Below are 56,910 nucleotides of genomic sequence, written 5' to 3'. Positions count from 1 at the left end.
TGGAGATCCTGGTGTTACAGATGATAGATCTACAGCAAACCATAACTTTGATGTTGGGGTGTTGTATAGAAAAGATAAATTCTATGCTAGTTTAAATGCATCTAACATTTTAGATAAAGATTTATCTGGGTTTAATATTAACTATGAGCCAAATCGTTTAAGAAATTATTATTTATATACAGGCTATAGATATAAGAAAAGTAAGAATAGTGATCTTGAAATAGAACCTTCTATTTTATATAAAATGTTTGAAAGTGATGGCCGTTCTGAAACGGATATGAACTTAAAATTTAGATTTTATCAATATGAAGATTACTACTATGCAGGAATCAACTATCGTTTTTTAAATGACCAGATTGGTAAACCTTTATACATAGCTCCTATTGTGGGTCTTAAAAAGAACAATTTATACTTTGGATATTCTTACCAAATACAATTAAATGAAATAACGAATTATAGTACCGGTACGCACGTAGTTACTTTAGGAGTAGATTTATTCCAAGGATTGAGTAATTGTAGATGTACATATTAACATGCTAAAACCTTATTTTTAGAACTACAAGTTTTAAATTTACCAAAAATTATACAGACAGGTGGGTAAAATAAGTGTTAGTAATATTAGAGTGTACGCCTATCACGGGTGTTTAAAAGAAGAAAGTATCAATGGTAGTGATTATCGGGTAGATGTAGAAGTAGAAGCAGATTTAGCGAAAGCAGCACTTTCAGATCATTTAAAAGATACGGTAGATTATGTGTTGATTAATTATATTGTTAAAGAAGAAATGGCCATAAAGTCAAAACTTTTAGAACATGTAGCCAAACGTATTCTAGATCGAATTTTTAAAGAATGTAGTACAGTAGATTCTGGTAATGTTACGGTATCTAAAATTAACCCTCCAATTAACGGAGATGTTGAAATGGTTTCGATAAACTTACAATTAAGTCGATGAACTACACTCTTAACCGATAGGATTACGCATTAAATATTCAGACATTTGTACCACAGATATGGCATTGTGGTCGAATTGGATAGACAAAGTTCCGCAAGAACTTTCATAGTGGTTCGAGTCCACTCGATGCCTCAAAAAAGAACGCTGAAATAGGTTTATTTAGCCTTATGTTCACTCCATAAAAGCGAAAAAGAAAGCTCTAAATTTTTTCAAAGAAAGATTTAGAGCTTTTTTGTACTAAAAAAAGAATAAACATTGTAATAATTAATTTCTATTGTCATTAATTTTTGTAAATTTGCAATCCTAAATTGGCATTGTGGCCGAGTGGCTAGGCAGAGCTCTGCAAAAGCTTGTACAGCGGTTCGAATCCGCTCGATGCCTCTTCAAAATCCTCTTCTTTCATTAGAAGAGGATTTTTTGTTTTATAAATAGTGTACTTCCCTAAGTCAAAAATATCTTTTTTATAGAGCACAACTTCCCTGATATTCCATAAAAGAAAGAGAACAATAAGGTAACAAAACCTTTTGAAGCTTACTAATACTAAAGAAACTTCTACATATTACAAATTTTTTAATTCTGCCTTCAAATTTTTTATCGCAGTTGTTTCAAATTGTGCTTTAAAGAAATCAGTTTTATAAATAGCCTCTAAATTCAACATATTCATCAATACTTTTTTTCTTCCTTTGCGATACATAAAATCGGGATAGATATAATATTCCTTTCGGATAGCTTTGGCATAAGTAAGATAATTATCAGGCTTTTCTCCTAGCACAGCCAAATCTAAATCTAATAGAATATTAGTATCATTATCATCAGATAGCAAATGCTCTTTCGTAGCTTCAATAAGATCCATAACCTCCGTAATAGCCTCAAAAGATGTTTTTGAAATCATTTTTTTAAAATACAAGGCACTTTGATGTTCATTATCACTTCTGGTAGTACTATAAATACTATCATGATAATAAATAGCAAATAACATGGCATCTAAATTTTTTACTTCAGATTTTACGGTAGCTAAGCAACGAAACATGTATGCCAAATGTTCTAGATTGTGATAATGTCTAGAAGCAGCACTGTATTTAAGTTTGAGTGCTGCCCAACAGGTTTTGGCATAAGACTCATCATCCGTATAGCATTTCATCAAATTAAAAAAATCATCTTCCATCCTACCTTATTTTTACGATACTATAAGTTGCTATCTTTTCTACCACCAATCCACCTAAAATATCCCTCAGTACACATTTTAAGTCGCTCTAAGCAACTTTTAGAATTAATCTTACTCAGTAGCTGATTCTATTTTAGTAAATAAATCAAAGCTACTTAAATAGATTATAGATGTATATGCGCTGCTTTTATCTCCTCATAGATACGCTGGGTATATACCGTAGCACAATTCTCTGCAATACCATAGGTGATGATGGCCCCAGCAAACAATTCTAACTCCGTTTTATTTTTACCAGAATGTACATCTAATTGTAAAGAAGTGGGGGTTGTTGGTGGAAAAGTAGCTGCCTTTTCAAAAACTTTCTGAATAATATCAGCTGCTAGAAAAATATCTTTTTTAGCAGCAATAGCCTTTATTTCTTGCATAATTTGGGTAGCTTCTTTTTTCTGAGAAGCCTCAGTACATACTGCACCAATAGAAGAATTGTGTTTAGCAGATACCAAACCAAAACTAGCGATAAAGATAAATTTTGACCAGATAGCACTCAGCGCATTCTCTTTTAATTCAAAATCGATAGTACTTTGTTCACATACAGCTAATACCCAATCTAAATTTACGGACATATGTGCGGCATCTTTACCAAAAATTAATTTTCCAGCGGCACCTTTATGGGCAACAATACCTTTTTCTTTGATATGTGAAGCCACATACACGCAAGAAGGTAAAATAGTATTGTTTGGTAGTAGTGCCCGGATACGATCATAAATATCTGCACCATTCATCATGGGTAGTAAAATAGTGTTGGGCGTAATAACTGTAGAGAGCTGTCTACAAACATTCTCCAAATCATATTCTTTAACGCAGATCAATAGTAAATCAGGATCTTTAATATCTGAAATATGTTCATAAACAGCATCAGGGCGCGTAATAGGTTGTGCATGTTCTGGAGAAAGTAAAGTAAGTCCGTGTTCTTTTACAGTGGTATATGTAGTTCCTCTAGCTACAAATGATACTTTATGTTGTTTATTTATTTCATTAGCCCGATTAATTTTAAATCCAAAATAACCACCAACCCCACCAAGACCAATAATAACTATATGCTTTGTATTCATTTTATTTTTTTTACAAAGATGGATAGGCATTGTTCTTTAGTCACTTGATAAATGACAAGAAATTACATTTTACTAATTTCTTTCCTAATTCTACTTAAACTACTATCTGTAATGCCTAAATAAGAAGCTATAATTTTAAGCGGTACATGCTGAAAAATATGTGGTTGTACTTTTAAAAGATTTAGATACCGTGTTTCTGCTTTCTGACTGGCCATTTCAATTAATCTATCGTTTAATTTATAGTAATTTATAACAAACAATAGTCTACTGAATTCTCTAAATTCTGTGATGTTATGAAAATTAGCCTGTACGTTATCAAAATTAGTTTCCCAAAAAGTACAATCTGTTAATGTTTGATATACTTCTTTGGTAGGTTGTTTTTTAAAGAAAGACAGGAAGTCATTTACAAAACAAGGAGCTGTATAAATATTGGTAGTTACCTCCTCATTATCTTCATTTAAAATATACGAACGTACATATCCCTGTTCTAAAAAATAGGTTTTCGTACTGATGGTATCTTTATCTAATAAAACGGTATTTTTTTCTAAAGTAAAAGGGCAGAAGGTTGCTGTAATTTTTTCTACAACGGGTTCCGGTATGGGAAATAACGAATGGAAATAGGTATTAATATTGGATTTATCCATAGGCTTATTGGTCTGAAATACTCCTCTAGGTTGGTTGTTAATAACTACACTAAAAGTCTATAGTAGTTATTTTTGTTCTGCTTCACGTATTAACTCTATACCTTCTTGAAAGTTTAATTTGTCTTTAGGTAAAAAGCCTTTTGTAATTAATACTAGGCCACAGATAATTAAAATAATTCCTAAGAGTTTCTTTACTAAAAAAATACGTTTTGGAGTAAGTTTCTTACGTAACTGCTTTGCTAATAACATTTTAAAGAGGTCTGTAACAAAATAAGCCCCTATCATAGAACCAAAAAATACCAATATACGATCGCTGTTATTATCTAAACTAGGCCCAACAATGATGATGATCCCTAACCAAAATACAAGAACACCAATATTGATAAAATTAAGAAGAAAGCCTTTTACAAATAAACTCAGATAATCACCGCTGGTAACTTTGACATCCTCATTTCTAAGTTTTACTTGTTTGGTTTTAAAAGTGATAATACCATAAACCAATAATATGACACCACCAAAAACATAGAGTCCTGGCTGATTGCTTAAATTTTCTAGCAATTGAAAGCTACTAAAATAAGCTGCTGTTATAAATATAATATCAGCTAAAATAACGCCTAAATCAAATATTAGGGCAGCTCTAAAACCTTTTGTTGCACTCGTTTCAAGGAGTACAAAAAAAACAGGGCCAATCATAAAGCTTAAAAAAAAACCTAATGGGATGGCTGCCTGTATATCTTCGATCATAAATATCTACATTCTTTTTATGGTTCCTCCAAAAACAGTTTTCTCTTCCATTTTCTTAGGATTCCCATAAACTAAAACTTCTCCTCCTGCTTTTACACTTGCTTTCACATAGTTAACCGCATAAATTTCTGCTTTAGAACCTGCATTTACATTTACGGTAGTAAAATTTGTTTTAAAAGCTTTTCCTTGATAAATACCACCGGTATTGATCATTACATCCTGATTATCAGAAAAACCTGTTGTGGTAATAATACCGCCCGTAACTGTTTTAATTAGCAACTGTTCTACTTGTGTGTTAATCACTAGCTCACCACCTTCTTGAGCTTTAAGCTCTAGTAAATCTTGCTTTATAGCTTCTTTACTGGTAATACGCGCATCTTCATTAACATCAAGAGTAATTAATTCTTCTGTGTAATACAAATCTACGAAAGTTCTATAACCGCTGAAAATTTTACCAATTTCCATTCGTAATTTTAATACACCATCATTATTAATAATTGCTACTTTAGTGGTATTTGCACCCGTTATCACGGCTTTATTAACACTAGACTTTATTAAATTAATAGATAAACCGTCAAAAGCTTTGACGGTTGTAAATTTATCAAGATTTTGAGTAACCTTCTCGTTTTGTGCATGCCCATTAATTAGTGCAAACACTAAGAAAATTACTATAAAATATTGTTTCATTTTTGTTGTTTTTAGGTACTACTAACTAATACTAAACAAATTCTATTCCAAAATGTAAAACCTGACTATTCTGCTTTACCAATCAATGTAAAATCAAGATGTCTTTTTACAAGATCTGTGTTCTTAACCATCACTTTAACTTCGTCTCCTAATTGGTATACAGTCTTGGTACGTTCTCCAATAATAGCATATTCTTTTTCGTCAAAATTATAATAATCGCCTTTTATATCACTGATACGAACCATTCCTTCGCATTTGTTTTCTATAATCTCTACATAGATGCCCCATTCGGTAACTCCAGAAATAACGCCAATAAATTCACGATCTTGATGATCTTCCATGAATTTAATCTGCATGTACTTAATAGAATCACGTTCTGCACTAGCGGCTAAGCCTTCCATATCTGAAGAATGTTTACATTTTTCTTCGTACACTTCTTTTTTAGCGGTAGCACCATTATCTAAATAATGTTGTAACAATCGGTGCACCATAACATCTGGATACCTACGAATTGGTGAGGTAAAATGCGTATAATAATCAAAAGCTAAACCATAGTGACCAATATTGTCTGTGGTATAAATAGCCTTACTCATGGTACGTATGGCAAGGGTATCTACCATATTTTGTTCCCCTTTACCTTTAACATCTTCTAAAAGCTGGTTCAAAGAACTACTTATCGTTTTTTTACTTTTAAAATCAAGCTTGTGGCCAAAACGAGAAATAATCCCATTTAATGCCATAAGTTTCTCTTCATTAGGTTCATCATGAACCCGATATACAAAAGTTTTTTCAGGTTTTTGTTTCCCTATAAACTCTGCTACTTTTCTATTGGCTAAAAGCATAAACTCTTCAATAAGTTTATTAGCATCTTTTGCTTCTTTAAAATAAACACTTTCTGGTTCTCCCTCTGGTGTTAAATTAAAACGTACTTCTACTTTATCAAAAGAAATAGCTCCTGCCGTCATTCTACGAGAACGCATAATTTTTGCAAGTTCATCTAATTTTAAAGTAGCATTTACAACAGCTTCAGAAACTTCATAAGCAGCACCTCTAATAGAAATATCTTCAGGAATGCTTTGTACTTTATTTTCAATAATGTGTTGTGCTTCTTCATAAGCAAAACGCTCATCAGAATTAATAACTGTTCTACCAAACCATTGGTCTATTACATGTGCTTTTTTATCAATCTCAAATATGGCAGAGAAGGTATATTTGTCTTCATGCGGACGTAATGAACACGCATTGTTAGATAAAACTTCTGGTAACATAGGTACTACTCTGTCTACCAAATATACCGAAGTTGCTCTTTCATATGCTTCATCATCCATGACCGTATCTGGTGTTAGATAATGAGATACATCTGCAATATGAATACCTATCTCATAATTTCCATTTTCTAGAACTTCAAAAGATAAAGCATCATCAAAATCTTTAGCATCTCGCGGATCAATGGTAAAGGTTAGCGTATCACGCATATCTCTACGTTTTGCAATTTCTTCTGGTTTTATAGAAGTATCTAGATCATTTGCAAATTGTTCTACTTCTACAGGAAATTCATACGGTAAACCATATTCTGCTAAAATAGAATGTATTTCTGTATTGTGTTCTCCTGGTTTTCCTAATACTTGTGTAATAGTACCATAAGGAGAATCGCCTTTATCTGGCCATTCGTTATATTCTACAATAACCTTATCACCATCTTGAGCATTGTTTATTTTGTCTTTTGGTATAAAGAAATCGGTATACATTCTAAAATCGCCGATACGTACAAAAGCAAATGACTTTTGCATATCTACAATCCCTACAAAACTAGTTTTATAGCGTTTTACAATTTTAGTAACTTCTCCTTCTAATTTCTTCCCTTTTCTACGCGGATAGATGTAAATTTCTACCGTATCCTTGTGAAAAGCTCTGTTTATTTTGTTTACGGGAACAAAAACATCATCATCCATACCTTCAATTATGATGTAGGCATTTCCTCTTCCTGTAATATCAACAGTACCAGTATGATATGTTTTTGTATTCTCTATAGCCTTGTATTTTCCTGGAGAGGTTTCTACAATTCTACGTTTCTCTTTAAGTTGTACTAATCTCTTTATTAAGTCATTACGGTCATTGGCTTCACTAATGTGTATCTTAGCAGCAATCTCTTTGTAATTAAAACTTTTATTAGGTTCCTTTTCTAGGACAGTGAAAATACCTCTTGTAATTTCATTCTTTTTCTGTCCTGAAGACCTTTTCTTTTTCTTCGACATTCAATTCTTTAATTTATCGGAAAATTACAAATTATAATCCATAGGTAGCATTAAGCATTTGTAAAGTCACTTTTTTAAATCTTCTTAGTTATAAACATATATAATATATATACTTTTTCTTTTTTTTAAAATTTAAATAAAATGGTGATTATTATAGTCTGTTAATAACCGATATAAATTTAATTAAGTTTACTTGTTTTGCGTTTATAAATAACTTTATTGACAATTTATACAATTGATTACAATTTTAGAATCAGTTGTTTAAATAGGTTATTAACTAATCTTAATAACTTCTGTGAACATAAAATTATTGATAAGTAGGTGTAAATTTATTGTTAACTACTCGGTTTGAAGTTGTGATATCTTTCAAGTAGATTTTTAGAAGTTTATCGTTGAAATACCAATAACTTTTGTAAACCAGAATTACTATTTAATATCAAAATTTACTAGTTAGTTTTTTTAAGTAGTTTATCAACAATTCTATATAATTACTAAAGGGCTAAGTAACAGCATCTTTTCCTTTTGGTTAAAAAAATGTTGTTAATAAGCCAAAATCTGTGGTGAAACCATAGGTATTTGTACCTTTACGGTATAAATAACAGTGTAATATGAAGATAGCAATAGGCAATGACCATGCCGGTACAGATTATAAATTAGCCATAGTAGGAATGTTAAAATCTATGCATATAGAGGTTAAGAACTATGGTACTGATGGTACTGATAGTGTAGATTATCCAGATTTTGTTCATCCAGTGGCAGAAGATGTAGCTTCTAACGCTGTAGATTTTGGTATCATTATATGTGGTAGTGGCAATGGTGCTTCTATTACCGCTAACAAACATCAAAAAGTACGTTCTGCTTTATGTTGGACGAATGAGATAGTTGCTTTGGCAAGACAACATAATGATGCTAATATTTTAAGTCTTCCTGCACGTTATATATCATTACCGCAAGCTTTAGAAATGGTAAAAACATTTTTAGACACCAAGTTTGAAGGTGGTAGACATGAACGCAGAGTAGAAAAAATACCTTGTAAATAAGAATAGGTATGGGTCACAATCACGCACATGGCCATCAACATAACCATCCAGATCTAAAAGGAAGAAACCTTCTTATATCTATCTTACTAAATATCATTATCACCGTAGCGCAAGTTATTGGCGGTTTGGTATCTGGTAGTTTGTCTTTATTGTCTGATGCGCTGCACAATTTTAGTGATGTCTTATCGCTTATTGTGAGTTATATAGCCACTTTATTTGCAAAAAAAGAAGCGTCTACCAATAAAACATTTGGCTATAAACGCGCAGAGATTATTGCGGCCTTTGTAAACTCTGCTTCCTTAATAATAGTTGCTATTATATTAATCAAAGAAGCTGTAGAACGTTTTTTTGAGGCGCAACCGGTGATTCAATCAAATATTGTTATTTGGCTTTCCTTATTAGGTATTGTGGCTAATGGCTTAAGTGTCTTATTGTTAAAGAAAGACGCTGATAGCAATATGAACATGAAATCTGCTTATCTACATTTACTAACAGATATGTTAGCTTCTGTAGCAGTATTAATAGGTGGTCTAGTCATGAAATTCTATGAATTGTATTGGGTAGATGCTTTGCTTACCTTAATTATTGCATTTTACCTTATCTATGTAGGGTATGATCTTTTAAAAACATCTACGCGGGTACTCATGCTTTTTACTCCTAATACCATAGAAGTTAATAAAATTGTAGAAGCTTTACATAAGATAGATACAATCAAGAATGTACACCACGTACATATTTGGCAATTAAATGAAGACGAAATACATTTAGAAGCCCATATAGATTTTGATACCGATATTCGCTTATCAGAGTTTGATGCTATATTAGAGAAGATAGAGGAAGAGGTGTTCCATAAATTCGGAATTAACCATGTGAATATTCAACCTGAATATGATAAGGTAGATAACAAACAAATTATAGTGCAAGATTAAGCTATGTTACAAGTTCAAGTAAAAGAATTTAAAGATTTAACTACCGTAGAATTGTATGCTATTTTACAATTACGTAGTGAAGTATTCGTGGTAGAACAAGACTGTGTATATCAGGATTTAGATGGGAAAGACTTCAAATCATTGCATATTATTGGGTATCATGAGGAAGATGTAGCGGCTTATACGCGTATTTTTAAAGCAGGCGATTATTTTCAAGAAGCCAGTATTGGTAGGGTAGTGGTGAATCCTAAATACCGAAAAGATGGTTTCGGTAGAGAAATTATGAAAGCCTCTATTGCTGCGGTTAAAACAGCGTATGATGAAGATACTATTCGTATTTCTGCTCAAAAATACCTTTTAAAATTCTACACCTCTTTAGGGTTTCACGTTGTTGGTGAAGAATATTTAGAAGACGGTATTCCGCACATGAACATGATTAAAAATTAGCCTGTTTATAACTTGTTAATTCAACAACAGTTATTGATTTTTCAATGACAGTCCTTGAATTTGTTCTGTCACTTCGAGTGAATTTTATTGTAGCGTTAGCGGAGAAATCATTAGTATCGAGAAGTGTTGATAGCTCCAAAAAGTTCACAATACCCTTCTCCCGTTGGTCGCAGCACTCGAACTGACAGTGTAGTTTCTATTTTGTTTTTTCATGAACGGTTGTTGATTTTTTATTGACGGTTGTTGAAACTGTGTTATCACTCTGAGTGAATTATTTTGTAGCGGTAGCGAAGAAATCATTAGTATCGAGAAGTGTTAATAACTCCAAAAAGTTCATAATACCCTTCTCCCTTTGGTCGCAGCACGCAAACTGACAATATAGTTTCTATTTTGTTTTTTCATGAACGGTTGTTGATTTTTCAATGACGGTTGTTGAATTTCCACTACGCCTAAAATTACATAGAAAGAAAATAAGCACTTTACATCCTCTGCAGAAAATAATAGTTAACTAGAAGCGTTTATAGTATAATGCGTTTTTGTTATAAGAAGTACTTATAGTTTAAAGTGCCTATAAAACCGTTTGCTTATCCCCAATCTACCTAAAGACCAACATCAAAAAAGATGAAAAAAAACCTGCTTATTTTACTACTACTAGCGCTTTATCAACCTGTAGTATCACAATCAACCCCGTGTAAAACCGGTGGATCTTCTTCTTGTTTATCTTTAAAAGATCGTGGAGAAATTGTAATTACCCCATTAAACAAATTAGGCTGCAAAAAAGAAAAAGCACATTTGTATGCTAAATTTCCAAAAGTAACCTCCTACGCTAATTATGTATTTAAAGAAATTGGTGCTTGTACCGCAACAGATATGGATCCTTATCACGGGCAATTAAAATTCACCTATTGTTTGCCAAAAACTTGTCAGGAAATACGTATCACTATATTTGATTTTAATGACCCATATTTTAAAACAGAATCAGGAAGTATTCATAAAGAAATGTACCTCATGGCTTTTGATACTACTCCCGCTTCTGCAATTATAGGAGCACATGCAGCCACAAGTATTAATCATTTTGATAAAGAGATTATTGTTTCTCCACGTTTTGGTTCTATGGGTGGTAGTTCTGATATTGTTGGTTATTTGGCTCATGATAGCAACCAATACTTAATAAGTATAGAGATTGATGACGACCACAAGAAATTTAAAAAACCTAGCCAAGTAGCGCAATTTATTGGGGGTTATGTCACCCAAATTAAATTGTAATACCCTCGTTTATGACACATAAAAAAAGGCGCCCACAGGCGCCTTTTTCATTGATTTTTTTTAGCTTAAAGTTTTATAGGTTGTTTATTAGCAAGGTTAATATCTTCTAGCATATCCTCTGTAAATTTATAATGCCCTTTAGTCGTGATAATCCTAAACCGATCAGATTTCATCCGGCTTATGGTATCTAAAAACAACCATTTGGTCTTTAGTAACCTAGGTTTCTTAGATTTTAAACTAATATCAAAAAAGTATTTTCTACCATTTTTAATCGCAACAATATCTGGAGTAATCTTAGAATCATGTCCTTTCCTAGCGTAGGATTTTGGAGTCTCATACCCTTCCATATCAGCTTTAATGTGCTCAAATCCAGTAGCCTCTAAATGAGTTACTGATTTCTCAATTAAGTTCTTGTTTTCTAATTTTTCAGATTCGATCATAATCTTGAAAGTACGTAATAATTACACCACTACAAAATAATAAGTATTGATTAACAGTGTGTTAAGGTTTTAAAGGCGTTAGATTTTAGCCTTAATAAGACCGTTAAGTTCTTGTTAGGAATACCGCCTAACTAAAAAAATAGCCTTAATTTTAGGCAAATCGTGCTATTAAATTTGTATTCATGAAAAAACGCAGTTCATTACTAACCATTCCCCTTTTACTACTTACCTTATTTTCTTGTTCTAGTGATGATAAAAATGATGCTGTTTTAGTTGATGATATCGCAGCAATACGCTCTGAATATGCTCCTGATAAACGGGTAGCTTTATTTGATGTTTCGGCGTACCGTATAAAAAATAACTATACCTTATATGGGGAAAGTAACCTTCCTGATGCGGTAACGGCATTACGAGAGCGCTTAACAGAAGAAGGAATAGCATTTGTAGATGATATAAAACTTTTACCGGAAGAAGACTTAAAAGATACTACCTACGGCCTAGTGACTATATCTGTGGCCAATCTAAGAAGTAATCCTAAACATTCGGCAGAATTAGGCACCCAAGCAACTTTAGGCACTCCTGTAAAAATACTTAAGAAAGAAGGTTCATGGTCTTTGATACAAACTCCAGATCAATACTTATCATGGGTAGATGATGGCGGAATTGTAGCCATGAACGAAGCCGATTATCAACAATGGAAAGACGCCCAAAAAATGATCTATACCAAAATCAACGGTGCTACTTATGTGGCTCCCGATGTAAGCTCTCAAGTAGTGTCTGATATTGTCGCTGGCGGAGTTCTAGAATTACTGGTAACCGACGAGGACGAAGGAAGTGATTTTTTTATGGTAAAATACCCAGATGGGCGTGAGGCGTATGTTTTAAAAACCGAAGCAGCCCACTACTCAGATTGGTTGGCAACGGCAGAACCTAGTCAAGAAAATTTAGTGACTACAGCGAAACAATTAATGGGCTTACCGTATTTATGGGGAGGTACTTCTACCAAGGGAGTAGACTGTAGTGGCTTTACTAAAACCATTTACTTTTTAAAAGGAATGATTATTCCTAGAGATGCATCACAACAGGTGCATACGGGAGAAACTATTGATACAGAGAATAACTTTAACGAGCTGCTTCCTGGAGATCTTTTGTTTTTTGGTACACCCGCTACAGAAGATGCTAAAGAAAGGGTTGTACATGTAGGCATGTGGATTGGCGATAACCAATTCATCCATTCTTCTGGACAGGTACATATTAGTAGTATGGATAAAAAAGCAGCGAATTATGATGCCCATAACCACGATCGGTTTTTGCGGGCTAAACGTGTGGCAAAAAGTACGGTGGGTGCCCTTGTAGATTTAAAGCAGTCACCTATTTTTAATGACTAGCACTAGTTCAAATTATTCATAAAAAAAGGTCCTACAACAGTGTTATAGGATCTTTTTTTATGAGAGCAGTTACTTATTCGTTTTCTTTCTCAATCACTTGATGTGTTTTTAACCACTCTTCGCCTTTGGCATCTAAAAAGAAATCCATCCATACATAGTACATCACTTTTTCTTTTTCTACTGTAACAGAATGGCTAGATCCTAAGGGAATGTGTAACAAAGCATATTCCTCTAAAGGGCTATGCTCATCATCTGCATAAACAATCACATCATTTTCAGAAAGTCCTAAAAATAATTGCTCTAACATAGGGTGCTCATGCGGGTCTACTCTGTCTGGCCCTTTGGTTTGTACCGTTCCCATGGCTATTCTGGGAATAATCTTATTAGGCATTATCGTTCTACTCACGGTATTAGGGCTCTTTATAGGCTCCGTATACGGCTCACAATCGGTAAACTTCTTGTAATATACCTGTTGTGTATTTTCTTTAGGAAACGTCTCTAAATCTATAAGATCTTGCTTGCTTAGTTTGCTTGCTATACGTAAATAATGAAGCGTATCATTCACTGCCGTGCTTACTTTTATTTGTTCAACGGCATTAGGCAATAAAATAGTTTCAGGAACAATAGCGTAATCGGTACCTGCAGCATTTACGGTACCATTCCCTTTAAAAAATAGGTAGATAAGCTTATGGCCTGGCGCTGTAGCATCAAGCACTGCATTTTTTCCTGTTAATGCAATATGCTCTACATGAATCCCTTTTATCTCATCGGCTAATATGGTTTTAGCATATTGCTGGCTGTATTGTGGTAATAAAGTATTTAAATTTTCTACGGGAATTTCTTGAGCATGGAGGCTCATCATAGTGGTTACTAAAAATGCGCCTAGTAACACTGGAAAACTTTTTCTCATCATTTTCAAAATTAGGACGATAATATACAAACTTAAAAGACTGCTAAACTTTTTTACGCCTACTTTTTAGGCAATTAGACCATTTTTTAACTTAATTCCTGTTTTCTATGTATTTCTATAAGGAATCAGTTGCAGAGAAAAAGAAGTGGGTATAGCGATTAATTAGGGTAATAATCAATCACTTCTAAGGTCTCATCTATTAAGTATACATAGTTATAATGCAATTTATCATTCTTATCAAAATTCCCGTCTTTATTAATGTCTTCAATACTTTTTACATACAAACGGTCTATTTCTGGGATGATCTTCCACTCTAATAATTCATGATTTTTTGGCATCAAACGTTTAAAATTAGAGCCGTCTATTTTGCTGAGGTATAAGGTTTTTATATCCATACCATCTAAAACACCATCACTATTGGTATCAGCATCAATCACATCATAAATAAAAAGCTGTTTGCCGGTTTTCTCATACAAATCCCATAAGAAATGAGCAGACGTAATCACTATATTTTTATCGGTAAGCGGTACAAGTTTGTTGGTACCTACTTCTTCAAACTTTATATTTTTTAGCGTTCCGTTTAAGGTGTAATTGTTATAGTCTGCAATACTAAAATTAGTACCCGCAGCATAACTCCAAGAGCTAGAAGTATACTTACGGTCTTTAGCATACAATTGCAATTCTCCAATGGGGTGCATCAAAAAGTTAGTGCTGTCTATTAAGATGGGTAAATCTGCCACGACAACAACAGACGTGTCTTTGGCAAGCGTTTTAGCTTCTTGGTCTGTATAGACTACTTTGGGTTTTTTCTCTGTAGTACAAGAGGCTAGAAGTAATAAGGTTAATAGGGTACTAAAAATAGTTTTCATAGTTGTTTTTTTTTAGGTCGATGCTCAAAACTATACTATTGAACCCTAGGAGTAAAGGGGCAACTAGGGAAGTGGCACTTTCCTTGAGGGAACAGGTGTTTTTTAGGGTGATGTTCTTATAGTGTTACCTTATAACGTAGCTACTAAAGGCTGATGCGAGGCCTATAAGAGCGATGCACCTACCGCACGATAAGTCCGTAGTGACGCGAACATTAAAATTCTATTAGCAATGAAAAGGAACCTCTAAAACTTCCACCAAGGTTTTTTCTTTGGTTTTTCTAGGGTGATTTTTGTTTTTAAAAACTCAAAATATTTAGGGTCGTCATCGGCAAACAATTCCTCACCTTCCAAGGCATACGCTCTGGTAAGCTCATCTGCAGCCCTTTCTAAATTTCCGGTTTCAAACTGACATTGTCCAAGTCGTAAATGTATAAAAGGATTCCCGATGCCGTTAGGGCAATGCATGGCATTGCTGAGGTTCTCTACACCCGCCTGAAAATCAGCACCTAAAAAATTAGCATCGCCAATGGCCACCATAATCCAAGTGGTAGCTTCCCAATCTGTTTTGGGCTCTGGTACTAGATCATAAGCATTCCAGTAGGCGGTAAGGGCATCACTATAATTACCGGTTTCTGCAAAAGCATCACCTTGCGCAGATAATTTTTCTATTTCTAGATGAAGATTTTCGTCTAATGTTTTCATTTTACTCCTATTTCAAGTGCTCTTTAAAAAATTCAATGGTTCTATTCCACGATAAATCGGCCGCTTCTTTATCAAATCTTGGGGTTGTATTGTTATGAAAACCGTGATTTACTTTAGGGTATATATAAGTTTGGTAGGCAATAGCATGCGCTTTTAATTCCGCTTCATAAGCAGGTATTCCTGCATTTACGCGTTCGTCTAATTCCCCATACTGTAAAAGTAGGGGTGCTTTAATTTTAGCAACATCTTCTGCTTCGGGTTGTCTGCCATAATAGGGTACCGCAGCGCCCAGCTGCGGAATACGTACTGCCATCATATTGGCAATCCATCCACCGAAACAAAAACCAACCACACCTATATGGCCATTGCAGTCTTTATGGTTTTTTAAATATGTATAGGCGGCTATAAAATCTTCTAGCATTTCAGCTTGGTTGCGCTCTTTTTGTAAGGCCCTACCATCATCATCATTTCCAGGGTACCCACCCAACGGTGTTAAGGCATCTGGGGCAAGGCTTATAAAATCTGCTACGGCTATGCGCCTACCTACATCTTCTATATACGGATTTAAGCCTCTGTTTTCATGCACCACAATGACTCCAGGAAGTTTGGTGTGAATGGCCTTAGGTTTAGAAAGCAAGCCTTTGATGGTACCACCACCTTTAGGAGAATCATAAGTAATGTAGTCCGAATCTAAGCTAGGATCATTGGGTTGCACCAACAGGGTGTCTTTATAGTTGGGCGACATAAAGCTTAATAAAGAAGCTACCGTAAGACCCCCCACCGCGTAGAGCGATAGTTTTTCTGCAAATTGCCTACGGTCTAATTTATTGTGAGCATAATCATCATACAAATCAAACACCTCTTGAGAAATAGCCTCCTTTTTTAAATCTTTCATACCCCTATTATTTGTGAGTAGGAAAGTTAAGAATTTTTTTGTTGCCATTTTATTCTAAGGAGGGTATGCCAAGCAAACGATAAATAAATCGGGATACCGCTACAATTAAAAGCCAACTCTTACCGCCTACTACCGATGAAATGCATAGCGTTTCGGTAAACGGAAAATAGTACCCTTGTCATTAATCGGGGTTGTTTTACCGCTTAGCTGATATTCCTCAAGACAACGAAAAACAGTGTCGTTGGGCGAATCAGAACCTATTAAAACAAGGTCTACTGCGTTCTACTAGTGTAACAAATTACAAGACATGAAAACTTTACTAATCACTCTTTTTTTAATCTTTACTGGAATAACGGCTCAAGCACAGGAGACCCCTAAAGAAGTGAAAGTAGCAACCACTCCAAAAACTATTGTTACAAAAACGAGCTACGAAACTTCTACAGCGCGATTATACATGTACAAAAATTCTAGAGTTAAAAAAGAATTGGCATTTACTACAAAAGCAAACAAGACTAAATTGGCTTAAGACAAGCAACCAACAGATTTTTAACTATTAGCACGTATATTTTTACCTAGTTCTTCAATAAAAATCATAATAGATAGCCCATTTCTTGGTGTGATCATTTTTTCCAAACATTAGACTTCCACTATCAATTACATTCAAGTTTATTTTTTCATCGGAAGTAATTTGAAATACAAATTCAAAGCCTTCTCCAAAACCATCAGCAATACCAATTCCTGGCTGACAGAAAGAAGGATACCCTCCAAGCTTATGTTCATATTGGTGGAAATCTGCAAGGTCATAATAATCATCAATAACACCCTCATTTTCAAGGGCTAATATCTCATCTTCCATTTCTGGAGTTAATCCTCCGCCATCCCAAAGTGGGCAGTCTTTTTCTAATGCTGGTTTTAGAGGAAAAGCCTTAATGAATGTTTCCGGATTAGATAGGTCTTTAAGTACAACGCTATCTAAATTCTCATACTCGCGAATAACCCAATGCGGCCCCATTTCTTCAAAACATTCCGGGTATGTATTAGCGATAAAAACAGTTATTATTTTTGTTTTTGATAGTTTAGGAGAAACAAAAGGTAGGTTTGGAAGGTAGAACTGTGCTAAGGGAAACATTAGAGCTCCGTTTGCATCAAGAGGGATGCTTTCTTCTTTCGTATAAACGCTTACTTTCCCAATCCAACTTTCTTCAATAGTATGTTCAGGTCTAAAACCGCCCACCGTAAAGATGGTGGCTTCTTTAGAAATTGTATGTTTTACTTCTTCTGGTGTCAATATTGATTTCCTTTTTTCAATGAGTTTAGAAAATATAGTGCCTTGTAAATTGTTTAGCAACCGTAAGACAAAGTAATATTTACGTATTTTATTTCTGTAGTACCATTGCTATGGTGTAACACAATCTTTAGAAGAGTATCAGCAATAAAATGTACTAATGGTCTCCCTTGGTAGCTCATTGTCGCTGTAGTGCCTCCCATTTCTCCTGGGTAATGCACGAGCGTATCGTTTAGTTTTAAATTTACCTGCCTAGCAGTTCCAATTTTTTCATACCGTATTTGCGGAAATAAGGCCATATTTCTTGTGAGTGGTAGTTCTTTAAAAGGGCCATACCCCTCCCAAGCATATTTTTCTTTTGATTTTGATGCATCAAAATTATATTCCCAAACCGATTCTTTAAACGTATAGAACAATTCAATTTTAGTGGTGTTTACCTTCGGTTCAATATAAATTAACCGGTCTCCTAAATCATTAAATACCGCTTCATACATAAACAGGGTATCTTTTTTTATGATAGTAGAAGATTCAGAGCCCTTCTCCGTTTCATAAAAATAAAAGCTAAGATCAAAACTGTCAAATTTTAAGGTGCTTGTTTCCGTGGTAAGCGCATCAGAAGGGTTGTACGGTTTGTGTTCATTTTTTAATAAATACCCACTAAATACATAACCGGTTAATATGGGTTTATTGTCCCAAGCGTTACGCATCGTTTTAACTTTAAACCAGTTTCCGTTTACGGCTACACCATGATCTGTAAGCGACAAATAGGTACCTGTATCTTCTAGCAATTCTACATATTCTCCAGGAGGGAATTTCCCCAATTTTTCACCGCTGATAGAAGCTTCACTCCTAACCGTAAGGCCATTTTTAGCAGCAACGGTATAGATAGGATTGTCTTTTGTTTGGTGTTGAGACCGTAGCTTAGAAGGAGCAGATAAAATAAAAACAAAGAGTAGTAGGTACAGGTTTTTCATATAAGTTGGGTTAAAATTTGCTGCCCTTTAGCGCATCATAAGATACAGTTTTCTGCTTTTATAGCGTACGGAAGAGTAACAAGAATGCAATAAACCCTAAAAAGTAGAGCGCAAGTCCTAGATAGAGTTCTAGTAGGTGTTGCTTAGCTTCTTGTGTACGCCCATGCACTTTTAAGAAGGCGATGTACCTAAAGTGCTTGTTATAGGCAAACCCCGTTAGAATAGGGCTCCAAGGTTTTTTTTCTAAAGCAGCATTGACATCCGTATGGGCAGCGGCATATTTTTGTGCCAATCGCTCTTGTTCATATCCCGATAAATTACGCGAAGTATATTCTTTTTTGAGTGCTGCTAGCGTACTTGTATCAATGGCATGGTTTTGTAGCAATTGGTAGAGCTGGTAGTTATCTAAAAGGGCTATTTTATGGGGTTCCATGATTTTAAAACGGAGTCTTTTGCTTGTAATTGTTTGCTGCTATAAGTTCTCATAAAAAAAATGGGAGCTTCTCTAAAGCCCTTTTATAAATCTACTTGTACACATTTGAGTATATGCAGACCATACTTTTTTAGTCTTTAAGTCCGTATTAGGTAAAGATCATGTGCATTAGAATTCTTTTTCGAACGTTCTTTTTAGTTCCCTTTTTTCAAGATAGAGATAACAATTTTCAACAGGTCCTGCATTGGTTATTGCAATATATGTTTCGCCAAATTGCTTTTCTCTTTCGGCTCTTATATCTTCTGCACTAAATATTTTTTTTGCAATCGGGTCAATGATACTATCAAATTCCTCTTTTGAAATAGTTGGGTTCTCAGTAAAGATCTTATATATTTTTTCTGAAATGGTTTGTGTTCCTACGCCAATCATTTCAATAGGCTTATCTTTTCCTTCATTCATTTTCAGCAAATCAAAATAGGCTATTTGTGCAATTTCATCACCCTTAGCGTTGAGGTTTACAATCTTAAAATCACGATCAAGATTTTCATTTTTCGAATCAGGCTTTAAGATTATAATATTCTTGAAAACATTCAAAACCTCATATTTTTTAAGACCTATCGTAAATTGTTTGCCAATATCTTTTGGGGTGATAACTACTTTGTCATACCCAGAAGGAAAGCTTGCCCTTAATTGTATGGTCCCAGAAATACCAAGAGTATCTTTTTTAGATTCCATCTCGAAAGCGCTTCTAATGGTTTTGTAGTGGTACGAAAACTGTTGACCATTTTTGATTCCTGAATTAGATATAGCACCAAAATTAGTTCGTGCGCTTTCTTTTAGACGTATGGGGTTTTTATTTGCATCGAATAAGGTATAGTCCACTAACTCTATGGTAAAGATGTCGTCAAGATTTTCGATACCTTCTACTTTAGAGCTAAAGACCACATTAATTTCCTCAAAATGACCTTTCTCTACAGCAATAGACCCATTAGAAATTATAGTTTCTAAACCCGTAGCCAAATTTTCCATGCTGCTAATGGATAACTTATCCCAAGGAGCCATGTAATCCTCTTTTATTTTATAGGAAAACTCCCTTGTTTTAAAGAGGTCATTCCCCATACCATAGGTTACTTTTTTAATAAATTCTAGTTGTTTTAAAGCGGTGGAATCTATTTCTTGCCCCATAACTGTTTGAGAAATACCAATGGATAAGGCTAAAAAAGATAAGAGTAGTTTGGTCATTTTTTAAATGTTGGTGCTGGCTATGAATACTACGCAATTTAAAAATTAGTACGTATCCGTTAATCGTTTAGTTGTCTTTTTTATTGAAAAGCCTAGAACATATATTGTTTAGTGTCGTCTCTTCCGTTAGTTTAAAAATGTCTAATACATAAGAAATACTCTCAGCGTTCCAAGCATATTTTGTCAAGTTTTGGTTGTATTTTTTTAGGAGTTCTTCTAAACTTCTTTTATGAATAACACCACCAATTTCTTTTTCTAATAGTTCTAAAAACTGGGATACCGTGTCTATAGAGACGGGCCAATTTTCTTCTGCTTCTAGTAGTTTCTTTACAATTTGTTGGTCCGCTTCATTTTGAAAGTTGTGCGCTTCCAAATGGTCAAAGAAATCGTTGAGGTTCTTAGTCATTTAATTTTAAATAACGACCATCCGTAAAAGCAATAAACTCAAGACCTCTAGAGACGGAGAATACGATGTTTTCAATACTGCTATTTTCAGTGCAGTCTTGAAATACAAATACATTTTCAAAATCAAAATCATGCTTGGAATAGGTGGTTGCTTGCGCTTCTAAAGGCATATCAACAATAGCTTCGCATGATAACTGAAAACTGTTTACATAAGAGGTATCCATAGACGTCAGTGTATTTATACCAAATGCCCTATCTACATCTGCGGTTACAATAATGTCTAGGGTAAGATCTATAGTAGAAAAAGTTAGCGTGCTACTTACTTCTTCTATTTCTGTAATGCGGCAACTATCTGGCCCATCTCTTCTAGCTTCTATAGTGCTTATTCTGGGTGTACTGAGCGCTAGTACTTCTACACCATTGTTATCTGTAAAAAGTAGCTCCTGGCTCGTTGTATAGGGTATTATGGCTTTGTCATAGTCGTTTAAGGTATAGGTGTTTTCAATAACGTCTTTACAGCAGCCGCTTATTAGAAAAAATAGGATGAAGCTTAAAGGGGAGAGTTTCATGTGCTTGCTTTTAGCTTTTAAAGTTTATTTCTTTGTAATTGTTTTGAACTTTTAGGTGCTAGATTCCTAGAGTACAATTGGGATTAGAGTGACTATAGTCTTATTGATATGATTTGAAGTTATTTATTTAAAACTTATTCATTGTTAGGTATAGTTTTTTTAATCCAGCATTAAAAAATTTTATAAACACCAACTTTTAAATAAATATTTTCGTATTCTTTCTCAGTTTTAATTTTGAATTTTTTCATTACAATATCTCGGATTACATCATCGTCCATTCCAATATACTTTTCATCCATTGTTTCATTGTAAATTTCTAATTCTCTTTTTGTGGGCAAATCCTCTTTTTTAATATTGCCAACTTTTTCTTTGATGCTTATTTCAAACCGATAATTCGTTCGAACATTTTTTAGAGCTATCTCAGGTGTTACATTATCTATTTTAGCATCTGGCGCCCATAGTAATTTCCCAAATGTATAACCAGTTCCAATGTCGTTTTTATCATCATAAGCAAATATTAGAATTTCATCAATATCATTATTTTTTTCTGTTTCCTCATGAACGATGGATTTAAGAGTATTTTCAAGATTCTTTTTCGAAATATCGAATGGCACGACAATAGACATTGTCAATCTGATGAAGTTTGGTAAGTCTTTTAGTTCTTGAGTAGAATAGTCAGATAGTTTTTGTGTCAAAGCTTTCAGGCTTGAAAATTCAGTATTCTCAACCGTGAAGTTTGCTATTTTTGTAGTGTCGAAATCTATTTTGTACTTCGGTTTAGCTTTCGTAGGTTTTTCTAGTATTATATCCGTTATAATCTCAGTTTCAGTTTTTGTAATTGGTTCTTTACCTTGCTTACAACTCAATAAAATTAGAACAGGTAAAATCCACAGGGTTTTATTCATAATTTACTTTTTATAATGTATTTTCTGATATTTTCAAATTGCTGCTAATAATAAGTATTTAGAAGCATGGAACATTTAATTTAGAATAAAGGTTGATACTAATTATTGGATTAAATTTTAATACTGAATTGGTTATTTCATTCCGCAATTTTCTATTCACAATTTATTCGAATAAATCAGCCCGAAAATTGTTTTGTCTAATTGCCTTTTCTTTATTTAAATAAATATTACTTATAATTTCTTCCAAAGTATTTTGAGTCAAAATTGTAATTAATTTGTCTTCATTAATTAACTCGCGATTTAAATCAAACATTGGATTATTTACATCAAGATTTTGGTCATACATAACAGCTCTTGGAATATTATAATCCTTTGCAAAACCCATCGCCAATCTTGCTCCACTATCTAATTTTTGACCAAATAATTTCCATCTTTCAGCTGTATCTTGAGCATAACTTGCAGCCAAAATTATAGTATCACAATATAATGCTTGTAATCTGTCACGGTCTTTATATCGACTACTTAAGTCCATTCCTGATTTATGCTCGTCAAAATATTCAGACACTAAAAGTCCACCTTCTTCAACTATCTCGAATGCTAACCATTTATTTTTTGCTGGCATTATTTTATGAAGAGGACTTGGTAAAAAAGCAACCGTTTTGCCTCCATTAAGTGCTTGTTTATGAGCGATACTATCACAGCCAAATGCTAAACCACTCAAAATTGTTATCTCTTTTTTTACAATTTCTGAAACTATTTTTTGTTCTCTCCTTTCTATTGTTTCATCGGGATTTAGAAGTCCAATTACAGTTACGTTATTACTATCAAAATCAATTAAAGTTAAATCCCCCTTGTAAAAAAGAAATATTGGTCTTTCACTTTCTTTTACATTTCCTCTATATTTTGGAAAATTCTTATCTCCGATAGCGATAAGACCATCACAACTTTCTTCAAATATTTCGATTTGATTTATAGTTTGATTCTTGTTAAATTCGAAGTCAGCAACTGTTATTAGTTCTTTTTGTTTTGAATTGCTATTGATTAATGAAACTATTTTCTCTACACTTTCATTACCTATTAAATTTTTAACTATCCAAGCTCTACCGATTCCTTTGTAGGTCTTTGTTGTTAGAATATTAATTGCGTTATCTGTGTATTTCATTTTTACTTTATTAGATTGTTTTTCCTATTGCATAGAATAAAACCGAATTAGCACCATTGTCTATTAATGCTTGAATTGCATCTTCATCAATATTAATGCCTTTTGTATAAATATCATCAATTAGTAAAATATCTTTTCCAATAATCTTTTCTGAAATATGACAAGTATCTTTAGTAATACCAGGGTAAGGTATTAAACCATCATTTATGAAACCTTTAATTGGTTTACGAAGGTGTGTGGTTTTAGTATTGGTATGTCGTGCAATAAAACCTGTACCATTTATAAAATTAATACCCAACTGATTTACAGCATTCTTAATGGTCTCCTTAAATAGAAGTTGGTCTGAACGATATGTATTATCTGCTTTGGACCTAGGTATAACACAAACTGTCAATGGTTTTAATTTAACTTCATCACTAATTTTGGGAAGGTTATTCAAAATTAGATCCAATAAATTTTTTTCAGCACTTTTAAGTTTAGAAGCCCACCAATCTTTATTTGGGTCATTTTTTAATGTCAGTAAAAACATTGGATAGTTCTTAACTTCACTACGTCTTTCGTAAGCTATGTAATCAGTGCAATAATAACCTTTGACATCTTTTTTCAAAAATTCATTTTTTTCAATTGTAAATGCTTTCATATATTAAATTTTTATTATGTTTTTAGCAAATATTCCTGCGCGAATAGCATCTTCAATTTCAGGTTTTTCATTTTCAAATACAATAACAGTTTGAGCCGATAGGCTTAAACTTGATATTGCATTTTTGTATTTATTTATTCGCTTTCCGTTTTCCGAAACCGTTCTAAAAAATATATTACTAAACTTATCAGTTAAGTTATGATAGCTTAATGTAATCAATGCTCTATCTTCTCTACAGTTTGTTACTAATACTGTTTTATTTGTTTTGTAATATTTTAGTAGAATGTTCATAACAGTTTTATTTAGTTTTGTTTCCGATAAATGTTCTTTATAATTTTCCTCTTTCTTTTTAATTATTTTTTCATATTCCTTCTCCGTCAGATTTGGAAATGCAATTTTTAATGAAGTTCGATTAAATCTATCATCAGGATTAAATTGAATTTCATCTCCGAGTTGTATGAACAATTGTATCGCTTTTTTATACGATAAGAAGTTTGCAAAATCTGTATTAACTAATGTTCCATCCATATCAAAGAATAGAATGTCATTTTCATTTATGTTCAGTTTTTTTTTATTCATCTATGTTTTTTATTCGCAGGCACCTGATGTGCGAATACACGTAAGTATTCAGTTAATATTTTTGGGGGAGGGTTGCAATCTGTTACTGTTACTAATGTAAATTAAATAGAAATGGCTATTCTGCGGTTTTCCGTAAAAGCAGAGTATTTTCTTTATAATTGTTTGTTTAATCGCTGAAACTCACATTTTCTAACTAAATAATGGGGTATTTTCAGTTCTATAATGGTATTTTATTACTCTTTATTCGGTAGTTTCAAATTGAATTAAATTAAACGTTTCCTTATTTTTAAACTTTTCTTTCCAAATTTCTTTGGTTAGAGTTCCTTTATTAATTCCATTTATAATTAATTCCGCCCATTCATCTTGATAAACATAATCATCATGAACTTCATCGTAATGGCAGTAATTTATATTAGTGTCAAAAGGGTCATCTATACCATTTCCATTAGCTGGTCGTATTTGAAAACAACAATAGAGGCATTTGTGGTCATAATGATTTATTACAAAATCAATTTCAGAATTGACTTTTTCGATAACATCACTTGGTTTTCTTTTTCCAGGATTTATAGCCTCTTTCTTAACAACCTTGTCTTTTATTATTGTTGTTATTTTATCATAATTTTCTCTATCAGCTTCGGATACAGAATTCCAATTAACAAACTCTATAGCTAAATCATTTCTATTTGTGTTTGTAATTTTTGGCACTTGAATTAGTTTGATACTATACTCTTGTGTATTGAAAATATCATCGGTTAAAGAATGTCTGTAAGTTTCAATAAATGATTTTAATTCCTTAATTTCTTTTGAGAGAAGTTTTTTACTTGCTTCTAACTGAGATTTTTTTCATAGTCGAGAAAATTGAATAGAAAAGGACAAACTCTCGTTAAGAGCATATTCTTCTCCGAAAAAATCTATTAATGTATTTTCATAATTATAAAGTAAAGCTTGACACTCTCCAAATATCATTATACCAACTTCATCTCTATCAATATGTCTATGTTCTATTTTATTTCGAAGTTTGATAAAGAAATTTAAATTTGATTTTATTGAAGCAGAAATTCCTGCGTGTTTTGTTATACAAGTTTTTAATTCCCAAGATTTCTTTTCTCCATCTATTGTTTGATACCTGCCATTCGAACTTTTATAATAGTATTTACTTCCAATTGTATTATGAAAGTGAGAATGAAATAATCGTGTCCAAGCCATAATCATTTGAGTAATGAATCCTTCCACACGAAAAGGTGTTCTTGGTTTGTTGTAAATTTCGACTGCTAATAGAGCAGAATCTATTGAACTCTCAAGAGTTAATTTTGTTCTTCCTTTTCTTAATGCCATTGTTATTCGTAGTTTTTCAACTAATTCCAACGTACAGATATTTAACTATACCGTTATTAATGGGTGGGGGAGAGTTGTAATTTCTTACAGGTACTAAAGTAATCTAAAAAGAAATGGCTATTCTGCGGGAAACCGCAGAAACGGGGTATTTTCTTTATAATCCTTTATTTAATCGTTGAAATACACGCTTTTGCACTGTATAATCGGGTATTTTCAATATTAGAACGGTTTTAAGAGACAATGATACGTATGTGGATATTAGGTGAGAACCTATAGAAGCTAAGCTTAGAGTGGAGCGCTGCGAGTGTAATGCCTGGTATATTTATAAGTTTTGGGTGCCTGTTCATTTTTTTCTTGATAAAAAACGAACCAAACCTGCCTGCCGGCAGGCGGGAAAATCAAGGCTTGCCCCTTCGGATATATTTCACATCCTTATTCGCTAAATCAAATGAACTCGCTATCGCTCAAACAGCATTTGATTTTTAACGCTCTTTACGGTGGAAATATGAATCCTGCCAGGGATCTAGGCCGTAACCCGATGACTTTGCAATTTACCGTGCAGCTTAAACCTATTGTAGGTAATGTGTGGCAACGTTAAATATATGGCAAGTTGGGCAGGAAACAAGCGATTACTTTCAGATTAGTCACAAGCCAAAACTTTTTGCCTGCCTGCCGGCGAGGCTGGTTTTAATTTTTCTCTTTTAATACCAAATCAAAAGATTTGGCGACTTTGGAAATAGACAATAACCTTTCGATTAAACACTAATCACCCAATTTGCTATATATAGTGTTGTGGTGCGTTTTTACTCGCTTTGTAGCTCGTTAATTGCATTTAAAATTTTCCTTTTATCTTTTTCTAAATCGTTAGCAATACTTCTAAAAAATGTCTGTCTATCATCAGGGTAATTCAATTCATAATGAACAGGCACTCCTATATTTTCATAGCATTTATCATTATTATCTGTGTAAACTTCATTTGAAAGTGAAAAATACCAACCATTTGGCAATGTCTTTTGTAAAGCATCTGAAATTGCTCCATTTGTATGTGAGCCAATACGTTTTAGATTATTTAATTCCATTGAACCTAATGCCATCATATCAGTTGCGCTTGCAGACTGTTGAGAAGTCAATAAATAAACTGGTTTTGTATATGGGGTTTTAGCAGGCTCTAAATAAATTGGTGTCTTTATAGTGTAGCTGTTAATGTGTCTTGCTTTTTTAATAGCGATTTGTTTTTTATCAGCGTTAAAACGTCTCAAAATTTCTAATGCTACCACATCCTGTCCACCGCCATTAAAGCGAACATCGATAATAATATGTCTTGTGTGTTTTAGGTCTTGCATTATCGTATCCATTAATTTACTTATTCCAGCAACTTCTTTTGAAATTTGCTGTTCATAATTTAAGCTATCAAATGCATCCATATATGTTGAAACAAATCCATTTTCTTTGACAAGGCTATCGTCTAAATTAAAATCTGCATACAAAAACATTGCTTTGATTTGGATATAGCCAACATTGTTTTCCATCTTTCCCCATTTCATAAGCCACGTATCTTTGGTTAAATCCTCTTGAAGATAATAGTCTGCAACGATTCCAGAAATTTCAAAATCGCCATATTCTTTTAATTCTTCTGTTTTTTCTTCCGCTAATTCTGATTGAATTTGATTTTCTGCTAATCCGTAAACTTCATCTGTTGGTTCTATGGAACCGTGATTGTCTTTTAATTTTTCAATCATATCTTCCAAAACTAAATATAAATCAACTTCTGTGCTTTTTGAGTTGATTTTGTTTTTTGAGTTTATGTATAGACTACCCCAAACAATTTTATTGAGGTCAAAATATGCGTAGTGATTTTTATAGGTATTTGCAAAAACCTCGAAATTATATGAGATATCGTTTTTATCTTTTGAGTTTTGATTGCAAAAGTCTGGAAGCTTTTTTATCCTTACGTAGCGATATTTGCTAAATCCACGCTTTATGATTAGTGTATCGTTTGAAACTTGCATAGAATTTGTGGCTTCTGAAATATTGCCTTCTTTTGCTGGTAAGCAAGAAAAATCGGTTATGTCAAAATATTTGTAAGAATTAGCATCTATTTTCAAAATCTCCCCATAACCGATAGATTCCCAAATTCCTTCAATTGAGTTGTTTTCTTCTTTATTTGGTTTACAACCTATTAATAAAATTAAAAAAAGTAGTATTGAGAAAAGAATATTATTCGTTCGCATAATGTTGATTGATTTCTATTCTAAAGATTACAATCTTTAAAGTATGTTACAGTTTTTCTTAAATGCACTACAACGTACGGATATACCCAGGTATTTAATTTTTTAATAAGTGGGGAGCGTTGTAATCTCTTGCAGCTACTAGCGTAGCATAAAAGGTACTGGCAATGAAACTGTTTTTGGTAGAAGTAGGTATATTTTGCTTACCATAGGTTATTTAATCTTTCAAATAAATACATTAGGACTCAACAATCTGGTATTTTTGGTATTAGAAGGTTTTTACATGCATTGATTCATAAGTATAGTAACGATTCAATAAGCTCACATGTAAGTACCTTAAAATTACCTTATCATTTACTAAGCTAAAAAAAATAACCGCCTTAAAAAGGCGGTTATTGTAGTCGTTATTTTGCGAATTATAGACTTTTGTATCGGTTACTTTTGTTGACAAATGTTTTAATTCTCTATCTATGAGAACTATTTTTAAAATGTAAGAAAGAAGATTATTCTATTTGGAATTCATACGTATTTGAATTCCAAATACTATTATCATATCGCGTTCCTTTGATTGTAATTGAATAATTACCAACAGGATATTTTTCTGCAAATAAATTTAAAATTAACAAGTTAAATTTAAGAGACATACTTTTAAACTCAATCACATCACTAAAATATTCTTCTAAGGGCAAGAATTCTTCTTTATTGCAAATATTAGGTAATGTTCCTCCATTATCAGTATGTTGTCTGCTGTTGGAATAATCTAAAAAAGTTATAATTTCATTATTATCAACTTCGTTTGCCCTTATCGTAATTTCTATTTCTTTATATTCACTTTCCTGTAAAACATTAGTTTTTGAGTAAGGAAACCCTCCAAAGCCACCATAAAATGAAAATTGAATTTTAGCACGCCCTTCGCAATCTTGATAAATAACATCTTGCGAACGAGAATCGATGAATGGAATTTTGTTATATACAGTGAAGTGATTTGTATCCTTAACCCAAAACCTAGATGTAACGCCATTAGTCGAGTCTTGAATTTCAATATTGTAGTCTCCGCTAAAAAGAACAATACTGAATACTTTTTTTATGATGTGCTCCGTATCGTTTTTAAAGAATTCCTGTGTGTTTTCAGGTATAGTAATACTCAAACTAGAGTTAGAAGTGACGTCAATTTTTTCTAGCGGCAAACTATCATTTTCAACTTTTATATACCCTCTTAGATTTTGGGCTTCCTTAAAATTGGCTTTCGATGAAGTATTTGAAATAGTATATGTTCTATTTTCAAAATTATCTACCCACCCCTTTAAATTATCTGAATAAAACCCCAGAGTGGTAAAAAACACTTCTTCAGTTTCTTTTTGTTCTCCATTTAATTCAACAATAGCTTTAACCATATATTTTTTTCCGGGTGTCAAATTACTAACCAGACCTTCATCTACTTCATTGTAGGATAAACTTTCAACAAGTTTATAATATATTTTAGCACTAACATTAGTAGAATTACGACTAGTGTTTATATAGCTAACATCTAAATTGACATCTGTCATATTGATTTCAGAAACGTCAATTTTTATGTCGGTTATATCACTTATTTGAGCTATTTTTAATTCTTCCTTATCTTCTTTATTACAAGATGTAAATAGTATTATTAATGCTATGAATAAAAAAACAGGATTTTTACTATTGGTCATTTATAATTTGTTTAGGTATCGGTTTGGCAATAAACGTTGTATAGGGTTGTAAATTGCGCAATAAATTTTTTACAACGTTTAGTATAAGAAAAATTACTAAATTTTCAGTTTATCTAATAACCAAATCTGTGATTTGACAGTGCTAATTAAAAGGCTCGAACCATTCGAATTCCTAGATTTACTCCTGACCTTTTTTCGCAGATTCCTCCAATTCAATTAAGGTTTCAGTAATTACCACCTTCTGTTCTTGGTAGCCTTTTTAAGTTTTTTGTTTTGATGTGCTTCTTTTTTAAATACAGTTGATGCAAAGTGACTTTCTAAAGCAGCAATAAACTTGTTTTTTATACCAAGAATAAGCTTCTTTTTATACTGTCTTTTTTCATACCACCAGGCAATTATAAAGATGACGCTGACTAAAATAAAATCCCAGGGGTTATTATATACGGCAGGGACTTTATAGTATAAACTGACACCTATGGTAGGTTTTAGGTATTGCAATGCAAAATAGAAGGCGATTAAACAGCCAAGGCCAAAAATAAGCAACAAATAACGATCTCTTTTTAAGTGTTTCTTCACAGCATTGTTAAGGGTTACAATGGCTGCATCACTGAGTAATACATGTTTTTTTTCATACATTTCATGCAACCATTTTAGCCGTGTTGGAATAGCACTTTCATTTACCTTATCAGAACTATGCTCAACATAATAGGTATTGTAATGCAAGTAATCTTCTGCGGTGATATTAAGTTTTGGATAAAGACTAAATACAGTCATAAAAATATAATTTGATGATTTGTTTATGAATGTTTAGAACTTTCATGGAGTTGTAGTTTTGATACTTTGGTTTGTATTAGAATTAAAAGTTTTGATGAAGTGCTAAATGCAGCATTAGGTTTTGGGAGGTAAAGTAATTATTCCATCATTTAACACCCTAATTGTATTAATAGATAATTTTTGATTTCTAAATAGACATATCTAAAAGTGTAGACACTAAATGAGAAGAACCCTAAGAATACAAAGTAAAGCCCTTCTGGCATTGGTTTTATATCATCATTTTGTTGAGTTTCTATAAACATTGCTATGAGATAATAGGTGAGTAGAGGTGAAATGAATAGAATTGCCATTCCTTTAAATATTATTCCAGCCGCTGCGTGGTCTTCCGAAGTTAATTCATAAGATGCTTTGTTATTCATTAATAAAATAATCAGGTTTAGTAACAATGAAGTCTTTGTTTAGATCAAATTTATCTTTTATTAATTCAAAAAATAGTTCTGTCGTTGTTTTAGAAGTAAAAGTATACAGCTTAAACCCTATTTGTTTTTTTATAGTCTCATTTTCAATAACTAATTGTTCCTTAAATTTTCCTTTTTCTAAATAATCAAATTTCAAAAGTCCCGTTTTAGAAGAAAATAGAACTTTTGCGAAAGTTTCAGAGCGACCTATGTAATTTCTTAAATTTAGGCTGTTTAGGTAACGGTTTGTAGCGGAAAGAATCCATTTTTCTTCAATACAATATTTTTTTATTTCATTGGAGTTTATGGCGTAGTCGTTGGTTATCTTATAACCATTGGAATTAATTAAATCTTTAATTACGTCTCCTTTTGTATAAATGATTCCCCAAAATTCCATTCCTTATTTTTTGACTATAATATATTAATTCATGTGATTAAAAGCACTAATCTGGCAATCTCGTTTGTTATTTTATGTTTTTATTTCAGCAAGCAGTATGCCGTAAGCAATTACCAAACCAGCACTACATAGTATAAATTTCCCTGATTTATAATTTCGAGAAATAATTGACCAATTAAAGAGGAAGATAAACACTGGCAGAAAAAAAGGATAATAGTCATAACTAGATTTTAAGTCTATTCCAAAACCATCATACCTTAGCGGCGTGTGGAAGGTTAAAAACTTTGTAAAAACAAAAAGAACTACCATAAATATAAAAATAGAATTTGCATTTGTAATCCTATTTTTAAGGGTTGCTTTTCTATTTTCATAGGTTGGCTTACTCGTCCAAAAATACATGGTATAACAAAAACCAAGAGACGATGATGTCAAGGCTATTAAAAAATTTGTATAGTTACTAGCAGAAAATTGTGCCATTGAAGTGACTTTGCTAATGGTCAGATCAAACGCTAAAAATAATCCCTTATCTAAAAGTCTAAACCAGAAATTTATCAACAGGCCATATCCAATGCCTAGTGCGATCCCTAAATAGCATCTAAAAGTTCCAATTATAGTAAGGGTAAGATGAGGTTTTATTTTTTTCAAAGATGTTGGTTAAGGTTAAAGGATGAATTTGATTTGGCAAATTAGCCTCCTTGATTTATAAGATAAAAAGGTCTTTCAGTGCCATCATCATAAGGCGTTAATCCTTCAAAAAACACATTATCCTCATCTTCCATTTGCTCACAGATTTCGTTATGCACTTTATAAAGAAATTCTTTTACAGAAAACCCCTTATTATTAGTTGTCTTTACAACAAAGCTTTCTTCAAATTGGTCTTCCTCACCGTCTTCATTTTCTCCCCAAAACATAAACCCAACCGTTATTTCTTTAGAACGATTAAATATCCGATCAATGTCTATATTGCTATTTGGTTTTATACGGGTATTGTATTCAAGAAGTGCTTTAGAAAAGAGCTCTAGACTTTCAAATTTATTGGTTCTAAAACTCCACAGCACATCTGTTAATACATCTTCAGATTCAATTTTCATCATTGTCTGATTATTTCTATTCAGTTGTTTTCGCAGTTCGGGATTTATTAATGTAGCATCTATTTCATCTGTTAATTGGATGTACTTTGCCAGGCTATCTTTTTGCATAAAATAGCTATAGGTACCGGCTAATTGTGCATAGACACGTGGATTTTCAGGATCAATAGTCAAGGATTTTTTATAACAGCTGATTGCTTTTTCAAGGGTTTCTAGTTCTTTTGTTTTAAAAAATAGTTGGCCATAACTTAGGGCCTTTGATTCCCAAACTTTTGCATTGTGAGCATTTAATTGGATGGACTCATCAAAAAAAGCAAGAGACTCCTCAAAGTGTTTGCCTTGTCCCATTAAATTTCCGTAGCCCCAGTATATATCTGCATTGCTTTTATCTAATAACCAAGCCTGATTAAAACGTTTCATAGCATCATCTATCTGGTGAGCATCAAATAAATCCCAAGCCAAATCTATATGATGCACTGCGGCTTCGGCTCTGCTAGGATAAATTTGGTCACATTCTTGTAGAAATTGAGCGTCGATACGCAGCTGTTCTGCACATTTTTCAACGGCTCCGTATTTAGGTAAGATATCAATGCCTTCGGGACAATCTGTATGGGCACAGCTATTTATAAAGAGGCTTATAAAAAGAAATAGGATAGGCTTCATGATGATTTTTATTTCTTATTTAGTTCAATTAGTCGGAGGCTTCGTTTTATTTCTCTTTTAAGGCCGTCTTTTTTAACCTCAGAATATAATTTCTTTAAGAAGGCTTCACTTTCCTGTATTCCGCTAAAGGCTCGGATAATTTTCCATGTGATTACCTCATCTGCTGTATTTCTATAATAGCAAGATTGGAGCGGTTTGTATATGTTCTTTGTTTTAAAATTGAAGTTGATATGACCGATAGTATCAATTAATTCGCTCAAAGCAATCATATCTGTAGTTTCTAATGCTGTTAATAATTCAGGAATTGCTTTATCTCCTATTCTAATTAAAGTTCTACTCGCAATATCTCTTGGCAACGGATAGCTATCTTTTGAAAATTCTTTTTCAGGTATTTTTTTATGCTGATTAGTTCCAATTTTCCCTAAACATTCGATGAGCAGAGGTATCACTAGTGGACTGAACGTAGATAGGGTATTACAAATTTCAATTTTTGGATATAATTTTTTTTCGTTTTTTAGAGCGTTAATAAGAAGTTCTGTTGTTTTTGCCCCTTTATCCTCTTTTAACAATCGTGCTCCTAGGGTTCTTTCTGTGGCTATTTTACTTCTTAGTAATGTAATTTTTTGTTCAAATGAGCTGTTTAAATACTGAGAGTCAATTCCAGTTTCTAGATATCCTCTATTTTCAAGTTGCTCTTGTTTATTGCTCATTTTTATGATGCTCAATATAATTACATTTATTGATGAACAAATGTTACAACGGGGGTCTTTTGACTGATAATCCTACCAGAAGCTAAATTAGCCTTAACCTCAAACTGAACGGTGTTAGGAAAATAGTAAACATCTATTAATCTAAAAACAACATCATCAGGCTCGTAATAGTAAATCTCGCGGTATTCATTTATGGTTATGGGCTCGTCATCATAATTATAAGTTATAAACTGGTGGGTAACATCTGTTATTTCTTCCGTTGCAGTATCCATAGCCATAATTTGGAAGGAGGTAATAGGGTCTGTGGCAATATATTCATCACTAGCGCAACTACAGGCGTTTGCAGTAGTAAAACCAAGGCTATTAAATCTTAATTTCTGTTGTACTGCGCCAATTTGTGCTACATTATAAGTAACCATCATAGTGAGGCCAAAATCTAGCTTGTCAGCATTGTTTTTGTCCTCCAATGGTGTGAATGGATATATGTTCATATCCCACAGTTCTAGGCGTACTTCATCATATAATTTATCAAAAGTTTTTTTATCCTCACAACCGCAATCGATGACACAGGAGCTGGCCATAAACTGAACTAGATATAATAGTATAACTGCGATAATTTTTTTATTCATAGCACCTTTATGCTCAATTAGGGTCTAAAATACATAATTATAGCGCTTGTTTTACGCATTAATTGCAGGGCAAGTAATATGGAGCATCAATGGGTGCCGTTTACTATGTATTACTGAATTACAATTTCATCGTCTTTAAATATAATATACCAAGAATATGAGGAGGTCACATAGGCTTCATTATCGCTACTATAAGAGGGTTCAACGTTGGTAAGCGAAGCGATAACCGTTTCACATATTTCGGGTAGTTTTGGGTTGGTACTTTTGGTCCTGAATAATGATGGGACGCCCTCTTTGTTTACCCGAACACCAATAATAAGAGTATCTGCAACTAAGGCGACCCCTTTTTGTTTAGCGAGTGCTAACACTTTATTATTTATGGTAGTACAAAAGCAGTCTTCTGTGGGCGTGTTTATACATTCAGGTAGTAAGGGTATCCTGGTGGCATTGCTAAATTTTGGCATTTTAGAAACCTGATTTTCCAATTCCTTATGGCCAATAAGGCTGCTCTTTGGCATGGTGTTGTGCTCTGATTCTAGTTGGTAGGTGAGATGAACTTTATGGTTGGGGTAGGTGTTTGTTTCTGGTTGTAGGGTGTTAGACATTTGCAAGAGTAGTGTGGTGTTTACATACTCTTCTGTCCAGTAGATTATTTTGTAATAGTCATCAATATCATTAATAGGGGTTTGAGCGTCAAATGTGCCATGCTCCGCTTTCTTTGTATTGGTGGCACTTGTTATTTTCGCTACGTTTCTAAAGTGATCTGCAAGCGCTTTCCGGAATGCTAGGCTTTTCTTTTGGTAGGTATCGTCTGTATCTAATTCATACCTAATTTCTGCAACCACCGAGTCTTTTTTTGCATACACATAACGTACAATAAGGTCTAAATTTGGAACTGTTTGGTCTTTTAGAATAAAAGAGATGATATCATAATCCTCCGAAAGCGCATAGACGCTAGGATCTATAATTTCTCCGCCGGTATATTGTTCTTCAATAGTTCTAAAATGTGATAAACTAAACCCAGTAAGGTCTATATCTTTTCGTTCGGCACATGATTGTACAAGACATAAAAGAAGTAGGACAGGAAATAGGCTGTTTTTTCTCATCAAAAGGAGTGTTCCAAAGTATTCATTTAGGCTAGGGATATAAAAAGTACACTTATACCTAAGCTTAGAAATACCTTCGTAATAGGTTTCAGGTATGCAATGTAAGGAATATAGCAAACATGTGCTTGTTATAATTAGTCCTGTGATTGTAGCTGTAGTTCTTGTTTAAAGAACTGTTGTTGAAATCATGATGTCACTTCGAGTGAATTATTTTGGAGCATTAGCGAAAATATCATTTGTATCGAGAAGTCTTTTTGTGTTTAAAGGTTCTCGATACAACGCTTATTTCGTTTGCACTAAACAAGCGCCACTCGAACTGACGGTCTCGTTTTTTGGTAACCCCGATGTTTTTATGAATGGTTGTTGAATTTTTGAGGGTAGTTGTTGAAATCATGATGTCACTTCGAGTGAATTATTTGGGAGCGTTAGCGGAAGAATACTTAGTATCGAGAAGTCTTTGTGTGTTCAAAGGTTCTCGATAAAACGCTTATTTCGTTTGCACTACACAAGCGCCACTCGAACTGACGGTCTCGTTTTTTGGTAACCCCGATGTTTTTTATGAACTTGTTGAATATTCAAGGACTGTCGTTGAAATCGCAATGTCACGTGGAGTGAATTATTTTGGAGCTTTAGCGGAGGAGTGGTTAATATGGAGAAGTCCTTGTGTGTTGAAAGGTTCTCGATACAACGCTTATTTCGCTCGCACTACACAAGCGCCACTCAAGCTGACGGTCTCGTTTTTTGATAACCTCAATTTTTTTATGAACGGTTGTTGAATTTTCATTAACTGTTATTGAAATCATGATGTCACTTCGAGTGAATTAGTTTGGAGCGTTAGCGGAGGAGTACTTAGTATCGAGAAGTCTTTGTGTGTTCAAAGGTTCTCTATACAACGCTTATTTCGTTTGCACTACACAAGCGCCACTCGAACTGACAGTTTGGTGTTGATTCTAGTCTAAGTTATTTCGTGAACGGTTGTTGAATATTCAAGGACTATCGTTGAAATCGCAATGTCACTTGGAGTGAATTATTTTGGAGCCTTAGCGGAGGAGTAATTTGTATCGAGAAGTCCTTGTGTGTTTGAAGGTTCTCGATACAACGCTTATTTCGCTTGCACTACACAGGCGCCACTCGAACTGACAGTTTCGTTTTTTGATAACCTCAATTTTTTTATGAACGCTTGTTGAATTTTCAAGGACTGTTGTTGAAATCGCAATGTCACTTGGAGTGAATTATTTTGGAGCGTTAGCGAAGGAATACTTAGTATCGAGAAGTCCTTGTGTGTACAAAGTTCTCGATACAACACTTATTTCGTTTGCACTACACAAGCGCTAATTGAACTGACAGTTTGGTGTTAATTCTAGTCTAAGTTATTTCGTGAACGGTTGTCGAATATTCAAGGACCCTTGTAGAAATCGCAATGTCACTTCGAGTGAATTATTTTGGAGCGTTAGCGGAGGAATACTTAGTATCGAGAAGTCCTTGTGTGTACAAAGGTTCTCGATACAACGCTTATTTCGTTTGCACTACACAGGCGCCACTCGAACTGACGGTCTCCTTTTTTGGTAACCTTGATGTTTTTATGAACGGTTGTTGAATATTCAAGGACCCTTGTAGAAATCGCAATGTCACTTCGAGTGAATTAGTCTGGAGCGTTAGCGGAAGAATAATTAGTATCGAGAAGTCCTTGTTTGTTCAAAGGTTCTCGATACAACGCTTATTTCGCTTGCACTACACAAGCGCCACTCGAACTGACACTCTCTTTTTGGTAACCCCGATGTTTTTATGAACGGTTGTTGAATTTTCAAAAACTGTCTTTGAAATCATGATGTCACTTCGAGTGAATTAGTCTGGAGCGTTATCGGAAGAATAATTAGTATCGAGAAGTTTTCATGAGAACCACATAAATTATTGATACACCGCTGGTTTTTTAATAAGTAATCTAAGGCCTTTTTTTTAGAGCTATCTGAGAATAGTAGCACAATTGATAAGGAAAAGGAGTAAATAGGTGCTGTGTAGAAATTTTTTTCTATTTTTAAGACATGGCGTAAAATTGTAGAGGTTATATGTAGCATACAAACTCTGTACCATGATAAGCGAATATTAAGAGTCGCTCCTAATTCAGGTTGAGTGGAATTATAAATCTGTTTCAAGCATCAAAACTATAACAATGGGCAGGGCGCAAGTAGTGCAAATTACGCCAGTGCCACTTACAACTATAAATATGTTTTACGATAAAAAAATAAAAATGGAAGAAACCGTAGATTTAAGAAATCAGCCAGAACTAAAAATAGTCTTTAAAACGGATGAATTTGAAGTCATAGACCTGTCTGACCCAAAAAATAATGGATCATACTCCTTTAGTTCATTAAATAAGGTAGCGCTGAATGCGGAAAAAGCCAACTGGTGGTTTTCTGCTTTTACGGTTGTTGTCGAGTTTTTTGTTGGAAGTGGTTCTGCTAAAATATATAAGAATAAAGCATATTTAAATCTTAACATGGATAAAAGAGATTTGAAAATTTGGCTTATAGATGCAGATTTTGAAAAAGCCAAAAGAGCAACAGAACTCTTAAGTAAAAAAAGGGTCTTTGCGTGAAACGGGATATAGAAAAACACTTAGAAAGAAGCCTTTTTAAGAGAATAGAGACTAGGTAATAAATAAAAGAGTAAAACCATTGCGTACATCTTGGTATAATTTTTGGAATATGATTTTTCATGAGACAAATAATTATTTTTATTTTAGTGCTATCAGCTTTCTCAGTATCAGCACAGGAAGAGCCAATCTTAAATTTTGATATCTTAGGCTATTGGTCACAATCTCCCATACCCAGCGAAAGTAAAGATGTCGTTGTGTATACCAGATCGGAACCTGGGAGAGGTTCACTAATCATGAATTTTAGAAAAAGTGGAGTTTATAGAAGTTATTCAACTAATTTGAATGGCCCAAATAGATGTGGAAATTATATAGCCAGACGCACTGATCATTGGGGGAAATATGAATATAATAAGGATCAGGAAACAATAGATATCTATTCTTATGGAGGAAAGTTTGAATATACTTGGGAAGTGCACCAACTAGGTGACGATAAAATAGAGCTTGTAAAAAACAATCGCCGTAGAGCATACTAATGAATGATTTTCAAAAATTTAGATTAACTTAAACGGCTAACGTATGTATAGGAAGCGTTTCATCTATAAGACGGCAGCAGTTAAGTATCTAAATAAGCATAAAATGACACAAGAACTATATCAGGAAGCGATGAAATTTGCTGGAGAAAAACACAGCGAACAAAAAGTGCCTGGAACCAATGCGAACTACCTCTTGCATATCTCCAATGTGGCCATGGAAGTGCTGCTAGCTTACCATCATGACGATAGTTTTGATCTTGATTTTGCGCTTCAAATTGCCATACTTCATGATGCCCTTGAAGATACGAGTGCTGACTTTGATGAAATTAAAAATAAATTTGGAGCACCAATAGCAGCGGCGGTAAGAGCACTAACTAAAGATGAAAAGTTACCTTCAAAGCAAGAGAGGATGTTGGATAGCTTAAGGCGAATTAATAGCTTAGAAAAAGAGGTAGGATTGGTGAAATTAGCAGACCGCATCACCAACTTACAGCATCCGCCAAGCCATTGGAGCCAAGAGAAGGTTGTAGCGTACAGTGAAGAGGCTACGCTAATTTTGAATACTTTAGGGGATAAAAATGCGTATTTACGTAAACGATTAGCCGCTAAAATAACCGAATACGAAGCGCACATAAAAAGTCTGTAGCAGTATCTTAGTTTCTTTCAGTACTTTAACGGAATAGGATAACACCAAAAATAGTATGATGAAATTTGCTTTTTTCTTATGTAGCGTAATATTTATGTCTTGTTCCACCAAAATAAAAAATATAGAAAATAGCGTACCGATAACTCCCGCATCTGACAGTATAATTACAAGCAAATTGTCTTTCGAAGAAACACAAAACGCTTTACGAAATCAGCTTCTCAAATCTAAACCCAATGAACTTCTAAAATCTAGTATATTACAAGAGCTGTACCTCAGAGGGCTTGTAGAGCAAGTAGAGGACAGGATTGTGTTTGAGCTTCCTTTTAATCTTCACGGATTTGATTGTGGTGCGCCCGACTGTTACGTTACAGACATACGTTTTGAGATTGCGGCTAAAGAGCCCATCGAGTTTCCAGAAACTATTCCTTTTAAAATAGTAGAACATGGCTGTGGTATTGAAAAAGAAATAGCCGAAGAAGGTGTCTTTGAACGTATAGAACAATCTTCAACGGCCGTTCATTACTATGCTAAAAAGCAAAGGGGCAGCTTGGTATTAATCAGTGACCCGAACAAATTATATTATTTTCCAGATATGGAACTCCATACAATTAAGGTAAATGCTATTGATGAACTATTTGCTACTTATGATGAGGAAGATGAACAGGCAATAGAACCATACCAGTCTTTTCTAATGACGACCAATGAATATGAGTTTTTTATAAAAAATTAATCATGAATCTAAAAAAAGCATCAGCAACGGAGTATATGGATTTAAAGAAAATCTGTACCGATGCGTATGCGCTAAATTTTCATGACCATTGGAATGAAGGCGGCTTAGAATGGTATCTAGAACAGGAATTTAGTGTAGAAAGGATAATGGCCGACTTAGCCGATGATACTACCGAGTATTTTTTTATAGAACATAAATTAAAGCAAGTGGGTTTTCTTAAAATTAAAACAACTTCGTCAACAGATTTGTCTTTTGACCATTCCGTAGTATTGGAAAAAATATACTTACTTCCAGAATGTAAAGGATTAGGAATTGGAAAATGGGCACTAGGCACCCTTATAGAAAAGCTAGAAGCGCGCGGGACTAAAAAACTATTTTTAGCGGTGATTGATACCAACCTAAATGCTATTGCTTTCTATGAAAAACTAGGTTTTAGCTATCATAGCAAAACAAGGCTAGAGATTCCGTATTTTAAAGAAGAGCTGAAAGGAATGCATAGAATGGTTAGAGAATTAAATTCAAGTAAATAATAGCATGTTCGGAATCATAAATTTTGAGGCTTTTTTACTCGCGGGATTACTTATGAATATAACCCCAGGAGCAGACACCATGTATATTCTTGGCAGAAGTATAGCTCAAGGAAAAAAGGCTGGAATTTTATCTGCATTAGGGATTTCTACAGGCGCTATTTTCCATATCATTTTTGCCACCTTAGGCCTGTCTATACTCCTTGCTAAATCTGCTGCGGCTTTTGAAATTGTTAAATATTTAGGTGCTGCTTATCTTATTTTTTTGGGACTTAAAACAATTTTTAAAAGAGCAGATGAAAAATTTGAGTTAGGGAATGAAACGAAGCGGGTAAATTATAGAAAAATTTATTTTTCTGGAGTACTGACCAATATTTTAAATCCGAAAGTAGCCTTATTTTTCCTAGCTTTTTTACCACAATTTATAGATCCTGAGTATGTGCAAAGCTCACTTCCATTTCTAATTCTTGGCTTCACCTTTTTATTAACGGGAACCATCTGGTGTTTAATTTTGGCCTTATTTGCGTCAAAATTATCGCATCGCATTAGAAAAAATTATAAAATAAAAATGTGGTTGGATAAGGTAACAGGCGGAATTTTTGTTGCGCTAGGAATAAAACTCGCATTACTAAAAAAGTAAGGTATCCTTGTTTTCCTCTTTATTCGGTTTGCACCGTTAACTGGTGCCACCTACGCTGCCATGATTTTTTATGTATCCGATCACGGTATTGGTTTACATCAAAATTTGGAGTAGGTTTAACTATCAATAAAAACAAATCTTCTAAACCATAAGGGGCACAATAGGCTAGCTTATCAAGAGTAGTTAAACGTACCGCAATGGCCGTTGCCGTTTCTGGCCAATAAGAAATTGCTTCTTCACAGGAGGCATAGGGAAGCTGTCCATTTCTTAGATGCATTCTTGCTTGGTTTTTAACAGACCAGTTTAGTGTCGGGTGAAGGGCTTTTAATCGTGTTTCAATTTCTTGGTCTTTTACTTTAGTGGTGTTGCTACGGTCAAAATAAATAACATCAATATCATTTAATGGTGTACGTGCAAAGCCATGCAATACATCCCAGATTTTATTACGTACAAAGCCAGCACCAATCCAACAATCTTGCAAGGCTACATCGCGTACAGTTGCCAAAATAGCAAGCATCCAAGCATCTGCTCTAATATACCGTATCAGTTGTTGTTCTAGCGTTGAGATCATGTTGAGGTGTATCTATTAGTCATCAATAGAAGTTGTAGCCATCGTTATTGTATGCCAAAACTATGTAGTATTTCTTTAATACCTTGGGAATAGGAAGTCACCTTAAAATCTGGAAACCGCTCCTTAAATTTTGAGGAATCAAAAATATTATCAATCATATACCTCGGCAGTAACTCTTGGGTTTCTTTTAAATTAGCATTAAAAAGTGCGCCTATTTTTAAGGTAATGGCACTTAAAATACCATAGCTAATGGTACGGCCTAGTTGTGTAGAGATTTCTGCAAATAGTTCTTTGTACGTTAACCGATGGTCATCACAAGGAAGATGCCATGTTTGTCCAAAAGTATCAGGAGTATTGCCCAGTAGCGCCATAGCTTTACTAGCATCTGGGGTGTAAATAAGTGTGCGTACCACATCATCTCTTAAAAATACTTTAGGTTCCTTATGTGCCCTTAATTTTTCAAAAACTAAAGCATTGGTAAGTCCTTGTGTTTTTCCAGGACCATAAAATTCTGGTGCCCTACAAATTACCGCTTCAATTTCGTTTTCCTCAATGGCTTTTAAAAGTAGTTCTGCCGCAATTTTTTTAGCGATTCCTTTTTTTCCTTTTGAAGCAAAAGGAGAATCCTCGCGTTGTATTTTACGATCCTGAGCATATGCATATGTATTATCAAAATAAACAAGCTTACAATTATTAGCTTTGCAGGCTGCAATAACATTTTTCATAATTTTTGGCCAATCGCTCAACCAAACCGAAGATTTATAAGGTAAGCCTACGGTCATATACGCAATAGTTGCATTTTCCAATGCCTTATGTACGTCTTCAGGATGTAATAAATCGCCTTTAAATAATAAATCTTCTGGGTGCACCTTTTTGGGAGTGCGCCCCATAAGTGTGATGTCTTGCGTGTATTTGGCGCGTAATTCTTTTGCCAATTCTTCTCCTATAATTCCGTTTGCTCCTAAAATTACCTGCATGTTTTTTTTTGTATTTAGCATCGTATTTAACACTACAAAGATACTGGTGAATAGTACTTTTTAACCCACTTATAAAGGTAAGTAAAACTTAAAGTTATGTAAGCTATTCTGTTTTTTGGTGTTTCATCATCAAAAAAATAGGGGCTAAACTCTAGGAAGTTATTCTGGTGTTATTCTTAGATGAGGTAATGAATAATATGCTGCACTATTGTTAAAGGGACTAAAAAAATAGACGGTACCGAATTCAATTTTTTTAAAATCAGTAAGTACTTTATGGTCTTTAAGGAGTCCTATTCTAAACTTGGAAGAATGATATTCATTAATGAGTAGTGCAGGCAAAATATACATTTTTCTATGCTGTTCAAAATAACCGTTTTTTATTTTCCCCCTTATCGTATACGTTTTTAAAAGACTATCATTTATGGTTACCGAAGCTCTGATTTTTTTTCTAGTGAGTACGTTAAGGGTGACGAGGTAGGGCTTGTTTTCTTTGTTTACCTTTTTGGAAACGATTTTAAATTCTTTGGCCCTAAGGTATGAACCCCAGAAATAATCTAAATAAGGAGGACCTTCACTGGTATTATTTTCATAAGTCCCGTTGATTAAATATAAATTCTCTGCGGTGAGTTCTATTTGATTTGGGGCTAATGTTGTCTTCTTTAAGGTGGCGCAAGAACATATAAATAAGAGCATACACCAACAAGCTACATGTTTTAGGAAAGACGTGTCTCTTTTATTTTTAGTAAAGAATGCTTTAAACATAGGCCTTGGTTTATTCATATGGTAAGCGATTTCTATTTACTTTATTTGGGTGACTGGCATTTCTCTACAGATTTTATTTTTCGTTTTAATCTTTGGTTCTTTACTTGAGTTGCAGGCGTCTTAAAGGGCAATTTAAACGAATAAGCAGAGTTACTTTAGGAGTTTACTACTTTGCTATACAGACAACGTTCTCCTCGTTCAGGAGCAGTAAACGTACTGATAAAGTTTAATCCTAGTTTTTCTAATACATTTCTTGATGCCGTATTGTTCGGGTGTACGGTTGCGACAAGTTTTGGGAGTTTTAGATGGCTTTGCGCATGTGTTAACCAGAAGTTTCCAATTTCGGTAGCCAAGCCTTTACCCCAATAGTCCTGGTGGAGAATAAACCCAAATTCGTGTGCATGATCTCCTTGATAATGACAAGGATGAATGCCTGAAATACCCACAAGAGATCCGTCTGCTTTATCCGTTACACACCAGAATCCGAAGGCATCCTTTGTAGTTCTAATAAATTCCTCATTGATAAGGCTTTCAAATTCTACTTTGGTAAAAGTGCGTCCCTTTAAAGTAGATTTCATGACGAGCTCATTTTCACAACATAGTTTTTCTAATGCAAGTCTATACTCAGGGAGGTAAGGCTTAAATTGAAGGCGTTCTGTTTGTAGCATACGTTAGATGAGAATAGTTAACTATTTGAATTTCTAATCCTCTAAACCAAGAACTTTCCATTGGTTTTCTATTTTATACGTGTTAAATTTCTGTACTGATTTTCCGCCATCGGGGTAGTGGCATGTTTCGGTAATAATACAATGGTCTTCTGAAATAATTTGTCTGCTAAAAGCTCTTTTAAGATCATTAAATTTTGGCATTCCGTGTTCTTGCATATTCTTTATGTACGATAGCCTTAGCAGTTCTGAAGTAGAAGCAATGATCTCTTCATTCAGTTCTATTTTAACGGTTCGTTTTAGCATAAATTCTGCCTCCTTATGAAAATCTTTACAGCTGATGGCCTTGTCTAAATTATCTTCATCATAGGCATTTTCTAGGGCTAAGATGGCCCCTTCCGGGGTGTCTAAATTAGGAGGGAAATAATCTTCACCTTCATCTATAAACATGCCTCCAAGGCTTTTATCAAAATTGGCTAATTCAGCTCCACTAATACCATCCCGGATAGCGCGAATGGTATAGCCACCAATAAGTCTTCCGTTTTCTATAATCATCCAATCAGAAACCTCATTAGCGGTAATTCCTATTTTTTCATTAATCCGTACATTGGTAACATCGATAGGTTCATTACCTACCACACCAAAAATATTTCCGTCGGTATCAAAGCTAGGTTCCATCAGCCAGATATGTTCTATTTTTCCATTATCTTCTATTCGTGCTTTAATCGAAAAATAATGCTGATCTTTTTTAGGGTTAGCAAGACAAGCTTCAAAATAATGCAGGGTGAGCTTTGCTTTTTCCATTGCCCAATTCATCCGGTCATTATCATTAGAGGCGTTATAAACATCAGGGTTTCCTTCACGTTGCCGTACTGTTTCTTTCTTTCCAAATAACCTGTTTAGTAATCCCATAATGTTTTTTTAGTGGTGTTTGTATATAGCTACACCTCTAAAATAGAGAAAAAAAGCGGCGCTTGTTCATACATTTAGACGAACTGCAATGAATAGGAAAAAGAAAAGGCTATCTGTTGGGATAGCCTTTTAGTATATAAGAAGTGTTTTTTTATTTTAAAATACTTTTATACTTCGCCGCATCATTCAAAAGTTCTGTAGCGGTTAAAATAGCCTCATCATGGGTTAAGAAATAATCATAAAGTCCTTGGCTATAGAAGTAACGTGTTATAATTTCATCTTCTAATTGCTTTTTAATCTCCTTTTTAGATTTATCCAATCCTGTGATTTTCTTGGTGTTTATTTCTGCCAATAGCTCACGGTATTTTTCTTGTACCTGCGTATCTAATAAGTCGGTGTCATTCAATGCCATCGCTTTATTTAACGCCTTTTCAGTAGCGGTTTCAAACGTAAAACCAGAAGATTTTATATAGGTTTTAAAAGCTTCAAAATGGGCGTCTGTAAATTCAAAATTAGCAACATCAGGAACACTATTTTTATAGTAGAACTGTGTAGCATAGTTAAAAATAGCATTTTCACGAAGCAATGCCGTGGTAAGGGTATTGGTTTTTAATGCAGCGATTTCTACATCTGGTAATACACCACCACCATTTTGTACTTTACGACCATTACGGGTTTTAAAGTCATGAATGTCTGTTGTTTTCACCGCATTACCCGCAGCATCTCTATTCCAATAATCTAAAGACTGTATGCATCTGCCAGAAGGTGTATAGTAGCGAGAAATAGTTACTTTTAATTGAGTGCCGTACGTGAGTTTTAAAGGGCGTTGTACTAAGCCTTTTCCAAAACTACGAGCACCAATAACTACAGCCCTATCTAAATCTTGTAAGCCACCAGAAACAATTTCACTTGCCGATGCACTACTTCCATTCACTAAAACTACTAACGGAATTTCTGTATCTACAGGCGCATTTTTTGTTTTGTATTCAGAATTAAATTTTTTGACCTTAGACTTTGTAGTAACAATCAACTCTCCTTTGGGTACAAATAAATTGGTAACATTGATCGCTTCTGACAGTAGGCCTCCCGGATTTCCTCTTAAATCTAAAATGATTTTTTGCGCTCCTTTATTCTTTAAATCGATTAAAGCAGCTTTGGTTTGTTCCGATGCTTTTTTATTAAATTTAGCTAGGACAATATAACCTGTTTTTTCATTCACCATTTTGTAATAGGGCACAGCGTCTACCTCAATAGCTTCTCTGGTGATGCTCGTAGTCTTGGTTTCACCTTGTCTGTTGTAGGTCACCGTTACGCTTGTATTGTTTGCCCCTTTTAAAAGTTCTGTGGCATTGTCTTTAAAATCTTTAACATCAATTTCTCCAATTTTAATAATTTCATCGCCTGCTTTTAAACCTGCTTTATCTGCAGGATTGTCTTTATAAGGCTCAACAATAACCAGCTTATCATCATAAGCTCTAACAATAGCACCGATACCAGAGTATTCTCCTGCATTACTAATCTTATACGCTTCTACATCTTGTTCGTTTAAAAAACGAGTATAAGGATCAAGACCTTCCAACATACTTTTAATGGCGATATCCATTAATTCTGCGGGATTGGTTTCATCCACATAATTCATGTTCAATTCTTTGAACAACGTAGTGAAAATCTCTATCTGTTTTGCGATTTCGAAAAAATCACTTTTAAAACTACTCCCAACGACAATAAATACGAGGGCAAAAACAGGAATGATAACACGTTTTTTAATCAGTTTTTTCATGGGAATTTTATTTTGATCAAATCAATAAAACACTTTAAGGAAGTGGCTTTACTTGATTTCTTCTGAAGTCGATTTTTTTGATTCTTGGGCTATTTTTTTATTGAATTTATCAAGAAGCACTTCCATTTTCTGGTGTACCGCTTTACTCTCAGGCATTTCTTTACCAAGATATAAAATTAACAACGCATACTTATCTGTACTATTGTTACTTACCATAGATTTATTAAGCCGGTAAGCTTCTCGTAGCAAGCGTTTTATTCTATTTCTTTTTACAGCGCTTTTAAAATTACGTTTAGAAACTGTGACCCCAGCTTTTATAGGAACATTATCTTTAAAATCTGCTTTTACGTAAATAACACGCAGTGGAAAATTAGCCACACTTTTTCCTTCTGCGAACATTTTTTCAAAAAGCTTTTTGCTTTTTAGTTTTTCAGCTCTTGAATAGCTAAAATCAGGTTTGTTTTCCACGGTTCTTATTGCTGTATGTTGCAAAGATACTGTTTCATGCGATATAGTTATTATCGCGAGGCATTTTGTGTAGCTCTAGACAATCAATAGCTTTTTGAAGTCTGGTTTTATAGGGCGTATTACAGTCCTTTTTGAGTATAGTAACCCTGTCATGAAAAGTAACCTCAAGTCGTTAAAACAAAAAAGGCATTGCTTTCGCAACACCTTTTCAAATCATTAATTTATATTAGAAATTACTTGTTTTCCCAAGCATTGTTTTCAAGATTTACATCCGCCATTAATTGTGAAGGATCAATAACAATTGCTTTTATAGCCGTTAAAGGCTTAGCAATAGTAAAGTCATAGGTAGGGAAAGCCCAAGGCCAGTCTTCTACTACCGTCCGTGTTAAGTTAGGGTAAGGATTTTCTTTTTCACCACGCATCATTCTAAGTGGTGCATAGAAAGTTTCTTGTGTATCATCTGCATATATTACCAAAATATCAAGAGGCATAGGCATTAAACCAATACGCTCTAAGCTAACTTTTGTTTGTTCCCCATCTGCAACAACAGCGGTAATACCATAGTCTATAGTATTGGTTGTTTGCGTCCAATCCATCAAATACCAATCTAGTTCCATCCCAGAAACCTTTTCAGCCGTTCTCTTAATATCATTTGGCGTAGGGTGTTTGAATTTGAAATCGTTAAAATACTTTTTCAAGGTTTCCATTAAATTCTCTTGGCCAATAATATAACCTAATTGCGCTAAGAAAATTTCTCCTTTGCTATAAGCTGCAATACTATACGGCATGTTTTCAGCATAGCGGTCTGCATGTGTAGTTTGTGGTTGCTCTTTACCAGATTTTACTAAATAGTTATAGCCCTTATACGACCCCTCAAACGGATTTGTTTTTTTCTCTCCCATATATTCATTCATATATAAGTGCGAGATAAAACTGGTAAACCCTTCATCCATCCACTCATGTTTAGCCTCATTAGAGGCCAAAATATGCTGAAACCACGAGTGCGCCATTTCATGTGCCGTTACACCCACAAGACTTCCAAATTTACGCTCCCCAGTAATAAGTGTTGCCATAGCATACTCCATACCACCATCACCACCTTGGATCACAGAATACTGATCATATGGATATGTACCCACATTCTTGCTGAAAAATTGCATCATTTCTGCAGTTTTAGGCTGTAGTTTTTTCCAGTTTTCTTTTATCGCTGCATTGTCTTTGTACAAGAAGTGAAGCATTGGACCATTTTCTACTTGTAAGGTGTCATGGATGTATTCCGGATCTGCTGCCCACATAAAGTCATGTACCATAGGCGCTTTAAAATGCCATATTAAGGTCTTTCCTTTTTGCTTTTTTATTTTTGTTCCTGGTGCTTCATACCCATGACCAATTTCTTGTGCATTTTGTAAATAGCCACTTCCACCAACGGTGTAGTTTTTATCTATGGTAATCTTTACATCAAAATCTCCCCATACGCCTTGAAATTCACGAGCAATATATGGATCTGCGTGCCAGCCTTCAAAATCATATTCGGCTAGTTTTGGATACCACTGGCTCATAGAAAGTGCTACGCCTTCTTCGCTATCGCGACCAGAACGACGAATTTGAATAGGAATTTGACCTTTGAAAACCATATCAAAAGTTGCTGTACCTCCAGGTGGGATAGCTTCTGCCAAGGTAACAACAAGAACAGTACCTTCTTCTGAAAAGCTTACCGGCTTTCCGTTTTGGGTAAGGGAAGTAGGGTGTAAGTATCCTATCTCATCAGGTTGTAAGGCAGAAATTCTACTTTTTCCATCGGCCATCATACGGTCATCAGGATCTGCGATACTTTGTAAACGCCTGTCCATTTCACTGCCGGGTTGAAAGGCATTAAAATACAAGTGATAATATACTTTGTTTAAAGCGTCGGGAGAATTGTTGGTATATACTAATTTTTGAGTTCCGGTGTACTCATGTGATTTTACATCCATGTCTACATCCATCGTGTAAGCAACATGCTGCTGCCAATACGATGTGTTTTGAGCGAAACCACTAAGGCCCGTAACCAAAACTAAAAGGCTGAGAATTGTTTTTTTCATTGTTATTTTTTTTTGAGTATAATTAGTCAATTGCCCTAAAGATAAAAAGATCATAGAAATTAAAAGCTTAACTTAAAATTTCTATGACCTTTTTAGTTCTGCTAGGTCTTTTTAGCGAAATTCTTATAATTTTACTTTTCCTGAGGTCACTTGCTCAGCCAGTAGCAATGCATTGTAAGCATTTACCATTTTTCCTGATTTTGATAAAGCAGAAAATTCTTTAGCACCAGCATCTTCTCCTGGAACAGTAACTTGTGTTTTAGTCGTTAAACCAGATTGTAAAATAATTTTCTTTACTTGGCTTGCTTTTAATGATGGGTACTGAGACCACACAAGAGCTGCAACACCTGCAACCCCTGGTGCCGCCATTGAGGTACCACTATTATAGTCATAAGTACTATTAGGCATCGTAGCATATATAGCACTACCTGGAGCAAATACATCTACATTAATAGTACCATAATTAGAAAAAGAAGAAACTAATCCTGATCCGTACTTAGCTGTTAAAGAACCAACCGTGATAACGTTATCTGCAATTTCTGCACCATTGTTTATTTGGTCATTAGGGAAGTTAGCATTGCTCGTATCATCTAAATCATTACCGTCATTACCCGCAGCATGTACAAATAATACGTCTTTAGAAGCAGCATATTTAATAGCTTCATAAACCCATTCAGCATTTGGAGAGAAAGCTTTTCCAAAACTACCGTTGATAATTTTAGCACCATTATCTACCGCATAACGAATACCTAAAGCAATATCTTTATCATATTCATCTCCATTAGGTACCGCTCTTATGCTCATTAAGGCTACATTATTAGCAACACCATCTACACCTTTACCGTTTCCACGTTGTGCCCCGATAATTCCTGCAACATGTGTACCATGACTTTCGGTAGCAACACGGTTTTGAGGGTTACCATTACCATAGCCTAAATCTTTAAGGTCATATGGATTATCACCAACCTCTGTTCTACCATTAAAATCTACATTTAAATTATAGTTTAAACGTTCTATTAAGCCATCGATATCGCCTTCTAATTGTGTTATCACTTCTGCCATAGAATCGCCATAGGCAAACATTTGAGTTACAATAGATTTACTCTGTAATAAAGTGGAATCTTCTGTGGTAATAGCAGCAACTTCTTCTTTGCTATAATTTTTTTTACCTAAATGTGCGGTAATGGCCGCATCTGCACTTTTTATAGCAGGTAGCATTTGGTCTAACTGGTTCTTATAGGTAAGGTATTTTTGAGCATCTTCATCAATGACCTTTTTTGCTGCAGCCTGCAGGGTAGCATCGCCTAACTTAAGACGTAAGATTCTTGCAGCCTCTAATTGCTCATTGTAAGACTCTCCTAAAAAGTTGTAACCGTGAATATCATCTACATAGCCATTGTTGTCATCATCTTTATTATTACCAGGAATTTCTTTGGTATTAGTCCATAATACATTGACTAAATCTTCGTGTTCTAAATCCATTCCAGAATCTAAAATTGCTACGATGATTTTTTCTCCTTTTTTACCTTTTACAAGATCAGCATAGGCTTTTTCAACAGCCATTCCCGGAATGGTATCTGAAATAAGATCTAAGTGTCCCCAAGTTTTCTTTTGAGTTTCTGATAAATCGGAAATTTTTAAAGGAATGGCATCGATGTTTTCTACGGGAGTACTTATAAGTACTGGCGCTGTAGCACCGCAACCGGATAAAAGTAAAGAGCAAATAGTTAGCCCTAAAATTGATTTAGAAAAATTAGTAGTCATACTTGAGTAGTTTTTATAAACTATATTGATTTTGAGTTATAAATAATTGTGAATAAGCGTATTAAAAAAGGCTGTCAAAGGAGTGAATGTCCTTTAAACGAATGCCTTTTTCTGTTTCTTGTAGGGTACAAATTTCATTGTGTGCATCATGTTCTAAAAACAGATAGAAATTATTGGCAGCAGCCTTGAGTAAGAATTTTTCTTTTTCCGCCAATGTTAACAAGGGTCTTGTATCATAGCCCATCACATAGGGCAAGGGAATGTGTCCTACCGTAGGAAGCAAATCTGCCATAAAAACCAATGTTTTTCCTTGGTACTGTAGGTGCGGAATCATTTGTTTATCTGTGTGGCCATCTACATATAGGATATCAAACCCTAACTCTGACGAAATTTGAAAGTCTGTAGTGCTCGTGCGTTCTATAAAGTGAAGTTGCCCACTAGCTTCCATGGGTAGTAAGTTTTCTTTTAAGAAAGATGCTTTTTCTCTGTTGTTAGGTTTTGTAGCCCATTCCCAATGTTCTTTATTCGTCCAGAATTTTGCATTTTTAAAAGCAGGCTCATAGCCCGTTTGGTCTTTATTCCATTGGATACTACCGCCACAATGATCAAAATGCAAGTGTGTCATAAAAACATCGGTAATATCATCTTTATGAAACCCATGGGATTGCAGTGATTTTTCAAGGGTATGATCTCCCCACATATCATAATAGCCAAAGAATTTGTCCGATTGCTTGGAGCCCATTCCAGTATCAATAAGAATTAAGCGGTTGCCTTCTTCAATTAATAAACTCCGGGCAGCAAGATCTATTCTATTGGAGGCATCTGCAGGATTGGTTTTTGTCCATAGTGTTTTTGGCACTACTCCAAACATTGCACCACCATCTAGCTTGAAATTGCCAGTTTCTATTGGATATAATTTCATAGACGTTTTAAAAAAGCGATGAATTTAGTTGTTACTCGGAAATCACGATTGTGATATTCTTCCTGTTTTAACCAAATAATCGTGAAATTTAAGAAAATCGTTAAAAATAGAATCACTAATTAAGACTTTTTAACGCTCCAAAACGCAGAATATCCTCTCGCTGGTTACGAATGTACTTCATTACCAAAGTATTTTTTACGCAACCAGAAAGAAACACGCACTAATAGTATGAGGGCAGGAACTTCTACTAATGGCCCAATAACCCCTGTAAATGCTTGCCCAGAATTAAGTCCGAATACTGCAATGGCAACAGCTATGGCAAGTTCAAAATTATTCCCTGCAGCGGTAAATGCTACGGCTGCTGTTTTATCATAGCTTGCGCCCATGGCCTTGGTAAAGAAAAATCCGATAATGAACATGAGGGTAAAATAAATGAGTAGTGGAATAGCAATGAGTAATACATCGGCAGGAATCGTGACAATTAATTCTCCTTTTAAAGAAAACATAATAACAATGGTGAAAAGTAGAGCAATCAATGTCATAGGCGAAATAGTAGGTATAAATTTCTGGGTATACCAGGCTTCTCCTTTAAGTTTTACTAAAACAACACGGCTAATAATGCCTAATAAAAATGGAACTCCAAGATAAATAGCAACACTCTCTGCTATGGTAGCAATAGAGATGTCTACAATTGCACCTTCAAAACCAAAATACGGCGGTAATACGGTTATAAATAACCACGCATAGAAACTGTAGGCAAATACTTGAAAAATGCTATTTAAGGCAACAAGGCCTGCGCCATATTCGCTACTACCCTCTGCAAGATCATTCCAAACCAATACCATGGCAATACAACGTGCCAAGCCTATAAGAATTAGACCTACCATGTATTCAGGATGGTCTTGTAAGAAGATGATGGCTAAAACAAACATTAAAATTGGTCCTATAATCCAATTTAATAATAAAGAGATAGACAGTATTTTTACGTTCTTAAACACTTTTGGGAGTAAGGCATAGTTGACCTTAGCTAGTGGCGGATACATCATTAAGATTAGACCAATAGCTATAGGGATATTGGTGCTACCGCTGCTGGCATTATTGATAAGTTCTGGAAAAGAGGGCATCAAATAACCCAAGCCTACGCCTACAATCATGGCTATAAAAATCCAAAGGGTCAGGTAATTATCTAGAAAGCTTAATTTTTTTGTTATACTCATGAGATTATGCCTTTACTTTAGAAAAAATATAATAGAGTTCTGTGGCTATTTGAAGGCTACGTTCTTGGTATTTCTCTGCTTGTTGCGGGGTATTATCAAAAGCTTTTGGATCTTCAAAAGTTATGGGAAACCTTTTTTCTGCACCAGCAATAAATGGGCATCCTTGGTCTGCAGAAGAACAGGTCATGATTGCTGCAAATTCTGAAGAGGGATTAAAAGGCGCGTCAAAAGTTTTAGAAAAACCAATTATTGGAGCCTCATTGGCAGCATATTTTATGCTATATACTGGGTTGTTGCCTTCAGAAAGTGACGTTATTTGAAAACCTGAGTTTTTTAAGGTTGTGGCTGCCATAGGGAAGAGGGCAGTAGCTTCTGTGCCTCCAGAGTAGGAATATATATTTGTAATCCCAAAATGAGCTGCTATGGCTTGTGCCCAAGCTTGAGATAAATGACTTCTACGCGAGTTATGGGTGCAAATAAAATTTAAGCGTATTTCTTGATCTGTTTTTACTTTATGTTGAATAAACTCGGCTAGCGGATCTAAAATTTCTTTACGCGTAGCTGAAATACGCTCCATATCTAAAGTATTAATTAGGGCTGCTAGTTGTGGAAATAGTGTTGGTGTTGTTGTAGTCATTTTTTATTCTATTTATATTCCTATGTTGTTACTTCTTCGTTCCAAGAGGGTATTATCTAGCCAAATGTCATGAAGTTTTCCTATTTTTTCGCGGTATCCAATGATTCTAAAGCCACAAGAAGTATGTAAGTGTATGCTAGCAATATTAGCAGTCATAATTCCGGCTTGTAAGGTCCAAATACCATGTTCCTCACTAATTTTAATAAGTTCTTGTAATAATTTTTTTCCTATTCCTTTACCACGGTAGGCTTCTGCTATATAGACACTAACTTCTGCGACGCCACCATACACACACCTACTAGAAACAGGAGCAAGAGAAGCCCATCCTAGCATTTTATCTTCGGATAGCAGCGCAATGTTACCAAAGTTTAAGTGGGCAGTATGCCATTTTTCCCAAGCAGGAACTTGCGTCTCAAAAGTAGCTAGCCCTGTATTGATGCCTTCTTTATAGATTTTAGCAACAAGAGGATAGTTAGCTTCCGTGATGGGCACAATAGTCATACTAGCAGCAGCTAGAATTAGGGTCGCAAGAATTTCCACTTTGTAAACTAGCCATAGATAGTTTTGGCTTTGCTTCTGGAATACCACAATTATCTTTTGCCAAACAATCTGTTTGTTTCGTAGTTAATACAAAGTTGGTTCCGTTAAATTCTAATCCAAATTTACCAATGGTGCTTCCTTGGTATTCTACTTCGATGTCTAAATCAGGGATGGCTAATATTTTTTCTGATAGCTCAATAATATGAACAAGCTTTTCTGGATGCAGTCTGTGATCATAATCATCCGCATTCCATAATTGAAAATTAACAAGTTCTTCATTGCGTACGGTACCTCCACAATCAATAAAGTTCTTGGTTACTTTACCTACCTCTGTAACGTGAAAATGGTTGGGAACTAAAGAGCCATCAGGCAGTTCAAAAGCAATTGTTTTTAAATTTTTTAAGTGCGATTTTATTTCTGATAATTTCATAAGCTTATTGTTTTATTGTGATATTACGATGAATGAATTCAAATTTTTTTTAGCAGCAATCTGTTTTACTCGGAATATTTAAATGCAATAAAGTACCCATTTTAGATTTCATTTTTTCCCAATTGTCGGTATCAATACAGTAACAAACACTGGTGCCATCTATAGTGCCTTTAATTAAGCCTAATTGTTTCAGTTCTTTCAAATGCTGAGAAATGGTAGGTTGTGCAAGACCAATTTCTTGAACTAGGTCTCCACAGATACATGCATTTATTTTAAATAGATGTTGTAAAATAGCGACTCTAGCAGGATGCCCAAAAGCCTTGGCAAAATTTGCTATTTCATTTTGTTCTGCGGTAAATATTTCTGATTTGGCTAAGCCCATACTTAATTGTTATATTGCAATATTACGATTAAGCAAGATAAGTACCAAAATCTTTTCGCTTTTATTTTAAAATAGAATCTAGTTGCTCTATGACTAAAGGCTTTATAATGTGATTTTTAACACAAGGAAATTGTTTCGCTCTTTCTTCATCTTTAGGATCTATAGACGAGCTAAGGATATACACACAGCATTTTTCTTTAATATGCTCAGGAAATAAACCAAACGCCTCTAAAAATTCGAAGCCGTTTAGTTCTGGCATTTTTATATCTAGAAAAATAATTTCAGGAAAACTACTTGGGTCATTACAACATTTCCGCAAATATTTTAGCGCGGTTTCGGGAGAAGTCTCAGACAAGATACGTTCTGCAACATTTGCTTTGGTTAAAACAGTTTTGTTGATAAAATTATCAATTTCAGAATCATCGACTAACAAGATTTGTTTGAACTTCATTTGCTCTTGATTTTTTAGTTTGATTGGGGAGTAAAATTACGAATTTGGTGCCCACATTAGGCTTTGATACCACGGTTATTGTACCATTTAGCTTGGTGACAATTTCTTTTATGACGTACAATCCTATGCCGGTTCCCATGACCTTTGATGATACTCTGTAAAACATTTCAAAGATTTTATCTAGATGCTTCTCAGGGATACCGATGCCATTATCTGCAATCTGTATAGATACTTCATCGTTAACAGATGCTATTGTGATGGTGATTCTTGGATTTTTATCATTAATATTATGGTATTTAATGGCGTTAGAAATAAGGTTATTAAAGATGATAGATATTCTCTTTTTATCGGAATAAAAAAGAGGAATCTCCTTTATATCAATCTCCATATTAATATACTTCCTATTCTTCAAATACCACAAACTTTCAAGAGATTCATTAATCAAATGCCTGAAATCTATAGGCTCCATGGCTATTTCTAAATGTTTGTTTTGAGAATACTGTACAATATCTTTAATAAAATCATCTAGTCTTTTTACCGACTGCTGCATCATGTTTAGCTTAAAGACGAGAGCATCGTCATGATCTTCATGTAAAATAATGTCTATAAGTCCCATGACAGAAGACAGCGGAGCTCTTAACTCATGAGAGGCACTATAAACAAAGCGGTCTAGTTCTAAATTGGTCTTAGAAAGTTCTTCATTTTGTTGTTCTAGTAGGTGCTCTGCTTCTTTTCTTTTGGTATTATCAATAGCACTCACTAAATAATTGGTTCTATTGCTTAATTTCAAGGGTTCTATAGATAATAAGGCTGGAATTTTCTTTCCATTTTTTAAATAATAGGTAATCTCTTCATCTCTCAAGATTCCTTCTTGCATTAATTTATCCCAAAGTACTTGTCGTGTTTCAGAATCTTGGTGAAGTTCAAAATTAAGAACATCTGCACCCAAAAGGCTTTTTCCAA

At 34.3% G+C, this 56,910-nt stretch carries 64 protein-coding genes and 1 tRNA gene (2 of these 65 only partly in view); 15 read left to right on the top strand and 50 right to left on the bottom strand.

Going from position 1 to position 56,910, the window contains the following annotated elements:
• From BLQ19_RS07260 to BLQ19_RS07250, 3 genes are all read left to right on the top strand, one after another.
• Window positions 1–532 carry the 3' portion of a PorP/SprF family type IX secretion system membrane protein gene (locus tag BLQ19_RS07260; protein ID WP_024482347.1) on the top strand. 419 nt of this gene lie to the left of the window's left edge, so 532 of the gene's 951 nt are visible here — the last part of the coding sequence; its start codon lies beyond the left edge, outside the window; the stop codon is at window positions 530–532.
• A 61-nt stretch (window positions 533–593) separates the two neighbouring features.
• Window positions 594–950: a dihydroneopterin aldolase gene (folB, locus tag BLQ19_RS07255; RefSeq protein WP_029447486.1), complete on the top strand. Its 357-nt coding sequence runs from the start codon at window positions 594–596 to the stop codon at window positions 948–950.
• A gap of 310 nt (window positions 951–1,260) precedes the next feature.
• Window positions 1,261–1,331 (top strand) — tRNA-Cys (locus tag BLQ19_RS07250).
• 178 nt (window positions 1,332–1,509) lie between these two features.
• On the opposite strand, the gene BLQ19_RS07245 is transcribed toward BLQ19_RS07250, so the two are convergent.
• The 6 genes from BLQ19_RS07245 to rnr form a co-directional block, all read right to left on the bottom strand.
• Window positions 1,510–2,115 (bottom strand): HD domain-containing protein, encoded by a 606-nt coding sequence (locus BLQ19_RS07245; RefSeq protein ID WP_074537878.1) that lies wholly within the window; start codon window positions 2,113–2,115, stop codon window positions 1,510–1,512.
• Window positions 2,116–2,279: 164 nt separating this feature from the next.
• Complete coding sequence (locus BLQ19_RS07240; protein ID WP_074537877.1) at window positions 2,280–3,227, bottom strand: ketopantoate reductase family protein; 948 nt, start codon at window positions 3,225–3,227, stop codon at window positions 2,280–2,282.
• 62 nt (window positions 3,228–3,289) lie between these two features.
• Window positions 3,290–3,871, bottom strand: coding sequence for a Crp/Fnr family transcriptional regulator (locus BLQ19_RS07235; RefSeq protein ID WP_029450405.1), 582 nt, complete (start codon window positions 3,869–3,871; stop codon window positions 3,290–3,292).
• A 66-nt stretch (window positions 3,872–3,937) separates the two neighbouring features.
• Window positions 3,938–4,615, bottom strand: coding sequence for a LysE family translocator (locus tag BLQ19_RS07230; RefSeq protein ID WP_024482352.1), 678 nt, complete (start codon window positions 4,613–4,615; stop codon window positions 3,938–3,940).
• Window positions 4,616–4,621: 6 nt separating this feature from the next.
• Window positions 4,622–5,302: a head GIN domain-containing protein gene (locus BLQ19_RS07225; protein WP_029447490.1), complete on the bottom strand. Its 681-nt coding sequence runs from the start codon at window positions 5,300–5,302 to the stop codon at window positions 4,622–4,624.
• Between the two features lie 65 nt (window positions 5,303–5,367).
• Window positions 5,368–7,557, bottom strand: a complete 2,190-nt coding sequence (gene rnr / locus BLQ19_RS07220; RefSeq protein ID WP_074537876.1) for a ribonuclease R — start codon at window positions 7,555–7,557, stop codon at window positions 5,368–5,370.
• 608 nt (window positions 7,558–8,165) lie between these two features.
• On the opposite strand from rnr, the gene rpiB reads away from it, so the two are divergent.
• The 4 genes from rpiB (at window position 8,166) to BLQ19_RS07200 (ending at window position 11,239) form a co-directional block, all read left to right on the top strand.
• A complete protein-coding gene (rpiB, locus tag BLQ19_RS07215; RefSeq protein ID WP_024482355.1) occupies window positions 8,166–8,597 on the top strand; it encodes a ribose 5-phosphate isomerase B in 432 nt (143 codons plus the stop codon).
• Window positions 8,598–8,605: 8 nt separating this feature from the next.
• Window positions 8,606–9,526, top strand: a complete 921-nt coding sequence (locus BLQ19_RS07210; protein WP_074537875.1) for a cation diffusion facilitator family transporter — start codon at window positions 8,606–8,608, stop codon at window positions 9,524–9,526.
• A gap of 3 nt (window positions 9,527–9,529) precedes the next feature.
• Window positions 9,530–9,973, top strand: coding sequence for a GNAT family N-acetyltransferase (locus BLQ19_RS07205; protein ID WP_074537874.1), 444 nt, complete (start codon window positions 9,530–9,532; stop codon window positions 9,971–9,973).
• Window positions 9,974–10,594: 621 nt separating this feature from the next.
• On the top strand, window positions 10,595–11,239 hold the full coding sequence (locus BLQ19_RS07200; RefSeq protein ID WP_074537873.1) for a hypothetical protein: 645 nt from the start codon (window positions 10,595–10,597) through the stop codon (window positions 11,237–11,239).
• 65 nt (window positions 11,240–11,304) lie between these two features.
• Here the strand turns inward: BLQ19_RS07200 and BLQ19_RS07195 are convergent, their stop codons facing one another.
• Window positions 11,305–11,679: a hypothetical protein gene (locus BLQ19_RS07195; RefSeq protein ID WP_024482359.1), complete on the bottom strand. Its 375-nt coding sequence runs from the start codon at window positions 11,677–11,679 to the stop codon at window positions 11,305–11,307.
• Window positions 11,680–11,861: 182 nt separating this feature from the next.
• On the opposite strand from BLQ19_RS07195, the gene BLQ19_RS07190 reads away from it, so the two are divergent.
• Window positions 11,862–13,067, top strand: coding sequence for a C40 family peptidase (locus BLQ19_RS07190; RefSeq protein WP_074537872.1), 1,206 nt, complete (start codon window positions 11,862–11,864; stop codon window positions 13,065–13,067).
• Between the two features lie 73 nt (window positions 13,068–13,140).
• Here BLQ19_RS07190 and BLQ19_RS07185 read toward each other — a convergent pair whose 3' ends face one another.
• The 4 genes from BLQ19_RS07185 to BLQ19_RS07170 form a co-directional block, all read right to left on the bottom strand.
• Complete coding sequence (locus tag BLQ19_RS07185) at window positions 13,141–13,980, bottom strand: hypothetical protein (protein WP_254788273.1); 840 nt, start codon at window positions 13,978–13,980, stop codon at window positions 13,141–13,143.
• Window positions 13,981–14,135: 155 nt separating this feature from the next.
• The gene (locus BLQ19_RS07180) at window positions 14,136–14,846 is read right to left on the bottom strand and encodes a hypothetical protein (RefSeq protein WP_074537870.1); all 711 of its coding nucleotides are present in this window, start codon (window positions 14,844–14,846) and stop codon (window positions 14,136–14,138) included.
• Between the two features lie 243 nt (window positions 14,847–15,089).
• Window positions 15,090–15,548: a tetratricopeptide repeat protein gene (locus BLQ19_RS07175; RefSeq protein ID WP_074537869.1), complete on the bottom strand. Its 459-nt coding sequence runs from the start codon at window positions 15,546–15,548 to the stop codon at window positions 15,090–15,092.
• A gap of 7 nt (window positions 15,549–15,555) precedes the next feature.
• Window positions 15,556–16,443 carry a dienelactone hydrolase family protein gene (locus tag BLQ19_RS07170; protein ID WP_074537962.1) on the bottom strand — a complete coding sequence of 296 codons (888 nt, stop codon included), beginning with the start codon at window positions 16,441–16,443 and terminating at the stop codon, window positions 15,556–15,558.
• Window positions 16,444–16,750: 307 nt separating this feature from the next.
• On the opposite strand from BLQ19_RS07170, the gene BLQ19_RS07165 reads away from it, so the two are divergent.
• A complete protein-coding gene (locus tag BLQ19_RS07165; protein ID WP_025616303.1) occupies window positions 16,751–16,969 on the top strand; it encodes a hypothetical protein in 219 nt (72 codons plus the stop codon).
• Window positions 16,970–17,023: 54 nt separating this feature from the next.
• Here the strand turns inward: BLQ19_RS07165 and BLQ19_RS07160 are convergent, their stop codons facing one another.
• The 22 genes from BLQ19_RS07160 to BLQ19_RS07060 form a co-directional block, all read right to left on the bottom strand.
• Complete coding sequence (locus BLQ19_RS07160; protein ID WP_175444409.1) at window positions 17,024–17,731, bottom strand: DUF1963 domain-containing protein; 708 nt, start codon at window positions 17,729–17,731, stop codon at window positions 17,024–17,026.
• 53 nt (window positions 17,732–17,784) lie between these two features.
• A complete protein-coding gene (locus BLQ19_RS07155) occupies window positions 17,785–18,702 on the bottom strand; it encodes an SH3 domain-containing protein (RefSeq protein ID WP_074537868.1) in 918 nt (305 codons plus the stop codon).
• 58 nt (window positions 18,703–18,760) lie between these two features.
• Entirely contained in the window at window positions 18,761–19,135 is a 375-nt protein-coding gene (locus tag BLQ19_RS07150) for a hypothetical protein (RefSeq protein ID WP_025616300.1), read from the bottom strand.
• 168 nt (window positions 19,136–19,303) lie between these two features.
• The gene (locus BLQ19_RS07145; protein WP_074537867.1) at window positions 19,304–20,377 is read right to left on the bottom strand and encodes a hypothetical protein; all 1,074 of its coding nucleotides are present in this window, start codon (window positions 20,375–20,377) and stop codon (window positions 19,304–19,306) included.
• A 67-nt stretch (window positions 20,378–20,444) separates the two neighbouring features.
• The gene (locus tag BLQ19_RS07140) at window positions 20,445–20,783 is read right to left on the bottom strand and encodes a hypothetical protein (protein ID WP_074537866.1); all 339 of its coding nucleotides are present in this window, start codon (window positions 20,781–20,783) and stop codon (window positions 20,445–20,447) included.
• Window positions 20,776–21,351 (bottom strand): hypothetical protein, encoded by a 576-nt coding sequence (locus tag BLQ19_RS07135; RefSeq protein ID WP_074537865.1) that lies wholly within the window; start codon window positions 21,349–21,351, stop codon window positions 20,776–20,778. Before BLQ19_RS07135 ends, BLQ19_RS07140 begins: the two co-directional genes overlap by 8 nt.
• A gap of 170 nt (window positions 21,352–21,521) precedes the next feature.
• Window positions 21,522–22,256, bottom strand: a complete 735-nt coding sequence (locus BLQ19_RS07130; protein ID WP_074537864.1) for a hypothetical protein — start codon at window positions 22,254–22,256, stop codon at window positions 21,522–21,524.
• Between the two features lie 163 nt (window positions 22,257–22,419).
• Window positions 22,420–23,418, bottom strand: a complete 999-nt coding sequence (locus tag BLQ19_RS07125; RefSeq protein ID WP_074537863.1) for a DNA-processing protein DprA — start codon at window positions 23,416–23,418, stop codon at window positions 22,420–22,422.
• Window positions 23,419–23,428: 10 nt separating this feature from the next.
• Window positions 23,429–24,058 carry a phosphoribosyltransferase gene (locus BLQ19_RS07120; protein WP_074537862.1) on the bottom strand — a complete coding sequence of 210 codons (630 nt, stop codon included), beginning with the start codon at window positions 24,056–24,058 and terminating at the stop codon, window positions 23,429–23,431.
• Between the two features lie 3 nt (window positions 24,059–24,061).
• A complete protein-coding gene (locus BLQ19_RS07115; protein WP_074537861.1) occupies window positions 24,062–24,637 on the bottom strand; it encodes an HAD hydrolase-like protein in 576 nt (191 codons plus the stop codon).
• A gap of 240 nt (window positions 24,638–24,877) precedes the next feature.
• Window positions 24,878–25,342, bottom strand: coding sequence for a hypothetical protein (locus tag BLQ19_RS21405; protein ID WP_217637576.1), 465 nt, complete (start codon window positions 25,340–25,342; stop codon window positions 24,878–24,880).
• 138 nt (window positions 25,343–25,480) lie between these two features.
• Window positions 25,481–26,002, bottom strand: a complete 522-nt coding sequence (locus BLQ19_RS21400) for a DUF3644 domain-containing protein (protein WP_217637575.1) — start codon at window positions 26,000–26,002, stop codon at window positions 25,481–25,483.
• 773 nt (window positions 26,003–26,775) lie between these two features.
• On the bottom strand, window positions 26,776–28,203 hold the full coding sequence (locus tag BLQ19_RS07105) for a S41 family peptidase (protein ID WP_074537860.1): 1,428 nt from the start codon (window positions 28,201–28,203) through the stop codon (window positions 26,776–26,778).
• 500 nt (window positions 28,204–28,703) lie between these two features.
• Entirely contained in the window at window positions 28,704–29,891 is a 1,188-nt protein-coding gene (locus tag BLQ19_RS07100) for a hypothetical protein (protein ID WP_074537859.1), read from the bottom strand.
• 231 nt (window positions 29,892–30,122) lie between these two features.
• On the bottom strand, window positions 30,123–30,665 hold the full coding sequence (locus BLQ19_RS07095; protein WP_074537858.1) for a hypothetical protein: 543 nt from the start codon (window positions 30,663–30,665) through the stop codon (window positions 30,123–30,125).
• Between the two features lie 149 nt (window positions 30,666–30,814).
• Window positions 30,815–31,084 (bottom strand): hypothetical protein, encoded by a 270-nt coding sequence (locus tag BLQ19_RS07090; RefSeq protein WP_074537857.1) that lies wholly within the window; start codon window positions 31,082–31,084, stop codon window positions 30,815–30,817.
• Window positions 31,077–31,520, bottom strand: a complete 444-nt coding sequence (locus BLQ19_RS07085) for a hypothetical protein (protein WP_074537856.1) — start codon at window positions 31,518–31,520, stop codon at window positions 31,077–31,079. Before BLQ19_RS07085 ends, BLQ19_RS07090 begins: the two co-directional genes overlap by 8 nt.
• Before the next feature lie 72 nt (window positions 31,521–31,592).
• Complete coding sequence (locus BLQ19_RS07080; RefSeq protein WP_139150215.1) at window positions 31,593–32,165, bottom strand: hypothetical protein; 573 nt, start codon at window positions 32,163–32,165, stop codon at window positions 31,593–31,595.
• A gap of 41 nt (window positions 32,166–32,206) precedes the next feature.
• A complete protein-coding gene (locus BLQ19_RS21230) occupies window positions 32,207–33,271 on the bottom strand; it encodes a tetratricopeptide repeat protein (protein WP_074537854.1) in 1,065 nt (354 codons plus the stop codon).
• 8 nt (window positions 33,272–33,279) lie between these two features.
• The gene (locus tag BLQ19_RS07070; protein WP_074537853.1) at window positions 33,280–33,981 is read right to left on the bottom strand and encodes a HEAT repeat domain-containing protein; all 702 of its coding nucleotides are present in this window, start codon (window positions 33,979–33,981) and stop codon (window positions 33,280–33,282) included.
• A gap of 26 nt (window positions 33,982–34,007) precedes the next feature.
• The gene (locus tag BLQ19_RS07065; protein ID WP_074537852.1) at window positions 34,008–34,610 is read right to left on the bottom strand and encodes a hypothetical protein; all 603 of its coding nucleotides are present in this window, start codon (window positions 34,608–34,610) and stop codon (window positions 34,008–34,010) included.
• A gap of 110 nt (window positions 34,611–34,720) precedes the next feature.
• Complete coding sequence (locus BLQ19_RS07060; protein WP_074537851.1) at window positions 34,721–35,716, bottom strand: hypothetical protein; 996 nt, start codon at window positions 35,714–35,716, stop codon at window positions 34,721–34,723.
• Between the two features lie 2,170 nt (window positions 35,717–37,886).
• Here BLQ19_RS07060 and BLQ19_RS07055 point away from each other — a divergent pair.
• The 6 genes from BLQ19_RS07055 to BLQ19_RS07030 all read left to right on the top strand — a co-directional run bounded on the left by BLQ19_RS07055 (window position 37,887) and on the right by BLQ19_RS07030 (window position 41,388).
• Window positions 37,887–38,312: a hypothetical protein gene (locus BLQ19_RS07055; RefSeq protein ID WP_254788270.1), complete on the top strand. Its 426-nt coding sequence runs from the start codon at window positions 37,887–37,889 to the stop codon at window positions 38,310–38,312.
• 146 nt (window positions 38,313–38,458) lie between these two features.
• Entirely contained in the window at window positions 38,459–38,845 is a 387-nt protein-coding gene (locus BLQ19_RS07050) for a hypothetical protein (protein ID WP_139150214.1), read from the top strand.
• Window positions 38,846–38,948: 103 nt separating this feature from the next.
• Window positions 38,949–39,491: an HD domain-containing protein gene (locus tag BLQ19_RS07045; protein ID WP_074537960.1), complete on the top strand. Its 543-nt coding sequence runs from the start codon at window positions 38,949–38,951 to the stop codon at window positions 39,489–39,491.
• A 55-nt stretch (window positions 39,492–39,546) separates the two neighbouring features.
• A complete protein-coding gene (locus BLQ19_RS07040) occupies window positions 39,547–40,221 on the top strand; it encodes a hypothetical protein (protein WP_074537849.1) in 675 nt (224 codons plus the stop codon).
• Window positions 40,222–40,223: 2 nt separating this feature from the next.
• Window positions 40,224–40,751, top strand: coding sequence for a GNAT family N-acetyltransferase (locus BLQ19_RS07035; RefSeq protein ID WP_074537848.1), 528 nt, complete (start codon window positions 40,224–40,226; stop codon window positions 40,749–40,751).
• A 4-nt stretch (window positions 40,752–40,755) separates the two neighbouring features.
• Window positions 40,756–41,388, top strand: coding sequence for a LysE family translocator (locus tag BLQ19_RS07030; RefSeq protein ID WP_029450441.1), 633 nt, complete (start codon window positions 40,756–40,758; stop codon window positions 41,386–41,388).
• A gap of 19 nt (window positions 41,389–41,407) precedes the next feature.
• Here the strand turns inward: BLQ19_RS07030 and BLQ19_RS07025 are convergent, their stop codons facing one another.
• The 17 genes from BLQ19_RS07025 to BLQ19_RS06945 all read right to left on the bottom strand — a co-directional run.
• A complete protein-coding gene (locus BLQ19_RS07025; RefSeq protein ID WP_074537847.1) occupies window positions 41,408–41,959 on the bottom strand; it encodes a nucleotidyltransferase family protein in 552 nt (183 codons plus the stop codon).
• Between the two features lie 44 nt (window positions 41,960–42,003).
• A complete protein-coding gene (locus tag BLQ19_RS07020) occupies window positions 42,004–42,936 on the bottom strand; it encodes an NAD-dependent epimerase/dehydratase family protein (protein WP_074537959.1) in 933 nt (310 codons plus the stop codon).
• Between the two features lie 159 nt (window positions 42,937–43,095).
• Window positions 43,096–43,698 (bottom strand): hypothetical protein, encoded by a 603-nt coding sequence (locus BLQ19_RS07015; protein WP_175444408.1) that lies wholly within the window; start codon window positions 43,696–43,698, stop codon window positions 43,096–43,098.
• 155 nt (window positions 43,699–43,853) lie between these two features.
• The gene (locus tag BLQ19_RS07010) at window positions 43,854–44,366 is read right to left on the bottom strand and encodes a GNAT family N-acetyltransferase (protein WP_024482401.1); all 513 of its coding nucleotides are present in this window, start codon (window positions 44,364–44,366) and stop codon (window positions 43,854–43,856) included.
• Between the two features lie 33 nt (window positions 44,367–44,399).
• Window positions 44,400–45,275 (bottom strand): YegJ family protein, encoded by an 876-nt coding sequence (locus BLQ19_RS07005; protein WP_074537845.1) that lies wholly within the window; start codon window positions 45,273–45,275, stop codon window positions 44,400–44,402.
• A gap of 151 nt (window positions 45,276–45,426) precedes the next feature.
• On the bottom strand, window positions 45,427–47,055 hold the full coding sequence (locus tag BLQ19_RS07000; RefSeq protein ID WP_074537844.1) for a S41 family peptidase: 1,629 nt from the start codon (window positions 47,053–47,055) through the stop codon (window positions 45,427–45,429).
• Window positions 47,056–47,103: 48 nt separating this feature from the next.
• Entirely contained in the window at window positions 47,104–47,523 is a 420-nt protein-coding gene (rnpA, locus tag BLQ19_RS06995; protein ID WP_024482404.1) for a ribonuclease P protein component, read from the bottom strand.
• 233 nt (window positions 47,524–47,756) lie between these two features.
• On the bottom strand, window positions 47,757–49,604 hold the full coding sequence (locus BLQ19_RS06990; protein WP_074537958.1) for a M1 family metallopeptidase: 1,848 nt from the start codon (window positions 49,602–49,604) through the stop codon (window positions 47,757–47,759).
• Window positions 49,605–49,727: 123 nt separating this feature from the next.
• Window positions 49,728–51,368, bottom strand: coding sequence for a S8 family peptidase (locus BLQ19_RS06985; protein WP_074537843.1), 1,641 nt, complete (start codon window positions 51,366–51,368; stop codon window positions 49,728–49,730).
• 61 nt (window positions 51,369–51,429) lie between these two features.
• Complete coding sequence (locus BLQ19_RS06980; RefSeq protein ID WP_074537842.1) at window positions 51,430–52,290, bottom strand: MBL fold metallo-hydrolase; 861 nt, start codon at window positions 52,288–52,290, stop codon at window positions 51,430–51,432.
• A gap of 164 nt (window positions 52,291–52,454) precedes the next feature.
• Complete coding sequence (gene arsB / locus BLQ19_RS06975) at window positions 52,455–53,507, bottom strand: ACR3 family arsenite efflux transporter (protein ID WP_074537841.1); 1,053 nt, start codon at window positions 53,505–53,507, stop codon at window positions 52,455–52,457.
• Window positions 53,508–53,511: 4 nt separating this feature from the next.
• Window positions 53,512–54,144 carry an arsenate-mycothiol transferase ArsC gene (locus BLQ19_RS06970; protein WP_074537840.1) on the bottom strand — a complete coding sequence of 211 codons (633 nt, stop codon included), beginning with the start codon at window positions 54,142–54,144 and terminating at the stop codon, window positions 53,512–53,514.
• Between the two features lie 12 nt (window positions 54,145–54,156).
• A complete protein-coding gene (locus BLQ19_RS06965; RefSeq protein WP_367888685.1) occupies window positions 54,157–54,684 on the bottom strand; it encodes a GNAT family N-acetyltransferase in 528 nt (175 codons plus the stop codon).
• The gene (locus BLQ19_RS06960) at window positions 54,647–55,114 is read right to left on the bottom strand and encodes a DUF6428 family protein (RefSeq protein ID WP_025616325.1); all 468 of its coding nucleotides are present in this window, start codon (window positions 55,112–55,114) and stop codon (window positions 54,647–54,649) included. Before BLQ19_RS06960 ends, BLQ19_RS06965 begins: the two co-directional genes overlap by 38 nt.
• A gap of 49 nt (window positions 55,115–55,163) precedes the next feature.
• Entirely contained in the window at window positions 55,164–55,496 is a 333-nt protein-coding gene (locus BLQ19_RS06955; RefSeq protein WP_024482412.1) for an ArsR/SmtB family transcription factor, read from the bottom strand.
• Window positions 55,497–55,557: 61 nt separating this feature from the next.
• On the bottom strand, window positions 55,558–55,947 hold the full coding sequence (locus tag BLQ19_RS06950) for a response regulator (protein WP_025616326.1): 390 nt from the start codon (window positions 55,945–55,947) through the stop codon (window positions 55,558–55,560).
• Window positions 55,916–56,910, bottom strand: partial view of a PAS domain S-box protein gene (locus BLQ19_RS06945; RefSeq protein WP_175444407.1) — the final stretch only. The gene runs 2,485 nt beyond the window's last position; only the last 995 of its 3,480 coding nucleotides appear in the window; its start codon lies off the right edge, out of view; the stop codon is at window positions 55,916–55,918. Before BLQ19_RS06945 ends, BLQ19_RS06950 begins: the two co-directional genes overlap by 32 nt.

Source organism: Cellulophaga baltica, assembly GCF_900102165.1.
Lineage (GTDB): Bacteria > Bacteroidota > Bacteroidia > Flavobacteriales > Flavobacteriaceae > Cellulophaga > Cellulophaga baltica.
Note: the sequence above shows the minus strand (reverse complement) of the source record. Positions and strands in the feature narration are given on the sequence as shown.

Excerpts from the sequence above, each read along its gene's own strand:
- BLQ19_RS06955 (WP_024482412.1), bottom strand. The coding sequence starts at position 55,496 with ATGGGCTTAGCCAAATCAGAAATATTTACCGCAGAACAAAATGAAATA.
- BLQ19_RS07060 (WP_074537851.1), bottom strand. The coding sequence starts at position 35,716 with ATGAGAAAAAACAGCCTATTTCCTGTCCTACTTCTTTTATGTCTTGTA.
- BLQ19_RS07125 (WP_074537863.1), bottom strand. The coding sequence starts at position 23,418 with ATGAAATACACAGATAACGCAATTAATATTCTAACAACAAAGACCTAC.
- BLQ19_RS07225 (WP_029447490.1), bottom strand. The coding sequence starts at position 5,302 with ATGAAACAATATTTTATAGTAATTTTCTTAGTGTTTGCACTAATTAAT.
- BLQ19_RS07115 (WP_074537861.1), bottom strand. The coding sequence starts at position 24,637 with ATGAATAAAAAAAAACTGAACATAAATGAAAATGACATTCTATTCTTT.
- BLQ19_RS06950 (WP_025616326.1), bottom strand. The coding sequence starts at position 55,947 with ATGAAGTTCAAACAAATCTTGTTAGTCGATGATTCTGAAATTGATAAT.
- BLQ19_RS07150 (WP_025616300.1), bottom strand. The coding sequence starts at position 19,135 with ATGGAACCCCATAAAATAGCCCTTTTAGATAACTACCAGCTCTACCAA.
- rnr (WP_074537876.1), bottom strand. The coding sequence starts at position 7,557 with ATGTCGAAGAAAAAGAAAAGGTCTTCAGGACAGAAAAAGAATGAAATT.
- BLQ19_RS07045 (WP_074537960.1), top strand. The coding sequence starts at position 38,949 with ATGACACAAGAACTATATCAGGAAGCGATGAAATTTGCTGGAGAAAAA.
- BLQ19_RS07010 (WP_024482401.1), bottom strand. The coding sequence starts at position 44,366 with ATGCTACAAACAGAACGCCTTCAATTTAAGCCTTACCTCCCTGAGTAT.
- BLQ19_RS07210 (WP_074537875.1), top strand. The coding sequence starts at position 8,606 with ATGGGTCACAATCACGCACATGGCCATCAACATAACCATCCAGATCTA.
- BLQ19_RS07100 (WP_074537859.1), bottom strand. The coding sequence starts at position 29,891 with ATGACCAATAGTAAAAATCCTGTTTTTTTATTCATAGCATTAATAATA.
- BLQ19_RS07240 (WP_074537877.1), bottom strand. The coding sequence starts at position 3,227 with ATGAATACAAAGCATATAGTTATTATTGGTCTTGGTGGGGTTGGTGGT.
- BLQ19_RS07065 (WP_074537852.1), bottom strand. The coding sequence starts at position 34,610 with ATGAATAAAAAAATTATCGCAGTTATACTATTATATCTAGTTCAGTTT.
- BLQ19_RS07180 (WP_074537870.1), bottom strand. The coding sequence starts at position 14,846 with ATGAAAACTATTTTTAGTACCCTATTAACCTTATTACTTCTAGCCTCT.
- BLQ19_RS07035 (WP_074537848.1), top strand. The coding sequence starts at position 40,224 with ATGAATCTAAAAAAAGCATCAGCAACGGAGTATATGGATTTAAAGAAA.
- BLQ19_RS07170 (WP_074537962.1), bottom strand. The coding sequence starts at position 16,443 with ATGAAAGATTTAAAAAAGGAGGCTATTTCTCAAGAGGTGTTTGATTTG.
- BLQ19_RS07025 (WP_074537847.1), bottom strand. The coding sequence starts at position 41,959 with ATGATCTCAACGCTAGAACAACAACTGATACGGTATATTAGAGCAGAT.
- BLQ19_RS07015 (WP_175444408.1), bottom strand. The coding sequence starts at position 43,698 with ATGTTTAAAGCATTCTTTACTAAAAATAAAAGAGACACGTCTTTCCTA.
- BLQ19_RS07130 (WP_074537864.1), bottom strand. The coding sequence starts at position 22,256 with ATGAATAAAACCCTGTGGATTTTACCTGTTCTAATTTTATTGAGTTGT.
- BLQ19_RS07070 (WP_074537853.1), bottom strand. The coding sequence starts at position 33,981 with ATGAGCAATAAACAAGAGCAACTTGAAAATAGAGGATATCTAGAAACT.
- BLQ19_RS07200 (WP_074537873.1), top strand. The coding sequence starts at position 10,595 with ATGAAAAAAAACCTGCTTATTTTACTACTACTAGCGCTTTATCAACCT.
- BLQ19_RS07095 (WP_074537858.1), bottom strand. The coding sequence starts at position 30,665 with ATGACTGTATTTAGTCTTTATCCAAAACTTAATATCACCGCAGAAGAT.
- BLQ19_RS07000 (WP_074537844.1), bottom strand. The coding sequence starts at position 47,055 with ATGAAAAAACTGATTAAAAAACGTGTTATCATTCCTGTTTTTGCCCTC.
- BLQ19_RS07195 (WP_024482359.1), bottom strand. The coding sequence starts at position 11,679 with ATGATCGAATCTGAAAAATTAGAAAACAAGAACTTAATTGAGAAATCA.
- BLQ19_RS07145 (WP_074537867.1), bottom strand. The coding sequence starts at position 20,377 with ATGACCAAACTACTCTTATCTTTTTTAGCCTTATCCATTGGTATTTCT.
- BLQ19_RS07185 (WP_254788273.1), bottom strand. The coding sequence starts at position 13,980 with ATGATGAGAAAAAGTTTTCCAGTGTTACTAGGCGCATTTTTAGTAACC.
- BLQ19_RS07085 (WP_074537856.1), bottom strand. The coding sequence starts at position 31,520 with ATGGAATTTTGGGGAATCATTTATACAAAAGGAGACGTAATTAAAGAT.
- BLQ19_RS07140 (WP_074537866.1), bottom strand. The coding sequence starts at position 20,783 with ATGACTAAGAACCTCAACGATTTCTTTGACCATTTGGAAGCGCACAAC.
- BLQ19_RS07155 (WP_074537868.1), bottom strand. The coding sequence starts at position 18,702 with ATGAAAAACCTGTACCTACTACTCTTTGTTTTTATTTTATCTGCTCCT.
- BLQ19_RS06970 (WP_074537840.1), bottom strand. The coding sequence starts at position 54,144 with ATGACTACAACAACACCAACACTATTTCCACAACTAGCAGCCCTAATT.
- BLQ19_RS07175 (WP_074537869.1), bottom strand. The coding sequence starts at position 15,548 with ATGAAAACATTAGACGAAAATCTTCATCTAGAAATAGAAAAATTATCT.
- BLQ19_RS07165 (WP_025616303.1), top strand. The coding sequence starts at position 16,751 with ATGAAAACTTTACTAATCACTCTTTTTTTAATCTTTACTGGAATAACG.
- arsB (WP_074537841.1), bottom strand. The coding sequence starts at position 53,507 with ATGAGTATAACAAAAAAATTAAGCTTTCTAGATAATTACCTGACCCTT.
- BLQ19_RS07030 (WP_029450441.1), top strand. The coding sequence starts at position 40,756 with ATGTTCGGAATCATAAATTTTGAGGCTTTTTTACTCGCGGGATTACTT.
- BLQ19_RS07105 (WP_074537860.1), bottom strand. The coding sequence starts at position 28,203 with ATGCGAACGAATAATATTCTTTTCTCAATACTACTTTTTTTAATTTTA.
- rpiB (WP_024482355.1), top strand. The coding sequence starts at position 8,166 with ATGAAGATAGCAATAGGCAATGACCATGCCGGTACAGATTATAAATTA.
- BLQ19_RS07020 (WP_074537959.1), bottom strand. The coding sequence starts at position 42,936 with ATGCAGGTAATTTTAGGAGCAAACGGAATTATAGGAGAAGAATTGGCA.
- BLQ19_RS07205 (WP_074537874.1), top strand. The coding sequence starts at position 9,530 with ATGTTACAAGTTCAAGTAAAAGAATTTAAAGATTTAACTACCGTAGAA.
- BLQ19_RS21230 (WP_074537854.1), bottom strand. The coding sequence starts at position 33,271 with ATGAAGCCTATCCTATTTCTTTTTATAAGCCTCTTTATAAATAGCTGT.
- BLQ19_RS07040 (WP_074537849.1), top strand. The coding sequence starts at position 39,547 with ATGATGAAATTTGCTTTTTTCTTATGTAGCGTAATATTTATGTCTTGT.
- BLQ19_RS07055 (WP_254788270.1), top strand. The coding sequence starts at position 37,887 with ATGGGCAGGGCGCAAGTAGTGCAAATTACGCCAGTGCCACTTACAACT.
- BLQ19_RS07005 (WP_074537845.1), bottom strand. The coding sequence starts at position 45,275 with ATGGGATTACTAAACAGGTTATTTGGAAAGAAAGAAACAGTACGGCAA.
- BLQ19_RS07230 (WP_024482352.1), bottom strand. The coding sequence starts at position 4,615 with ATGATCGAAGATATACAGGCAGCCATCCCATTAGGTTTTTTTTTAAGC.
- BLQ19_RS07235 (WP_029450405.1), bottom strand. The coding sequence starts at position 3,871 with ATGGATAAATCCAATATTAATACCTATTTCCATTCGTTATTTCCCATA.
- BLQ19_RS07090 (WP_074537857.1), bottom strand. The coding sequence starts at position 31,084 with ATGAATAACAAAGCATCTTATGAATTAACTTCGGAAGACCACGCAGCG.
- BLQ19_RS06960 (WP_025616325.1), bottom strand. The coding sequence starts at position 55,114 with ATGAAATTATCAGAAATAAAATCGCACTTAAAAAATTTAAAAACAATT.
- BLQ19_RS06985 (WP_074537843.1), bottom strand. The coding sequence starts at position 51,368 with ATGACTACTAATTTTTCTAAATCAATTTTAGGGCTAACTATTTGCTCT.
- BLQ19_RS06980 (WP_074537842.1), bottom strand. The coding sequence starts at position 52,290 with ATGAAATTATATCCAATAGAAACTGGCAATTTCAAGCTAGATGGTGGT.
- BLQ19_RS07135 (WP_074537865.1), bottom strand. The coding sequence starts at position 21,351 with ATGAAACTCTCCCCTTTAAGCTTCATCCTATTTTTTCTAATAAGCGGC.
- BLQ19_RS07190 (WP_074537872.1), top strand. The coding sequence starts at position 11,862 with ATGAAAAAACGCAGTTCATTACTAACCATTCCCCTTTTACTACTTACC.
- BLQ19_RS07245 (WP_074537878.1), bottom strand. The coding sequence starts at position 2,115 with ATGGAAGATGATTTTTTTAATTTGATGAAATGCTATACGGATGATGAG.
- BLQ19_RS07120 (WP_074537862.1), bottom strand. The coding sequence starts at position 24,058 with ATGAAAGCATTTACAATTGAAAAAAATGAATTTTTGAAAAAAGATGTC.
- BLQ19_RS06990 (WP_074537958.1), bottom strand. The coding sequence starts at position 49,604 with ATGAAAAAAACAATTCTCAGCCTTTTAGTTTTGGTTACGGGCCTTAGT.